The following is a 44904-nucleotide window of genomic DNA, read 5'->3' as shown; positions in this document are numbered from 1 at the left end:
CATCATAGCCATTTACCCACACAATCCAGACGGTATCTGGCTCTTTTGAACCTCATCTTCATTATACTTCAAATCTTTCTTTTTAGCAAGATATTCTTTCGTATTTGCCTTGCCGTATTTCTGGGAAATCAGGCTGACGAACACATCAGTAGCGTCAAGTTCCCCGTCAAATACAGTGGTCACATGAATCTCTGTTTTGTTTTTTGCCATAGGCAGTTATCCTCCATACATGAAAATAGCCAGACACATGGTGTCGGCAACGAAGTCCGGCAACGGGCTTCAAAAGACCTTGCAAACAATCTCAATCTGGCGGTGGTTACTATTTATACTTTTCTTTTATTTTTCTGTTGTTTTGGTTGTAATAAGGGAAAAAAGCCCGGAAATAAGGGATTTTCCCCGGCAACCGGCTCGGCAACGGGATAGCAACAGGGGGTGCAACGGGCTGTCATTTTCAGAATGGAAGCTCCATCTGTTCTGTGACCTCCACAAAACCGTCCATCGTTTTTTCAGACGGGTTGCCGGAGTCCGTTGCCGGGTTTTCACGCTCCCAGCCCTTTTGTCTGCCATATTCAGAAAACATCCTTGGGTTCGGGAAGTACCGCCAGCGGCCAATGCACTGGTTCATAATCTCGGTGATTTCCCGGATTTCCCATTGCTTCGGCTCGTCAAAGGCATGGGTCAAGGCTTCCTTGTAGAGCTGCTTGGAGCAGACCATGCTCCCGGTGTACTTATCAAGATACGCCTGTATCATCCCGGCTTTGGTGTCCTCCGGCATAAAGTCCCGCTGGTGTTCTTTGAGATACCGCTGCATGGCGGGGCTGAAAGCCAGCTTGAACCTGCCGCTTCGGTAAATCTCCATCGCTTCCGCCCACATCTGCTTGATATAGGCTCTGGAAGCGGCTTCGTCCTCCAAAATGTGAACCTCGGCTTGCTCCGGGTACACCATGACCGGGATAAAGCGGCGGTTGCCGGAACGGTCAAGGGGAAGAAAATCAAGGGCATTGGAAGTGCCGCCAAACACGCGCTGACGAGGACGGTCTGCCGGGTGGGTTTCATAGGGTATCTTGTAAACCTCTTTCTGCCGGCTTAAAAATGACTTGATTTCCTCAATGCTCTTGGCGTTGGCGGTTGCCATCATTTCCGACATTTCGATAATCCAGTGACCTTGCAGCTTGCGGTACACATTGTCATCATCCAGCTTCCGCAAATCATCGGAGAACCACTCGTCCCGGACTGCCAGCAGACGGAAGAAGGTGGACTTGCCAGCCCCCTGACCGCCTACCAGACAGAGCATGATTTCAAACTTGCACCCCGGCTGAAAGGCTCGTGAGATTGCACCCAGCAGGAACAGCTTCAACGCTTCATAGGTGTAATCATCTGCGTCAGCCCCCAGAAAATGCCGCAGGCAGAAACGGATTCGTTCTGTCCCGTCCCACACAAGGGCACTTAAATAGTCCCGGATGGGATGGTACTTGTTTTCATTTGCCACAATCCCGATGGCGTTATCAATCTTTTTCTCATTGGTAAGCCCGTAGGTTTCTTCCAGATAAAGAAGCAGATACTTCATATCCGTATCGTTCAGGGCAGTGTTTTCTCTGTGGAAGCCGATGGGCTTTATGATGTCCTTGCGGTCAGTCAGGATGTTGTATGCGATAGCCCCGGAAAGCAGAGGGTCACACTGGAATACGGTCAGGCAGTTCCGTATGCTCTGACGGACACCGCCTTTCTCGGTAGTTTCCAGCCCCGCCTTGATTTCCTCAACACTCTGGGGTGGCTGCATAGCGTTCATGGTGTTTTTTAGTTCTTGCTGCGTCTGCGGCTGCAAGCTCTGCCATTCGCTGTTCAAGCTGTATCACATCCTTTCCATAGTCCGTAATCAAAGCCGCTTTTTCCTCTGTATCCCCGAACAGCAGCACATCCAGCAGATATTCCACTTGGTCTTGCTTCTGTAAGGCTTCCACAAACCGGGGATGAAAGGCTTCCTCCGGGGAGTGCGGGGCGTAGTCCGTTCTCCATGCCATAAGCAAGTGAAGATAATCGGCAAGGATACGGAAGCAGCGGTTCTTTGCTTCCTGAAACTGTTCCTCTGGGGATTTCTGCCGGGGTTTGGGCTTTTTTGCCTTTTCCGGCGGCTTCCAGTCCTCATAGGAAAGCCCAAAGTCCTGTGCCAGTTGTACGGCGGCTTCTTTCTTTCCCATCCCATACAGGGCGGCGGTAAAATCAATCACATCCCCATCCGCACCGCAGCCGAAGCAGTGGTAACGCCTGTCCAGCTTCATGCTTGGGGTCTTATCGTTATGAAACGGGCAGCAAGCCATCCCGTTCCGACCTGCATGGATTCCATAATGCTCTGCAGCCTGTCTTGTTGTGACGGACTGCTTCACAGCTTCAAATACATTCAAATCTATCCCTCCTTGATTCGTGGGAAAGCTTCCCACGCTGTCACGGTGGTCGCTGAATGGATATGCAAGCATATCCGCCCAGCTCGTCACTCGTGCAAATAAGAAAAGCACCTGACATTCTCTGATTGAAAATGGCAAGTGCCTGTTAAAGTTCCATATCCTGTTGTCTGTGTTTCGCCTGTGCCGGGGCAGTTCTTTGAACCTTTTTCTCGTCTGCCTTATCCTGCAAGACTTCTTTGATGGGCTGCTTCTTTGGCGGCTCTTTGCTTTCCTCTGTGCCGGGTGTGGCTTTCCGTACCCAGTAGCGGATGTCCCACAGTTTCTTCAAATCAGCCTGCACCTCGGTCAGCGGTACTTTCAGCTCTGCGATTTCGCTGAGAAGTTTTTCCTGCTCCTGTTGCAGCTCCTTTTGGGTGCTGTCCTTATCGTCTGGGTGCTTGGCAAGGTAGGCGGCGGCTTTCGCATACCGGGCAACCTCCGGGTGTTCCTGTTTGAATTTCTCCTTTGTTTTCTTAAAAAATATCTTCTGGTACTTCTCATAGACAGGCTTACATTCCTTGCAGTCTGTCCGGCTGGCAAGAATCCCGTCAATCACTTTGCTGCGGGTTTCCTTTGGCTTCATCTGATTGCGGTAATCTGCGGCTGATTTCCCGGAAGATTCCAGAAATGCTTCTAAGTCCTCCACAGTGGAAAGCCCCTTTTGCCGGAGATAGGACAGGGCTTCGCTGACTGCCTTTAAGTCCTGTGAAGTCCCCCGGTTCTGTCCAGCCCTCGTCCAGTCCTTCCGTTCTTCCTTTCGTATCTCCATATACTTCATCAGCAGATTTGGAAGAAAGACCGCTTCCTCCGCCGCTTTTTGTGCAAGCAGCTCCTTCCGTTTTTCTCCCAGCTCGGTAATCCAGCCTTTGAGGTTTTGGATAAGCTGCCGGATAGACTTCATCAGGCGGTTGGTGGCTCTGATTTCCCGGTTCAGGTTGCCGATATTTGTTTGGATACCACGCTTTTCCATCTGCCGGATGGCAGCACCCTCATGGACAGTGGGAACTATATCAAGCCCCTGTCTGGCATAGGAACGCAAGTCCACACGCTCCGGGCGGTCATTGGCTTCCAGATAGCGGTTCTGGATGACCTCCCATTCATGCCGCCAGATTTCACAATACTTCTGGTCATTCCAGTCCACCGTATCCTCCTTGTGGCTTTTCCACCTGCCGGACGGAAGTTTTATCCGTTCCCCGTTCTCATCAAGGTCATAAACCTTGCGGCTCTTGGGAAGCCATTTTCCATGTTCGTCCATTGCCCGCATAGTCAGCAGGACATGGGCGTGGGGATTGTGTCTCGACGGATGGGGGTCATGGATGGCAAAGTCAACGATCATGCCTTTGGAAACAAACTGCTGCTCACAAAACTCCCGGACAAGGACAGCGTACTGGTCAGGCGGTATCTCTCTTGGGATGGTAAGCACCCACCGCCTTGCAAGCTGGGAGTTCCATTGCTTCTCCACCGCTTCGGCGGCATTCCATAAGGTATTGCGGTCTGCATACTCCGGCGGGGCATTAGGTGGGAGCAGGATTTCATTGTGGACGATACCACGCTTTTCCGGGTAGTGCTTCACTTGCTGGTCGTATTCACAGAACAGCTTTTCGCCACTCTGGTAAGCAGCGGCGGCAACCGCAGACTGCCGCTGGCTGCGCTGAACAATCGTGATTTCGTTGTGTGGACAGGGCATTTCGTGTCCCTCCTTTCGGTAATTGGTGGATGGGGTGGCGTTTTACCACCTCATTTTGGGCAGAAAAAAAGCAGGAGACCTTTTTTCAGATTTCCTGCTCGTTGTGCCGCTGTGTGGGCGGCGAGTATTTAATTGTAAAAGTTCGGGACAAGTTGACCCGATGTGTGTGGAATAGCAAACGGAAAGTTATTCATCAAAACTATTATAAACTGGTATTCCTAAAATCCTTATCTTCAACCCATCATTGTAACCTGTTTCTGATTCTAAATCTAACTGATGATATTTCGTAATGTCATACAAAATTGCCCTATAATGAACACTACCTCCGTCCTTATATCTTATAGGAACAGGTATCAAAAGTACAAGTAAAACAATAACTGCGATAATAATTTTTGGTCTATTTTTCATTTACTTTATCTCCCGTATAACTTCAAATTTATTGCTGACTTCATTATACTTCACTGCCTATCGAAAAGATAGCATATTTTATGAAACTTGTCGTCTGGGAACAGCTTGCAACGCAAGGTATCCCCAGATGGCAAGTCCACAAAAGGGTAGCTGGCGGCAGCCAGCGCAGGGGAAGCGTAGCGTCCCCTGTTTGATTTGGAGCAGACCATGACTGCGGAAAATCACAGCCCTCCGGCGAGGAGCCTTCGGAGAACGCAATGCACCAACCTTTGGGTGGTGTATAATTGCGCCCTCTTCCAGAGGGGCAGCCTACTGACGGCGGCTCTGGAAGCGATTATGACCGTTCCCGGTCTGGCTGCTTTCTCTTGGGCTGTGGCTTCTGCGTCCTCGTCTGTGCCTTGGCTTCTGCAAGCCTGCGCCGGATGGAATTGTCCCGCTTCTGGATAAACCGCTGCTTCGTATCAGCGATAAAACGGCGGCACTCCGGCTCCGGGATGGCGTCCAGCTTTCGGATGGTACTCTCCACAATCTCCCTTGTCTGCTGGTCACGGATAACTGGCACGATTTCTTTCAGCCCCGCAATGGTGTCCTCCTTTGTACCAGCGGCGTACTGATAGACCATAGCCAGCTCGTCTTTAGAAAAATTCATCTTTATTCTGCGCCCTCCTTTGCTGTACTGTTTTCGGCAAATACTTTTTCCATAAGCTGCCGGGTACTATCTTTATGGAACAGCAGTTTCAAAAACAAACTGACCTGTTCATCCATGATGGCTTCCGGGTGGGGAAGGTAGCTTTCCAGCATACCGCCACGAGTACAGAGCCGGTGCGTTCGTTCCTTTCGGGTAAGCTGCTTTAACTGGTGCTGCAATGCCTTTTCATCATTGATGGCTTTCCGCAGTTTCTTTTCGCTTTTCTCCAACTCCCGGTTTAACTTTTCCAGCTTTGAGGTATCAGGCAAGGGCAGCGTCCTCCTTTCCCGGTATCAGTACATAAATCCTGTTTGGTTCTCCAACACCCTGACGCACTCGCATGATCAGTCCGGCGGTTTCCAGTTCATTCAGAGAACGCTTGACCGTCATGGGGCTGCGGGACAGAACGGCGGCAATGGCTGTGACAGGGAAGCAGACAAACAGGATTCCGTTCTCGTCCTCCTGTCCTTTGGATAGCATAGCATCTAACATCCGGCAGTACATGACCTTTGCGGTGCTGCTGACTGGAAATCCTGTCAACGCTCTGGGAAATGGCATACAGGGCGGCAAGGGTGTGTCTATCGTCATAAATTCAAAATTCATTCGGTGTGTTCCTCCTTCTTTTTTGCTCGTTTGGATAAATAACGGGGGCAGTCAACCACAACCGCCCGGAAGCTCTGCTTGCACCCATGCTGGCATTTCCGGCATAATTCGTTGTAAGTGACACGCCCCCGGTCATTGAGGTAAAAAGAAAGCTCATGCTTCCTCTTTTTGCTCATTCTCGGCATATTGCGTTTCCTCCCGTTTTAGTGTATAGTTTCGGGGCGATTTTCGGCAAAATTACGGTCATAGAGCCGTCTAAAATCTCCAGAAGTATCAGCAATAGGGTAGACTATCCCCCTATCAGATTGTCGTGTTTCGGTATCATTTCGGTATCAGTTCGCCAGTTCTCCCCGGTGTCGTTCCTCCCCTGAATCTCACAGCGGCGTATTGCTCCCTTTGGTACGCTCGTTTCGGTCAGGGTTCCTCCATATCCCTGCCAAAAGTCATGGCGCTACATCGCCGGGGAAGCATATCCCACACAGGCTGGTCATTCGATTGGAATAATCCATCGATGAACTACCTGTATCATAGAACATTTTTGTGCCCTGTGCCGTATGTCCACAAAGTAGGAATTAAGGGTAAAAATCAGAAATTTCCACGATTGCGGAAAGTATGATATAATCCAGTTAAGCGGCAGTAATGAAACCGCCGGAAAGGAGCGTGCGCCCATGAAAGGAGCGACAAGCATACAGGAACGCCTTTGGGAACTCCGCAAGGACAAAGGCTTAAATCTGGAAGAATTATCAGAGCTGACGGGCATTTCCAAATCAGCTCTTGGCAGTTATGAAAAAGAGGATTATAAGGAAATCAATCATGGCAACCTTATCACGCTGGCAGACTTCTATGGGGTTTCCGTTGATTATCTGCTGTGCCGGACAGAGAACCGGGAGCAGATCAACACGCCACTAACAGAGCTGCATTTGAATGATGAGATGGTGGCACTTCTGAAAGGCGGTCGGATTAACAACCGTCTGCTCTGTGAGCTTGCCACTCATAAGGACTTTATCAAGTTTCTTGCGGACATTGAGATTTATGTAGATGGGATTGCCACCATGCAGATTCAAAACCTCAACGCCCTTGTCGATACTGTCCGGCATGAAATCATTGAACGGTATCGCCCCGGCGAAGACGACCCGCATTTGAAAGTGCTGCAAGCCGCCCATATCAGCGATGATGAATATTTCAGCCACATGGTTCTTGATGACCTCAATCTCATTATCCGGGATATTCGGGAAGCCCACAAAAAGGACAGCGAGAGTGCGCCCCAGACCACCGTTGCCGATGAATTGAAAGAAAATTTGGAAGCGGTTGAAAATTTCAAGGGCAGTCGGGATGAAAAGCTGGTTGTCCTTTACTGCAAGCAGCTCGGCATCAACTATAAAAATCTGTCAGACGAAGAATTTCGCTGGCTCATTCGGATTCTACAAAAATCAAAGAAAACAGGAACTCCTATCAGTCAAAGGAAAAAACGGTAAAGAAAAACCGCTGTTGCATGGTTGTGTTTGCTTCCATGTAGCAGCGGTTGGTGCTATACTTATTCAGTTAAAATTTCAAAGCGATAAAGTGGAATTTATCTTAGAAATTACAGCAATGTTATTTTGATAAACTTTCAAGAATTGAAATATCATGCTTATCTTTATCTCTTAATTCATAACTTGAATGGAAAACTCTTTGGCCTTTTAAGGATATACAAGGAATTGTTTTTCCTTCAAAAAAAGCACTACCAAAGTAATCTTTTTCAAACTCATACCAGCCACCCTCTAAATCAGCTTGTTTTGAAGTTCCGTCCTCACTTAAAACGAACGGGTGAATGTCTAAGTAACCAAGTTCATCACTATATAACTCTATTCTAACCGGTTTCCAGTCTGTATCAATTTTATAGCCCAGATTCAAAAGCACATTTAACAATTTTTCCGTATGTTGAGCATCAAAATTTATATCTATATCTCTATGAATTCTTGTTTGTTTACCAGCTAAAATATCTACACCCCATCCGCCATCCAACCAGTATGTAATTCCAGTATTTTCGAATAATTCTATTACTTTCATTAAATCTTCTTTTGTTGTTATTTCTTTTCTACCCATACAAAGTCTCCTTTACAACTTCTAATTTGTAATAATCATTCTACCATACCGTTATGAATAAATCAACTCATGTAAAACAATTTCTTCTGCCCGGTTGTGAATGTTATTGCAACGCTGCACCCATTCCATTTGACGGGTACGCTTCAATTCCTCGGTCACGCCCTCGGCAGCTTTCATCTGCTCCATGATGGTGTCTAACCGTTTCTGTGCCTGTTCGTTCAGGTCTGCAAGATATGTCCACAATTCCCCGGTCAGGGTCAATGTGTGTAATCTGGCTGGGCAGACTTCTCTTAAATATTCCCGGTGCATCCGTCCGTACTTTCCGATGGGGCGGTGTTCCTCCGGCAACTTCAAGTCCGGGATGTAGTAATCTCCAACAAGGATATAATCAATTCCGTTTTCTTTTATTCTTGGTTTCAATTCGCTCATGTTCCTTACCTCCTGTGGAAGCAGGCTCGTCTGGTACTAACTCAATCACATCGGTAATCTCACAATTCAGCGTTTCGCAGATACGGGCTAATGTATCCATGCTGATGTGCTTTCCCTCTTTGCTCATGTTGGCAATCATATTTGTTGTCATACCAGCGGCAAGCCTTAAATCCTCTTTTCTCATATCACGCTCTAACAGTGTGTGCCAGAGTGGTTTATAGCTGATGTGCATATTGTTTTCCTGCCTTTCTATCCATACCACCGGGGCGGCTGCCCCGGCAGGAACTTTTCTCTTATTATAGCACCAATCTTGTGAAATCACAATTTATTCTTGTAGCCTGCCGCTGATACCGTCTGGATTGGCTTTTCCTTTCTTTTTGTTCCCTTTAATTAGCCATGAACTGCTTCATACCCTGAGACTTTGCGCCGGGGTTGTCGTTGCCGTAGCCTTCGAGCAGGTTGATGGCTCCCCAGATGCCGAGACCTGCGCCGAGAGCGATAACGAGGGTCTGAAGAACGGTTACTGCACTGTTGAAAAATGCCATATATTTTTCCTCCTTGATAGAAAATAGGGTTGGGAGCTTCTATCCCAACCCGTGATTGATTGGTTCTTGAGCTTCCAGCGGCTGATTAGCCGAAGAGACCGGAGAGCAGAGGTACAAGGGTAGTACCGATGAGAGCGACACCGCCACCAGCCATGAGCTGCTTCATGCCCTGGGACTTTGCGCCGGGGTTGTCGTTGCCGTAGCCTTCAAGCAGGTTGATTGCACCCCAGATGCCGAGACCTGCGCCAAGAGCAATCACGAGGGTCTGAAGAACGGTTACTGCGCTGTTGAAAAATGCCATATACGTTTCCTCCTGATATTTGAAATGGATTTTGAAATGAAAAAAGCCCTCCACAATACCGGAGAACCGGTCGGAGGGCAGAGACAACGAGACTATTCAACTGCAATCATATCTATCACCACCACCTTTCAAGGGAAATAGGGTCAATCATCTTTGCCGGTGCGATTCACCAAGCCATCCCTTGCTTTCGCAATCTTCTGGATACGGCTTGTCAGTTGGGCAATCGTTGCACTGATTTCATGCTGATTATCCGCATAGAAGTAGCCATCATAATTGCTGCAAATAGGTTCACCTTTGCTTCGCAGGGAATTGACGATTCTTCTGATTTCTGACCCTTTTACATGAAAAACGGCTTCAAGCGTTTTACTTGAAACCGGATTGTTGGAACCTCTTTAATACTTGGACAGGTATTCACAGAATGTTTCCTCAATATTGAATTGGGGAGTTTTTTCCATTAAGACCCTCCTTTAATCGGCATCGACTACTACAAATTCATCACCTGCCTTTAATTTCAATCTACGACTCAGAAACTGTTCGATGTTGAACTCATTCTTTTTGTCGTAGTCTGATGTGTACTTATAGTTCGGATGCTGTGTCAGATCGTACTTGTCAGACAGAAACGGTCTCACACCACGCAGCTGCAAGATGCACTTACCACCATCCAGAACTGCCAGCTCATCCACAGTAGCAAGGTCTTTCCCCAGCTTCTGATAATTCATGCCGTAGGATGGGCTGTTGCCTCTGGTATTTGAAGTGTTGTAGGTGTCGATGGTCTCTTTTCCAAGTGCCTGATTCAACTCTTTCAGCGTGGTCGGCTCAGAACCGCCGAGGAAAATACGGGAATCCATGTTGCCAATGATGGTGTCTGAATTGTCCTTATAAATGGCTTTCAGCTGAGACTGTGCCTGAAGGACGAGACAGGCAGATATTTCACGACTCCGGATGGTCGCAACCAGCTTTTCCAGATTGGGAATCTGACCGATATTTGCCGCTTCGTCAATCAGACAGCGCACATGAACCGGAAGTCTGCCGCCGTACACATCATCTGCTTTCTCACAAAGCAGATTGAACAGCTGGGTATAAATCATGGAGATCAGGAAATTAAAAGTCGCATCCGTATCCGACATAATCAGGAACAGTGCTGTTTTCTTGTCTCCGAGGGTATCTAACTGCAATTCGTCATAGGCTGTAATGTCCCGGACTTCCTGAATATCGAAGGGAGCAAGTCTCGCACCGCAGGAAATCAGAATACTCTTTGCCGTTTTACCGGCAGCCAGCTTGTACTTCTTGTACTGACGAACCGCAAAATGATTTGGCTTTTTCTTTTCCAGAGCTTCAAACATCAGGTCAACCGGATTCTGGAACTCCTCATCGTCCTCACGCACCTCCATTGCGTTTAAGAACTCAATCAGAGTGGAGAAGTTCTGTTCCTCTACCGGTGCTTCATAGTGGATATAGCCAATCAGAGCGCAATACAGAAGGGTTTCTGCTTTCGTCCAGAACTCGTCACCGGCTTTCCCGTCGCCTTTGGTATTGGCAATCAATGTCGTCACCAGCTTCAGGATGTCTTTTTCTGAATGGATATAGGCGAATGGATTGTAGTGCATCGACTTTCTAAAGTTGATGGTGTTGAAAATCTTGATGTTATAGCCATGCTTCAACAAAGCATTGCCGCACTCGATGACAATGCTGCCTTTCGGGTCTGTAACCACATAGCTGGAGTGCATCTGGAGAAGATTCGGTTTCAGCCAGAACCTTGTTTTTCCTGAACCTGAACCTCCGATAATCAAAACATTTTTGTTTCTGGCATTGGCAGGATTCTTCGGTCGGTTGGACATCATCAGCCGTTCCGTTTTCGTCAGGATGATGTTGTCCTCAAACTTCGGAGCGGTGAACGGCTCAATGTCTTTGGCTGTACCCCAACGGGCAGAACCATACTCCACATTGTGCCGGTACTTCTTGGCGTTTTTGCTTTTCAGATAAACCGCAAGCCGAAGCCCTGCGCCACAGGCAATTCCCACCAGCAAATCCAGCGGGTAAAAGCTGGGAAGTGGATTGCCCAGAGCAACCGGAAGGACATAAAAAAAGCTGAGGATTTTTGCAGAAGAATCTGCACCCTCAGCCAACCGCCATGCTTCTCCAAGATTCGTTGCAAACAATCCCACCAGAATATACGGGATGTTCAGAATCAGGAGCTTTTTCAAATTGATTCTGTTCATCACAAATCACGCTCCTGTTTCTTTTCCCGAACCTTCCTGGGGATAGCTGCTACCATCTCTTTGAACTTCTTCAGCTGTGCCAGAACGCTCGGTTTCTTATCCTTCGTCAATGACCTTGCCTGATGTTCCTTACAGATAGCATCCAGGGCATCTGCGTCCTTGGAACGGACAAAGACAAGATAACGGGGAGGATCAACAGACTTGTCTTTTCTTACGGCAAAGTCCACACCGTATTTCCTGGCGAGCCTTTCAAAATCCCGGATGCCATCCTTATCAATTTCCACATTGGTGGCACCCTGATTCTGTCCCAGCAGCTGTTTCACGGACTGTTTTCCGTGAACCGCCGTATCTCTGGTTCCTTTTCTCGCCTTGACCTTTTCCCGGTGCTGCAAATATTTGCGAATACCGGCAATGATACTTCGAGCAGTCAGCCTTGTCGTGCTGATTGCCAGATTTATCGTCCTGTTTTCAACTTCTTCCTGCATGAATCATCACCTCCTGCAAGCAGTAGAGTGAATATCATCGTGCCATATCTCTGCGGTCGTAATACAGATTTCCTCTGGCAACATTGGCATGACTGATAATCTTGATGTTACCGGCTTTCTGGTTGTCCAGAGCTTTCTGATACCCGGCTTCGCTCAGATACAGACGGTTTCTCTCGCCTTTCCAGCCAACAGGGGATTCATTGGTCAGCACATCAAAGATAATCATATGCTTTGTGGCTTCATCGAATCTTGCCAGGTCCATATAGGTATGTCCCTGATACTCCTTGGCTCCTGCCTGTATCCTGCGGCGTTCCATCAGCTCTGCAATCGTTGAGCTTCTTTCCATGATGCCTCCTTACAGCGCATCTCGATCAGGGCTGCTCTTGCGTGGGGCAGAGTCAGCCTTGATAGGCGCATCTTCTTTTTTGACCATATCATCGGGCAACGGCAAAGCCATGATACTGCGCCCCATGCGGACGAAGGTTTCAGGCTGATGGAAATGTTCTTCAAACTGCTTCATCAGCTCCGGGGAAAGGGAGGAAAAATCCTCCTCGCCCAAACCGACAACCAGAAAGTCACCGGCGATGATGTCGTAGATCTCGCCGTCTCCGTCCCGCAACGCACGATTCAGGTCTTTCCCCATGATTTTTCCCTCATCGTGCATCACCAATGCGACAGGCTCATTAAAAGGATAAACAGCTTCAATGTCGCCACCGACAGCTTTCTGCAAATCCTCCAAATCGCAGCCGATCTGAACCTGCTGGGGATACATATAGGGCTTTACCAGAAGCACCGTCATGGTTTCTGCCTGTTCCTGCTGAATCTCACGTTCCTCCGTAGTGCCAAACTCAACGCCGGTAAAGTTCTCGGAGTCCAGAATGTACTCGGAATTGTAGTAGGCTGTTCTGACCTGTTCTTCTGCATCAGCACGGGACTTAGCTTCCACCGTTACCGTCTTTTCCAGCGTCTCCGTGATTTTTACATCGTATTCCTTCAAACTTCATTACCTCCATTTCCTCAGATATAAGAAAAGCGGCTATCCATGAACCTGTTACAGTTCATAAATAGTCGCTTCATGTTCCCACTGGGGGACACACATAGATTCCAGTTCCTCGATCAGTTCCTCCGGGGAAAAGAACAAATCCTCCGCATTTTTCAAAATCTTTTTGAAAGCCCGGTACTCCGTCACATAACCGGTATCATCAGACCCGATCAGCATTGACACACAGCGGACAATGGCAAAGTTCATATCCTCCATAAGCCACAGTTCGGTTTCATAGGTGGTTTTGATTTCATCCAAAACCGCCTGTTCCACATCGGAAATAATGAGACAGGCACGCTGGTCAAACAGTTCCATGCCACGGTAATTGAAGCATTTCTCATAGCCACCGGCTACGGAATACTGATATACCGTCTGTGCCGCACCTCTCAATGCGGTGCAAACCTCCGGCAGACACAAACCACCGGCATAGCCGATCTCATCTTCATCATACCCCTCATAATCTTCGGGAGAAAACAGCTCAAACAGCCAGTCGATTGCTTTACTCATTTCTCTTTCGTTAAACATCGGATTCACCTTACCTTTCCATAGATTTCTCTCGTTTCTTCTGCCATTGCTCCAGCAGCTGAATGATTTTATCCTCCATCTGCTTGCTGGTATAGGACTTCGGGAAGTATTTCCGCAGGGAGTCTGTTTTGAATGTCACCCTGTCCAGCTCGCCCTTTTTGACCTCATTCATAATCTCGCACATAGCGTCCAGCGTACACTCGCCCTCCTGTGCGAGTTTTTTGATTCTCTGTGCCTGTGAAAGTGAAGGCGCAGCCTGGGCAAAGTCCATAGCAGAAAGAAAATCCTGCTGTTCTTCTCTTGCCAGATAAGAAAGTTCCACCGCCGGATTAAATTTAATCTGACCGTTATCCACCATATCCAGAAGTTCGGGGATAAGCTCGGTTAAACGAATATAGCGTTGCACTTGTACACGACTATCGCCGCTCTGTTCAGCAACTTGATTTACTGCCCACGACTTCTGCCCAAGTTGGGCAGAAGTTAAATCACTTCTTGCACCTTGATGTTTCAGGGCATCTAACTTCATTTTATAAGCATAGGCTCTTTCACTCGGCAGAATGGTTTCTCTCTGCAAATTCGCATCGACCATCAAAATAATGGCGGCATCATCATCCATATCACGGACGATAACGGGCATGGTTTCTTTCCCGGCAAGCTCTGATGCACGGTGCCGCCTGTGACCGGAGATGATCTCATAACCGCCATCCGGGTCGGGACGGACAATCGCCGGGGTGAGAACACCGAAGTCACGGACGCTTTCAACCGTTTTCATCATATCTTCATCGTCTACCACCCGGAAGGGATGTCCCTCAAAGGGGTGCAATTCAGAAAGCGGAATTTCCTGCACCCGCTCCTGCTGGGCTTCGGCTCGTGACTGGTCGGTAGAGAAAATATCATCGTACCCCTTCAAGCTGATGTTTGCGCCTTTTTTCTGCATTTTTTAACACCTCCTTTGTCAGAACCCGGTAGGCATCAGCGACTTTTCCTTTGGGATCGTGCTTAAAGATACTGGCTCCTTCGGCACTGATTTCCTCTGCACGAACAGAACGGGGAATGTCTGTCTTGTAGACTTTCAGCTTTCCTCCATAACTTTCCCGGATCAGATTGCTGATGTCCTTGGAATAATTGGTTCTGCTGTCCACCATCGTCAGAAGAATACCCTCGATTTTCAATTTTGGGTTGATTTGTCGTCTGACCTTGTTGATGGTTTCCAGCAGCTGTTCCAAGCCCTTTGCCGGAAGATATGCCGCCTGAACAGGGATCAGCACATTGTCGGCAGCTGCCAAAGCATTGACTGTCAGCATACCCAAAGAGGGCATACAGTCCAGAAGAATGTAGTCATAATTCTGCTTGACCGTATCCAGGTACTGACGGAGAATGGTCTCCCGGCTCATGGCATTGACCAGGGAAACCTCTAAGCCTGACAGTTCAATATTGGCGGGCATCAAGTCCACACCTTCCGGGTGATGAAGAATGCCTTCGCCGGGGGCAATCGGCTTTTCCATCATAATCTTTCCCATCATGTCGGAAAGGGTGGGAGATAAGGTATCCGGGTACGGATTTCCCAGACTGACTGTTAAAGAAGCCTGCGGGTCTGTGTCTACCAGCAGAACCTTTTTGCCCTCCATCGCCAGTCCCACACCCAAATTTTCCGTGGTTGTGGTCTTGCCCGTGCCGCCTTTCTGGTTGACTACGGCAATGACGGTTGCTTTTTTCGACAAATATCTTTACCTCGCTTTCTATTCTGTGTATACTGCATTGATTACCACCTCCCTCCAAGTTTCCCCGAAGCCATATCATGCCTGACCTTTGCGTCATAGTGGGCGCTTATGGTGTAGGGGGCATTGTATATCGAAGCAAGTAAATACTGCTTGATATTGCGAACATCGGTTGTGTTCTCTTTGAAAGAACTCATTACAAATCTGATGTGTTCAGAATCCAGCTTCATAAAACTGCTTTTGACAATTTCAATGGGCTTATCATCACTGGCAATTCGTATTTGCTTCCGATTACTGCACATGACTTCAATAATCAAATGCAGAATTAGATCGAGTATCTCATGGTCATACGGATAATCCTGTTTCAGATAGTCCATAGAAAGCTGTTCATAAAAATACTGATAATATCGGGTAAATTCGTCAGTCTCATCGACTTCCTTTCCACAAAAACCGGAAGGAAAGAAAGGATCAGTATCACTAAAATCAATATAATTAGTATCAGTATTATTACCTTGTGCTTTTGACAGTTCTTGAATTGTGTTTTTGACAACTCCAGAATTGTCCTTTTGACAATTCAAGAATTGTCTTTCCACAGAACCGGAAATGAAGTTCTTTACATAGATCAGGTTCGGTTTCCCAAGTCCCTGTCGCTTGCGTTCTATCAGACCGCATTTCTTTTCCAGCTCATCCAGCAGCTTCACCGCTTTCTTTTCAGCACAGCCTAACGCACCTTTGATTTCTTCAATCGTGAAGATGATATAGACACGGCCTTCCTCGTCCAGCCAACCGTTCCGGGCTGAGAGGTTCATGCGGTCAAGCAGAATACCGTAAAGCAGCTTGGCATCGGTTGATACATTCCAGAAGCAATCCTCGGTGAATAGCACCTTCGGAACACGGTAGAATGCGAACATCTCCGCTTGCTGCCCATAGAAATAATCATACGTCACTCATCCTCACCACCTCTTTCTGCGGGAAATACTCTTTTTTCAGAGGGGTTCTGCGGAAAGTCGTATCCTTCAGTTTATACGGACATCTGACAAAATAGCAGAAGCGGTACTTCCATCGGGGTTGATAATACTCGCAGTCTTTGCAACATTTCGGCTTGTCACGGCGATTGCGTTCATACTCATACATATCAACGCACCCCCACTTCCTTCATAATCTTCCTGGTACACCAGCCGATGCAGGGATGATCCCGCCCATAAGGACAACCTTCACATTCCGACTTCGGCTTTGGGGATACGGAGATTAAGTAGTAACAATTTTCTTCGCCCAGACAGCAGCCCGTTTTATTGTTTTTCCAAAAATGACAGTAGCGGCAGTCGTTTGGCTTGTCTGGGGAATAGACGATTTTACTCAAAAATCAAACCTCCAATCTTTCAGATTTACCCATGAATTTTGGGCATAAAAAAAGAGCGTCTATCCATCCCCGATACAGGGGCAAATAGACGCTCTATGTACATGGTAGTATTCAATTTTATTTCTTATAACGGCTTAGCACTCGGAACATCCGCCTTTTGAATTAGCAAGGTTTTTAGCACGTTTTTTCGCCTAATTAGCTGGAAGCGCATTTTCATTAGCAAAAACGGCCCTTTTTCTGCTAATGATTAGCAGAAATTTTTGTCTTATCACAGCAGTTCGATTTTTTAGGGCTTGTCAAAAATCAGAATTTGAAGTAAAATTTGAAAACATTATTTCGTCTCAGCAATCACACTGGAATTTGTTAAAAAAAGCCGAAAACCCTTGAAAACAAAGGCTTTCGGCGTTGTTAGCTGGCGTCCCAAAGAGGACTTGAACCTCCGACCCCACGCTTAGGAGGCGTGTGCTCTATCCAACTGAGCTATTGGGACGTATTTAATTTTTTTGTCAGCCTCCGTAATTATCGGACTCAGCTCCCAACTAAGGTTTTTCCAAGGTGAGCGTTGTAACGTAACCTTAGGAGGCGAACGCTCTATCCTGCTGAGCTACAGAAACTTATTATTTATGCTGATTAATTAAACCAGCTTACTTATTATAAATGATCCGTCCCATAAAAGTCAAGCACAATTTTGATTTTGCCTATTTTTTCAAACATTTTCCGGCAAATATCCTATCAAAAATGGGATGTCTCCCACTTTTGTTCCACGTGAAACATCCCATCTCTGCTATGCTTACTAAAAGTCAGTATTTTTCTCTTCTCTGTACGGTCTCTGTCTGCTTTGGCCTGAATTTATCCCTTAAAATCGGCTATTCCCTGCATCCAGACTTTTCCCTTAAAGCGGCGTCCCACCTTCGGTTCTCCCAGAAGATCCTGTTTATTGATACATACTCTGAAGTGCAGATCATTGCATTCCAGCTTCATATCATAGATCTCTTCATCTGTGATCCTGTTTTTCTTCAGACAGATCTCTTCAATCTCTCCGATTACCGAGTATTGATCGCACTCAATCCCGCTGGGCATAAAACAGGTGTCAACGATGGTATACAGATCCTCCTTCATGGCCCGCCTGGAAGCCTGTGAGTACAGATCAATATCCTCAATAGTCAGCGACTCCATTGCCTCCGGATCGCCGTTTTTGGCTGCTTCCAGAAGATTATTTCTGTTTCTTGAAGCCACCTTGGCTTTCTCGATCTGCCTGGCAGTTTTTTTCACTGGAAGAAGAATTTTTCCGTGTACGGAAAGAGCTGACAGTCTGGCTGAAACCACCTCTGTGCTTTCCCTGCGCTTCTGGCTTCTCTCCCTGTATTCCAGGGCATTCGTCAGATAAAAAATCAGGGAAATTCCCACCTTGTACTCATCTAAGAGCCCTGCGTAGGTTTCCTTCTCCGTGTGCCGCTGAATCGAGCACTCTGCTGTAGATGTGACAGTGTCGCTGTCCAGATATGGATAGTAATACTCAATATCCAGCTCGTCATTTTCATCCATCTCTCCGAACATGGCAATTCCCATTCCCTCTGCTACCTCTGCCCTGACCTCGCAGAAATCTGTATCCCTGTCAATCTGAATACACCGGGATGCCCTGGCATCCTTGGACAGACATTTGAGCAGTGCCCGTATATCGCGGTTTTTCTGGTACATGCTGAACCCAACCGCGCGCAAATATTTATGCATCCTCTCTTTCTCCTCTTTATAAAAGCAAACGTCAAATCCTCATTTTTCCGCTGTACAGCCAGAAAAATCTCCTAATAGCCCAGCGCCATCTCCAGCGCCTCCTTCTCCTCAGCTCCCAGAAGCACATCTGTGCTTCCCTTCTCCACATCCTTCATATAGAGATAGCAGCCTTCCCGGCTGTGGACAGAATTTAAGATGAAGCCGGAATTATTGTCATCCAGGAGGGCAATCACAAAGCTCAGATTTCCTCCCATTCCCTTGAAGGCGTTGTATTTTACAATTCCAATCTTCTGATAGCTGGCTCTTACCTGTCTGGTCAGCGATTTGAGCTGATCCCTGCTCTCCCTGTCAGACGTCTGAAGAACGGCTGTTTCATCCAGGAGATCCAGAATTGTATCTTCCAGGGTTTCTGCATCCTTCCCTCTCATAAATATGTCGTATCTCCGGTACAGCTTCCTGTACTGGGTAAAGCAGACCAGAGTGATAATCATACACACCAGCGTCAGAACCGCAAGGCCGATGATCAGGAAAGCCGGATCAAAGGCAAGATTATTCAACAAACTATTTTCCATTCTCTGTTATCACTCCTGACTTTCTCTTCGTTAACCGTTTATAGACTGAAGCAGCTCCACAATTCTCTCGAGTTCCGCAGGGGAGTAGTATTCAATCTCTATTCTTCCCTTATTTTTATCCTTTTTATTGATGGTAACTTTGGTTCCCATGACAGACTTGAGTTTTTCCTCGATGTCCCTGTAGATAAAGCTCAAATCTCTCTCCTCTGTATCTGCCTTCTTTTCCTTTTTAGGAGCTGTCATCATTTTGACCAGCTTCTCCACCTGGCGGACGCTGAGCTGATTTTCTCTCACCTTTTTGGCAAGTTCATACTGCTGCTCTTTGTCCTCCAGACCCAGCAAGGCTCTCGCATGTCCTCCTGAAATAAGGTTTTCTACCAGCATCTGCTGAACTCTCTCGTCCAGCTTTAAAAGCCTCATGCTGTTTGTGATCGTGGCCCGGTTTTTGGAAACCCGTTCCGCCACCTCCTCCTGCTTGAGTCCAAATTCCTGTACCAGCATCTGATAAGCTTTTGCCTCCTCAATGGGGTTCAAATCTGCCCGCTGGACATTTTCTATCAGAGCGATCTCCAGTGTCTGCTGCTTCGTGTAGTCACGGATCAGCACCGGAACTTCCTTAAGCCCCGCCAGTTTAGCGGCGCGCCAGCGCCGCTCGCCGGCAATGATCTCGTAAAACTCTCCCTTTCTCTGCACCAGAAGCGGCTGAAGAATTCCAAAATTTTTCACTGATTCCGCCAGCTCATTGAGCTGATCCTCATTAAAATATTTGCGCGGCTGCTCCTGGTTCGGTTCTATCTGGGCAATGCTTACCAGCTGCTCGCGGCCGTTTCCCTGCCTTTCTGTCTTTTCTGCTTTCCCTTCTGCCCGCACAGTCTCCTTATTGCCGGCCTTTTCTGTCTTTCTGTTCTTTTTTGTATCTGACGGAGCTGCCTTTCCCTTTCTTGCTCCTCCCGGAAGAACCATATCCAGTTCCTCCAGCTTCGCCTTCCTGTCTACCGCATGCTCCGGTGTCTTCGCTTCCTCTCCCTGCTCTGCAATCTGGTGGCTATTCTCAGGTTGGGAATTTTCCTCCTTTAAATCAGGGAAATAAGCTCTCAGTCCCTTTCCAAGTCCTCTTCTCGCCATCTCTATTCTTCCCCTCTGCTGATTACTTCCGCTGCCAGCAGGCGGTAGCTCTCCGCTCCCGTCGATTTGCTGTCGTACAGATTGATTGGCATTCCATGGCTCGGCGCCTCCGCAAGCCGTACATTTCTCGGAATAATCGTCTTGTAAATCGTTTCATTCAGATTACTTTTAACATTTTCAACTACTTCCAGGGACAGATTTGTTCTGGCGTCGTACATAGTAAACACCACACCTTCCAGCTCAAGCCCCGGATTCATCGTCTTTTTTACAAGGCCGATAGTCCTGAGCACCTGGCTCAGTCCCTCCAGCGCATAATACTCGCACTGGATAGGAACCAAAACCGTGTCAGCCGCCGTCAGAGCATTGATGGTAAGAAGGCTCAGAGAAGGCGGACAATCGATAATAATAAAGTCATAGTTATCTCTAACCTCCTCCAGGTGGTCTCTCAGGATAAATTCTTTTTGTTCCATATCCAGCAGTTCAATTTCAGCTCCGGCCAGATTTGAGTCAGAAGGCAGTACATCCAGATTTTCCTGAACCTGCTCGTGAAGACAGTCATCCAGTGAACATTCTCCCAGCATCATCTCATAAACCGTTTCTTCCATATATTCCTTTTCCAGTCCGAGACCGGTAGTGGCATTTCCTTGTGGATCGAAGTCAATAGCTAAAACCTTCTGTCCGGCTTCAGCCAGGCAGGCCGATAAATTGATCGCTGTTGTTGTTTTTCCCACGCCGCCCTTCTGGTTGGCAATCGCAATCACACGTCCCATGCTCTCTCCTTTTCTGCGTCATTCAAAAGTTCATTCCATAGTATAGCACATCTTTCATTCTTTTCCTACAGGAAATCTCCCCAATTTCCCATAAATGTTTCACGTGAAACGTTGATAGCTATCCAAAATGCAGTTCCACGTCTCTCTCGCCCTGAAACGATTCCTTGATTCATATTTCAGATTTTTCGTCTGTCTTAACCGAACTGCCTCTGTTTTCATCCTTTAATAAACAGTTTCTCATTCCCGCTGTCTGTGATATAATTTATCTGAACTTCACCTGAGTTTACCGGTTCCTACAAAACTCAGTATGAAACAGTCCAAGGAGGCAAAACCATATGAAGATAGACAACAGAGTTATGTCCCTGCTTGCGCTGACTTCCGGCGCCGCAGCGGCCACTTCCCTGATCAACCGATATATCCGCTTTTCAGCCGTTTCCAAAAAACTTTTGACAGAGCTTCACCCTCTCTGCTTTAAATGGCGTTTTGGAAATATTTATTTTACAAAAACAGGTTCAGGAAAGCCCCTGCTCCTGATCCACGATTTCCACTTCGCGTCCAGCGGCTGCGAGTGGAGCCAGATTATTGGGGAACTAAAAAAACGTTACACCGTCTATACGATCGATCTGCTGGGGTTCGGCCGTTCCGAAAAACCAAACCTGACTTACACAAACTATCTTTACGTCCAGCTCATCTCCGATTTTATCAAATCTGAGATCGGCCACCGCACCAATGTTATCGCCACTGGCGGCTCAGTGGCCCTGACGGTAATGGCCTGCAATGCCAATCCCGAGCTTTTTGATCAGATTGCGCTGATTAATCCGGATCCTCTTTCCCTCTGCGGACAGGTTTACGGAAAAAATGCCAGACTGTACAAATTGATTCTGGATCTTCCCATTGCCGGAACTCTGTTCTATCACATAGCATCCAGCCGCAGACTGCTGGAGGAAGCATTCAGGGAACGGTTTTTCTACAATCCTTATTCCGCAAAGCCAGCTTATATAGACCGCTACTATGAGGCTTCCCATCTGGGAGGCTGCCCGAAGGCCATTTTTTCCAGTATGGAATGCGGCTACACGAAATGCAATATCTCCAATGCCCTCAAAAAAATTGATAACAGCATTTTCATTATCGGAGGAGCTGAGGAACCTTCCATCGCAGACACCATAGATGAGTACCGTCATGTAAATCCTGCTGTTGAATATGCGCTGATTCCTAAAACAAAGCATCTTCCTCAGCTCGAACAGCCCGAAAAGGTGCTGAACCTGCTCACCATCTTTTTTTCATAGGAGGTCATAGGTGGAATCGTTGAAAGGCCGGAAGCAGTAATTTATGTTTCTGGCACACCAGAAGAACCGTTGACTCTGTTTAACATTCCATTATTACATTTTATTCTAACAGGAAAAATAGAGAAGAAACGGACATGGCAGAATAGAAAGATTATAATTATATAAACATTTTCCAGCCCCGCCAAGGATAAGAAAATCCCGTGAGGCTGGAAAATCGCTCTGAAATAATATGTCCCCTGTCTGGAAATGTCTGTGCTTTCCCATCACAAAATCTGATATGGCTGTGGCAGATGCCCTGTCTTTAAATCAAAAGTCAAACTGCCTTATTGTGCTCTCTTTATCTGAGCGGCTCCTTTGACGGCATTCCCGCCTTGCGCGGATACCTGGAAGAGGTGGCCTTTATCTTCTTTACCTTCACCAGCGTCCGCTCGTCGGAATTGGGAAGGCTGAACCTCTCAATTTTCTCAATCTCTCCTCCCAGCTTGCTGATTGCTCCCTGGCCGTTCACCAGTTCCTCATCCAGTTTTCCTGATTTATAGGACACAAAATATCCGCCCGGCTTCACCAGAGGCATGCAGTATTCCGACAGTGTAGAGAGATTCGCTACCGCCCTGGACACGCAGATGTCAAATGTTTCACGTGAAACACGATTTCTTCCAAAATCCTCTGCCCTCCCATGGACAGCCGTAATTCCTTCAAGTCCAAGCTCGGAAATTACCGTGTTCAGAAATTTGACTCTCTTATTCAGAGAATCCAGAAGTGTCACTCTCAGTCCCGGAAATGCAATTTTCAGCGGAATACCCGGAAAACCAGCCCCGGTCCCCACATCTGCCACAGAAAATGCTTCCGTCTCCAGCCCGTCTACTGCCCGTTTCAGGGCAAGGCTGTCCACAAAATGCTTTGTCACCACTTCACTCATCTCGGTGATAGCTGTGAGATTCATTACCTGATTCCACTCGTTTAACAGCTCATAATATCTGAAAAACTGCTCCATCTGTTTCTCTGTCAGTGTGACTCCCACATGACAGAGTTCCTCTTCCATCTGCTTTACAAACGCTTCTCTCATGACTCCTCCTGGGTATTTTGTCTCTGACCTTCATTTCTCTCCCTCTGGTACTTTAGCTGTTCCAGATGAACCAGCAGTACTGAAATATCCGCCGGTGAAACTCCTGATATTCTGGAGGCCTGTCCGATATTTCTGGGCTTATACAGGTTCAGCTTCTGAACAGCCTCCTTTCTCAAGCTCTTCACCGTCGAGTAGTCAAAGCTTTCATCCAGCTTTCGGCTCTCCATTTTCTTAAACTGAGCCACCTGCTGAAGCTGCCTTTTAATATATCCCTCATACTTGATATTGATATTCACCTGCTCCGCCACATCCCAATCGAGAACCGGCCTTTTTGGATCAATCTCTTTCACCGCCTCATAGCTGAGCTCCGGTCTCCTCACCAGCTCTGCCAATGTTGAACCCGTTTTCAGTTCCGTACTTCCGTAACTTTTCAGGCACTCCTGCACCTCATGGGTAGCCCCCACAGGCGTCCGGTTCAGCCGTTCCACCTCTTCCCTGATCTGCCGCTCCTTTCTCAGAACGCGCTCATACCGCTCATCGTCAATGAGTCCTATCTCATGCCCTATCCCTGAAAGCCTGAGATCCGCGTTATCCTGTCTCAAAAGAAGCCTGTACTCTGCCCTGGATGTCATCATTCTGTAGGGTTCATGGCTTTCCTTTGTCACCAGATCATCGATCAGAACCCCGATATAGGCCTGCGAACGGTCCAGTACGATTCCTTCCTTTCCCTGCAGCTTTCTGGCCGCATTCACTCCCGCCATAAAGCCCTGAACAGCTGCCTCCTCATATCCAGAGCTTCCGTTAAACTGTCCTCCGCTGAACAGCCCCTCTATGGCCTTAAATTCCAGAGTTGCTCTGAGCTGCCTGGAATTAATGCAGTCGTATTCAATGGCATAGGCATTTCTCACTATCTTCACATGCTCCAGTCCCGGAACTGTCCTGTACATCGCAGTCTGGACATCTTCAGGAAGAGAGCTTGACATGCCTCCAAGGTACATCTCGTTTGTATAGAGTCCCTCTGGCTCCACAAACACCTGATGGCGCTCCTTATCCGGGAATTTGACAACCTTGTCCTCAATAGACGGGCAATATCTCGGTCCTGTTCCTTCTATTGCGCCGGAAAACAGAGGTGAGCGGTCAAGGTTCTCTCTGATAATCTCATGGGTTCTCTCATTTGTATAGGTCAGCCAGCAGGAAACCTGCTCCTTCTGCACCGATTCCGGATCTGTGGTAAAGGAAAACGGGACCACCCTGTCATCTCCGAACTGCTCCTCCATCTTGGAAAAATCAATACTCCTCCTGTCCACCCTGGCAGGCGTCCCTGTCTTAAACCGATACATTTCTATACCGAGAGCTTTCAGAGAATCCGTCAGGTGGTTGGCTGCCTGCAGCCCGTTGGGACCTGTCGGATTGCTCACATCGCCATAAATACACCTGGCCCGCAGGTAGGTGCCGGTTGCCAAAACCACAGCTCTGCAGTGATAGACGGCTCCTGACAGTGTTCGAATGCCCGTCACTCTGCCCTCTTCTGCCAGAATCTCTGTCACCTCTGCCTGTTTAATGGTGAGATGCTCTGTATTTTCCAGCACCCTCCTCATCTCACGGGTATACATCTCCTTGTCCGCCTGGGCGCGGAGGGAATGGACTGCCGGCCCCTTAGACTGATTCAGCATCTTTGACTGAATGAAGGTCTTATCGATATTTTTGCCCATCTCTCCTCCCAGGGCATCCAGCTCTCTTACCAGATGGCCTTTCGAACTTCCCCCAATATTTGGATTGCACGGCATCAGGGCGATGCTGTCTACGCTCACTGTGAACACTACTGTTTCCATTCCCAGTCTGGCTGCTGCCAGAGCTGCCTCACAGCCGGCATGTCCCGCCCCTACTACCGCAATATCATACGTTTCCTCTAAATATGGCATTTCAACTTCCTCTCTTCAAGCCTGGCGCAGTTGAATCTTTTTGTTTTTTCTGTCTTTCGCTGCTTTTCTGCGCTCTTTCCATTATATCACGGGCACAGCCTGTGATCGTCATTCGCCGCTCGTCTTGCATGAGCAAGCTCCCGCAGGCTCGCTTGCCCTCATTATATCCTATATTTTTATTCTTTCAAATTGAAATATTGTCCAGACAGTGGTGCTGCAAAAACTGCCTTTTCTTTCTTAAATTCTCTTAAAAATCCTTCTGTAAAACTCTCTGTGTTTCACGTGAAACATTAATTGATTGATTGTTTAAATTCCGTTTTATCTGTTTAAACTCTACTTTTTTCGTTTCAATGGCTTTCCTGCAGATTCGATTACTGCATCTCCACTATAACAGAGTCCTCCATTGCCCTGCTGTCCTCAATCAGACTGCCGTAAAGGCTTTTAGCCACTTCCTCAAACGTCAGGTTTTCATTATCTGTCAGTACCACAAAGCAGCTGTCCGACTCGGCATTTGGCAGTCTTCCCTTTAATTCCAGTCTGTGCTGGTAGGCTGTACCGCCGCATTCCCAGGTTCCATCCTTCCTCTCATAGTAGGTGGCACAAATCCCGTCTTCTTCTGATTGGCTGAATGTTTTTACAATTTCTTCCCTTTTTGCACATCCGGCAAACAGCACTGAGCAAAGAACAACCAGAACTAATTTCTTTGCACGATATGTCCTCCCCCAATGCTCTCGCCATGCCATAGTTCCTTTCTGTGCCTTTCTTGTTTCGTACATTGCTGTCCTTTTTCTTGCAAAATCTCACTTAAATCCATTACTTGGGGCAGTTCCAGCACGTTCTAATATCTCTGCCGTGCTGCGCACTGCTGACCTTCTAAATTCCTGAAAAACCAGACAAATATGGTATCCATTCTCTCGCTGTAATTCCTTGTTTCACGTGAAACATTGTCATGTAAACGCGAAACACTGTCATGAAAAAACAGCTCAAACCTGCCGGCCTCATAATTTTATTATCCCATCTCGACTAACGTCCCGACGGGAGTGCTCGTCAAATGCATGCTCATGAAGCATGACATATGCTTTCCTTATTATTTTACCATTTCATTTGTATATGGCAGCCATCGTCAGAACTTACCGCCCGGCTTTCAGCAGTGAATGCTGAAACAGATAAAGCTGATTTTAATTTTATGGCTTCTTTTTCTTTCTATTTCATCCTTATTTCTGTTTGATTTTAGGCTGTTTGCCTACTTATTATACCATCACTTAGTCAGATGATCGAGAAGGTTTTAATCGTTCAGGCAAAGCGATTCTGCAGTTGGTAATTGCATAATTGTCAGTTGGTTATAGATTAGTTTTTGTTATATAATAGCTTTTATAGTATAACTTATTTTTATATATAACTATCAATTATATGTTTTTATTCTATTATTCCTTCTCTCATTTTTTAACCGCTTTTCTGACTGCTGCGGCTGGCTGCTCATTTTCGACGTTTGCTTCCTGTCTTCCTTCTGCTTTTCCCTCAGTTCTCCTCTATGCTCCTCTGTGCGTTCTCTTCTGTTCTCCCCCGTGTATTCTCCTCTGTTTTCTTCCTATTTCCTATTCAGGTTTCATCCTCCCATGGTCCTATATACAGAAACATCTTGTTTTTCCATTCTCTCAAAAACTGTTCTCTTTTAAAACGCAGCCGGAGGCTGGACGTCCTATCCATCTGCCCGCCTTCGGCTGCTAACCTGATTTCCTATACCTGTTGAACAGAGCTATTTTCCCATGCAGAATTTGCTGAAAATCTCATTGACCAGATCATCCTCCAGCGCCTCTCCCACGATCGTTCCCAGTTCCTCGTAGGCGTTCATGAGATCAATAGAGAAAAAGTCCTCAGGCATCTGATCTTCAATGCTCTTTTCTACCAGAAGCAGGCTGTCATACGCCTCTCTGAGGGCTGTTTTGTGCCGGATATTGGTAATCATCACTTCATCATTAAAATCAATTTTTCCCGAGAAAAACAATTCTCTGATCCGCTCCTCCAGGACATCGATTCCCTTCTGTTCCTTTGCCGAAACAGGGATCACCGTCTGGCCGGTCCTCTCCTCAAGCTCTTTTTCTGTCACAAGCATCTCCAGATCCGTTTTATTTAACAGCACGATGGCTTTTCTTTCCCTGATAAGCTCCATAATCTCCCGATCATTTTCATCCAGAGGCCTGGAACCATCCACCACGTAGATAATCAGGTCCGCGTCATCTGCAATCTGTCTCGCCTTATCCACGCCGATTTTTTCCACAATATCGTCCGTGTCCCTGATTCCCGCTGTGTCGATAATGTTGAGGCTGATTCCGTGAAGCCTTATATTCTCTTCCAGCGTATCCCTCGTGGTACCTGCCACATCTGTCACAATCGCCCGCTCCTCTCCTACCAGCACATTCATAAGAGAGGATTTTCCTGCATTGGGCTTTCCCAAAATAACCGTCTTTACGCCCTCCCTGACCACTCTTCCGTTATCTGCCGTGGCAAGGAGTTTCTCTATCTCCTGCTTAATCGGAATGAGCCTTTCGTGAAGAATCTCAGGGTAACCCTCCAGAGAAATGTGCTCCGGATCGTCCAGAGCTGATTCTATAAAAGCGATTTCATAGATGAGTTTTTCTCTCAGCTCCTTCACCTTTCTGGACATTGCCCCGTTCAGCTGATTTACAGAGCTTTTCAGTGCGTAATCGTTTTTTGCATTGATCACATCGATAACCGCCTCTGCCTGGGACAGATCGATTCTGCCATTCAAAAATGCCCGCTTTGTGAACTCTCCCGGCTCGGCTAGCCTCGCCCCGTTTTTTACCACTGTTTCCAGAATCTTCCGCATGACAAGGACGCCGCCGTGGCAGTCGATCTCTACCGTGTCCTCTGCCGTATAGCTTCTCGGCCCCCGCATCAGCATGACCAGAACCTCGTCTATCAGCTCATTTTCATCATATATATGACCGTAATGTATGGTAAACGTCTTTTCTTCTGAAAGCTTCCTGCCATTTGGCTTTCTGAAGATTCGATCAGCCACCTTTACTGCATCTTCTCCGCTGATCCTCACAACGCCGATTCCCGAATTTGTCATTCCTGTTGAAATGGCCGCGATTGTATCATTCCTGAACATAGCTTTTTCCTTCCTCTCTGTGGTTCAGATTCTCTCTGATATTCTCTGCTTCATCAGGAAAACCAGCCCTCCTGCGGAATGGCTTTCCTCATAAGGCAGACAGTAATATTATGGCTCCCCGCCTGCTTTTATATTTTGCGGGATCCCGCCCTTATGGGGGATTGCTTTTTCCTCTAACCCGAAGGGCCACGCTCGAAAACCCTTTTGGGGTTTTCTCGCTTTGCGGCATTCGCCGCATGAAAATGAATGGGCAGTCTCCAGGCGGTGAGCAAGCTCCCCTCCTGGAGACTGCCCATTCATTTTCGCCCTTCTCATTGCTAATAAAAAATGTTCAAACAGGGACTTGGTGACCGGTAGTTTTGGTTTGTCCTGCCTGAACATTTTTTATTATTTATCGTCCGGTCAGGTGGGGGTTATTCCCGTTCTGAACGGTCTTTTTTTCCTTCCTTCTTCAGAGAAATAATCACGTGTCTGAATGGTTCTTCGCCGTCGCTTCTTGTCACAACGTACTTATCGTTCTGAAGTGCCGCATGGATAATCCGTCTTTCGTAAGGGTTCATGGGCTCAAGGGAAACGGCGCGCTTGGTCCTCTTTACCTTGTAGGCAATGTTCTTTGCCAGGGTTTCCAGAGTTTCCTTTCTTCTCTCCCGGTAGTTCTCCGTATCCAGCTTTACACGGATATAGTCGTCCTTCTTCTTGTTTACCACAAGACTTACCAGGTACTGAAGGGAGTCTAAGGTCTGCCCTCTTTTTCCGATCAGGATTCCCATGTCGGTTCCTTCCATGTTAATGTTCATTTCCTTCTCTTCTGCATTATACACGGCTGTGATGGAAACCTCCATGTTCATGGAATCAAATACCTGATTCAGAAAATGAATGGCTCTGTCTTCAACGCGTTCCTTTCTCTTTGCTCTGATTACGGCAGGCTTGGCGCCAATCCCCAAAAATCCGGCGCTTCCCCGCTCAACGACCTCGTACTCCAGCTTGTCGCTGGTAGTTTCAAGCTCGATCAGTGCCTTTGTAACAGCTTCATCCACGGTTTTTGCGGAAACTGTAATCATATCCATACTGCACCCCTCCTACTTGTTGTGCTTTTCGTTATACTTCTGAACCATTCTGGCCTTGGCTGCAAGGCTTCCCGGCTTCGGATCGCTGTTGTAGAACTCGGTTGAATCCTTCACCTGCTTTGCATTCCTTTCCAGCCTGCGGTTCTTCTCAGCCTCTTCCTCCTCCTGCTTTGCCTGAATGCTCTTGAGATTCACGGCTGCATTCTGATTGATCTTTGCTGGCGGAAGCCCCTTCTTCGCACGCTTTTTGTTCATCTTCTCAACATTCTTCCTGATAAGCTCGTCCATATCCACTTTCTTCATGTAGGAGTTGACGAACATCTGCTGGAAAATGAGGATGATACCCTGGACAACCCAGTAGATACCAATACCTGCCGGCAGGGTAAAGCAGAAGAATACAGACATGAGAGGCATGGTGATCATCATGCTGTTCATCATCTGTGCACCCGGAGCATCCTTATCCATGGTCTGATTGGTGCTCATCAGCTTTGTGGAGAGCCACTGGGTAATACCTGCCAGAATCGGGATAATCCATGCAACTGTTATATTTGAAAAACCGGTAAACGGCGCTGTTGCCAGATTAATTCCCAGGAAGGAGTTCATCTGCTCTATCTTGTCCGCATTCTGTGCGATTACGTCTGCAATAGAAGGAAATGCATTTTCAAGTCCCTTCCAGTTATCAGGTGTAAACTTATAGAGCAGATCGATGACCTTGTTTGGATTTGCCAGAGCCTCAGCCGTAAAGCCGTTGCTCATCTTTCCGCCTACCTCAATCAGCTTGGAGGCAAAATCCGGCTGATTCTGGAGAGGTTCCACTACATTCTCAAAGAACACTCTAACAGACGGAACGTAGGCCGGGATATTGTAGATAACGCGGTACAGTGCCAAAATAATCGGGAACTGGATTAACAGAGGAAGGCATCCTGCTGTCGGGGAGGAGCCGTACTTTTCATAGACGGCCTTCATCTCCACCTGCTGCTTTGCCATGGAGGTCTGATCCGTTTTTCCCTTATATTTCTTCTGAATCGCTGCAATTTCCGGGTTCATAAGCGCCATCATCTTGGAGGATTTCTGCTGCTTTAAGGTCAGCGGAAACAGAAGAAGCCTTGTGATGATGGTGAACAGAATAATACATACGCCAATGTTAAAAACGCCGAAGGAGCTTGTGAACCTGAACAGCAAGTCCATGACGATTCCAAACAGGCTGGCGATTGGCCCTAAAATAGAGCCTGCTTTCGTCGCTACAAAAAATTCCAATTAACTACCTCCTACTTATATGGGCGCGCCTTCTGCCCGGCACGGCCCTTTTGCTACGGAACCGGATCATAACCGCCTTCTGCAAACGGATGACATCGGAGTATCCGCTTACAGGCCAAAAAACCACCTTTTAACGCGCCGTACTTTTGAAGTGCCTCAATGGCGTATTGAGAACACGTAGGCGTGTACCTGCAGTGAGGTCCTGTCATGGGGGAAATATACCTCTGGTATCCCCGGATCATTTTAATAAAGATCTTTTTAACCAATATTCTCACTTCGATTCTCTAAAATGTTATGAAGTCCGCACAGGTGCAGATAAGCACTCTCTATCTGCCTGAAATTCGATTCCTTTGCAGCCGCTCTGGCGACTACCACGATGTCCAGTCCAGCCTTAACCATGGGCTTGTTCAGTCGGTAGCTTTCCCTTAAAAGTCTTGTAATGTGATGGCGTACCACGCTGTTCCCCACTTTTTTGCTGACGGAAATGCCAATCCTTGTATCGGCCCCCTCTTCCGTTTTCATCACATACATAATCAAAAGACGGTTCGCATAGGATTTCCCTGTCCTGTAAACCTTCTGGAAATCCGCGTACTTTTTGATTGAATTAAAATGCTTCATGGATTCTCCTCACACATAAAGTTTGAGAAAAGAAAAGGCCACAATTTTACTCTGAAAATTGCGGCCACGCTTCCTTAAGCAGTTAATTTTGCTCTTCCCTTTGCTCTTCTTGCAGCCAGAACCTTTCTTCCGCCTGCGCTGCTCATTCTAGCTCTGAAGCCGTGAACTTTTGCTCTCTGTCTTTTTTTAGGCTGAAATGTCATCTTCATAACTCAAAACACCTCCTCATCCATCAATTATCAAAGAAATTTTCTTATCCATAGTTAGACTATTTTAAACTAAACATCGTTTCAATTATATAGAACAACTAAAAACTAGTCAAGCATTTTCTCTTTCTTTTCTCCTATTTTCACGATCCACGCTCTTTTAATCTCCCACATTCCTGCCTGTATTCCCCCTCTGCTTGACTCCTCCCCGTTTTTGAATCTTTGGTCATTTACAAAAAGCCGGTCCCAGCTCTCCATGATCCTTCTTTTTATATCAGGATAAAAGCCAGTCAAAACTGCCTGCTCCTCCCTGATTCCCATCTGGGAAAGCTCGTCCCTGAAGGCGCGCTCCTCCCCCTCATCCTCCCCGATATACTGCATACAGAGGATCTTTCTCCAGTCATCGGCGTCAAAAAGGACAAGCTGATCTGCCGGAACCTCTGCCTGAAAGCCCACATTCTCGCCAGACCAGTCAATCCCGTACTCTTCCCTGTACCCCCAGTATGGATACTGGGCGCCCGCCGGCCTTTTCACCCTTTTTTGAAGCTCTTTTACAAACCAGTCATAAGCGGTGAGAAAGATCTCCCTGCTCTCCCCATATTTGAGGGCCACATACTCCCGCCTAGAAAAGCAGGTGCCTCTGCTGTCAATTTCTCTCATCACCGCTTCCGCCTGGGATATATAAAGCCTTATTCCGTTACTCCTGTCACCCATTCTCTTCTGATCTCCCATATTGTTCCGTATTCCATATCGTTTCCTAAAATGATGGAAGGGTCAAACAGCCGCTTCCAGCTCTCCCGGATCTCTCTTTTAAGCTCCGGATAAAACCGAGACATATAGGCCTGCGCATCCCCGACTCCCAGGTTATCCAGAATTTCCTGATGACGCCTGGCATCCTGTTCATTTTCAGGTATGTAAGAGTAGTTCAGAATCGTTCCCCACTTTTCTATATTAATATGGGTAATCTGCTCAGGCTCCAGGGAGAGTTCCAAAACCACCTCCCCCTCCCCCGGTATCATGGCTGTCCCTCTCGAAAATACCACCCAAACCGGATATTCCACATCCTTCGGCCGGCCGGCTGCGTCCGGCCCATTGGCCACCAGCCAGTCGTAGGCCTCCAGCACAAGAGCTGCGTGTTCCGTCAGATCCATCTCAATATATTTTCTCTTTGCCGTGTATCTGCCCGTTTTTCTCAGTTCTTCAAGAACACTTTTTTTCTGTCTTGTCCACACCCTTACCATTCTCTGTATCTCCTCTTCCGGATTTTTATTTCAGTATATCATATCCTTCGGATATGACAGCCTCCGGCGGAACTCAGCGCCCGGATTTCAGCAGTAAATGCCGAAACCGGTATGCGCAGGTATAATAACCGCTTTGCGGTCATTATACCGTATCTCTGTCAGCACTACAATCCGATTGTTCCGTTTCAATTTTCCTGCAGCCTGGCTGTTTTCGTTTTTTCTTCTGTTTTTTTCAACATCCTTTCCTTTAATGGTCAAATGTGGAAAAATATTTTTTCATCCGCTTAATTGTGTATAACTTTTTATTTTTCCCCTCTTTTTCCTGATTTCTGCTCTGTTTTCCACTTTTCTGCTGCCGTTTCCCCCTGTCCGCATCTGTTTCACATTCTCTTGTGGACAAGTTATCCACCACCCCAATATGTAGTAAAGCATTGATTTTACAGCCTTCTTTTTCGTCATCCACAAATTATCCCTCACTTATTCACATGCTTTACATAATTTATCCCCAATCTGTTGATAACTTGTTGATAACTCTCTGAATAACCTCTGGACAACCTGTGTACATTTTTACCCCGTCTCATTTCTTCCTTTGCTTTCAAGTGCTTTCCGTTTTCCTCTCTGTGCATATCAGGTTTTCCACTTATCCCCAAAAGTTATCCCCAAGTTTTTCACATTCCCATTGAAAATTGTTTTGTAATCATGTAAAATATGATTAGATTGGGCAAATTTGCAGTTTTGTCTGAAGCCCAGAGAATTGCCTCGTAATTTCCTCTGAATTTCCTGTAAAACGGGGCGGAAAAGACTCTGCAGAATGAAGCAGGGCGGCTCAGTGACAGAGGAAATATGCCGCTTTGGCGGCCGCCTCTTTAATACATTTAGGAGATTTTACTATGTTAGAAAAAATCAAAGAAAAATGGGAAGATATTCTGCTGCATATTAAGGAAGAGCATGAGCTGACCGATGTTTCTTTTAAAACCTGGCTGCTTCCGACAGAAGCCTACTCCATGAAAGGCAACACGCTTCAGATCCTGGTTCCCGACATCCATTTTTTAGGGTACATGCAGAAAAAATACGGATTCCTGCTCACCGTGGCTATTGCAGAGATCACCGGCATTGAGTGTCAGGTGGATTTCATCACCAGAGAGCAGATCAAGGAGGAACCGGAGGAAGTTTCTGAAAATCAGCTTCTGTCCCACTCCACTGATGTTGATCAGCAGGTGATCCAGAATGCAAACTTAAATCCGCGCTATACCTTTGATACCTTCGTGGTAGGCGCCAACAACAACCTGGCCCACGCAGCATCCCTGGCTGTGGCCGAATCCCCGGGTGAGATTTACAATCCTCTCTTTATCTATGGAGGCGTGGGACTTGGAAAAACGCACCTGATGCATTCCATCGGCCATTTTATCCTTCAGAATAACCCGAAGGCCAAAATTTTATACGTGACCAGCGAGAAATTTACCAACGAGCTGATCGATGCCATCCGGAACAAGAACAATATCTCCACCACAGAGTTCCGCGAGAAATACAGAAACAACGATGTTCTCCTCATCGACGATATTCAGTTTATCATCGGCAAGGAGAGCACCCAGGAGGAATTTTTCCATACCTTCAATGCCCTCTATGAGGCCAAAAAGCAGATTATTATCTCCTCCGATAAGCCTCCGAAGGAAATTGAGACCTTAGAGGAGCGCCTTCGCTCCCGGTTTGAGTGGGGACTTACCGTGGACATCCAGTCCCCTGACTACGAAACGCGAATGGCGATTCTTCGCAAAAAGGAGGAGCTGGAGGGCTACAACATTGACAACGAAGTGATCAAATACATTGCCACCCATGTAAAATCCAATATCCGGGAACTGGAAGGAGCCCTCACAAAGATCGTAGCTCTCTCTAAATTAAATAAGAGAGAAATCACCACCGAGCTGGCTGAGGAGGCCTTAAAGGATCTGATCTCCCCAGGCGGTGCAAGAGAGATCACGCCGGAGCTGATTATCCAGGTGGTTTCCGATCACTTCGGAATCACACCTGCAGATATTTCTTCCAAAAAGAGAAATAAGGAAATCGTCTATCCGCGCCAGATTGCCATGTACCTGTGCCGGACGATGACAGGCACTCCCCTTCAGGGTATCGGAAAATATCTGGGCGACCGGGATCACACTACGATTATCCACGGCGCAGAAAAGATCACTGCCGACATGGAAAAAAATGAATCCCTCAGGAATACCATCGAGGTACTGAGGAAGAAGCTGAGTCCCCAGTAAATTCTATGGCGGACCGTTTCTTTGAGTCCGAATTGAGTCCGAAATCTGTGAATAACCGGAGGGCTTCGGAAAAAACTGCGCTCTTTCAGACCGTTTTTCCACTCATCCACAATGGACGTTGAAAACTGTCTGGACAGACTGTGGATAATCTCCCTGTTTTTTCCGGCGTCCTTAAGCCCTTTTTCAACCTGTGGATAAACCTCAAGTTGTCCTTCGTGTTTTGATGACTTTTACACAAACCTTTCCAGTGGATAAATCCTTGATTTTTAAGGGCTCTTAAGACTTATTCACATATTCACGCCCCCTACGGCGATTACTGCGGAATTTATTTATATCTTTACTTACACGATGTTCCATTTTTTCAGCAAAGGAGTTATCAACAATTATGAAGCTATCATTTGAAAAAGACTCACTGTTAAACGGCATCAATATTGTTCTCAAGGCTGTGCCATCCAAGACGACCATGCCGATTCTGGAATGTATCCTTATCGATGCAACGGGAACAGAAATCAAACTGACCGGCAATGACATGGAGCTGGGAATTGAAACCCAGGTGGAGGGGCTGATTCTTGAACGGGGAAAGGTAGCCCTGGATGCAAAGCTCTTTTCCGACATTATCAGAAAGCTTTCCGGAGAGGAATCTCCCATTATCATAGAATCTGATGAAAAAAACAACACCACCATTTCCTGTGATAAGTCCGTATTTAAAATCCAGGGAAAGGACGGGGATGAATTTTCCTACATCCCTCATATTGAAAGAGATCGCTATATTACGCTCTCCCAGTTTACCTTAAAAGAGGTTATTCGTCAGACTCTTTTCTCCATTTCACCGAATGACAGCAACAAAATGATGACTGGCGAGCTGTTTGAAGTCAATGACAATGAGCTGAAAGTGGTATCTCTGGACGGACACCGCATGTCGATCCGAAAAATTGAGCTGAAGGATCACTACAATGATATAAAAGTGATCGTTCCTGGCAAAACTCTCGGTGAGATCAGCAAGATCCTGAACGGCGACAATGAGTCGGAAGTGCAGATTTTCTTCAGCTCCAACCACATTATGTTCGAATTTGATTCCACTCTGGTGGTATCCCGTCTGATCGAGGGAGAATATTTCCGGATCAGCCAGATGCTTTCCAGCGACTACGAGACAAAGGTCAATGTAAACCGCCGTGCCTTCCTGGACAGCATCGAGAGAGCCAGCATCCTGATCCGCGAAAATGATAAAAAACCGATCATTATCACGATCACAGATGAGGGAATGCAGCTTAAGATGAACTCTGCCTATGGAACCATGAACGCCGAGGTGGGGATCACGAAGTTTGGAAAGGATATCATGATCGGCTTTAACCCGAAATTCCTCATCGACGCACTGCGGATCATCGATGACGAGGAGGTTACTCTCTATATGATGAATCCGAAATCTCCGTGCTTTATCAAGGATGACGAGGAGAATTATATTTATCTGATCCTTCCGGTCAACTTCAACGCAGCTGCCATATAGGCGGCTGCCCCGTTCAGAGCAGGGCGAAGGTTTCCAAGTGATGCCAAGGAGAACAGGGAGCGGGCGGAGAATTGTAGAGACATTAGGCTGGTGTGAAGCTGTCAGACAACTTTCGGATAAATGCAGTCCGCGGCAGACGCACACAGAGAAAAAGCAAAGCGAATAAATATACATTTATACATAAAACTGGAAAACTACGAAAAGGAGCAGCAGAGCATGGAAGTCATTAAACTCAGGGAGGAGTATATCAAGCTGGGTCAGGCCTTAAAGGCAGCAGGCCTGGCAGAGTCCGGGGTGGATGCCAAGTTTGCCATCCAGGACGGACTGGTGAAGGTGAACGGAGCTGTGGAGCTTCAAAGGGGAAAGAAACTCTACGACGGAGACCTGGTGGAGTTTCAGGGAAACACCATCAAAATTGAAAAGTAGGGGACAGTCAGAAACAGGAAAGTCTGATTTCTGGCTGTTTCATGGATTTTCAGGGGAACAACATGTTTGTAGAATCGATCGAGTTAAAGAATTACCGCAATTACGGCAGCCTCAGTATGGTTTTTGATCCGGGAACCAATGTCCTCTATGGGGACAATGCCCAGGGAAAGACAAACGTGCTGGAGGCCGTTTACGTCTGTGCCACCACAAAGTCCCACAGAGGCAGCAAGGATAAGGAGATCATCCGTTTTGCAGAGGATGAATCCCACATCAAAATGAATATCAGGAAGGACAATGTGCCCTACCGGATTGACATGCACCTTAAAAAGAATAAGACAAAGGGAATCGCCATTAACGGCGTTCCCATACGCAGGGCCAGCGAGCTGTTCGGCATCGTAAATGTGGTATTTTTTTCCCCGGAGGATTTAAACATCATTAAAAACGGGCCAGCAGAGCGCAGGCGCTTTGTGGATCTGGAGCTGTGCCAGCTCAACAGGCTCTATGTCCACGCACTGGTTCAGTACAACCGCACCCTGACTCAGAGAAATAAGCTGTTGAAGGAGCTGCCCTTTAAGCCGGAGCTTCTGGAGACTCTGGATATCTGGGATATGCAGCTGGTTTCCTTTGGAAGGGAGCTGATCCGGTGCCGCAGGGAATTTTCCGGGGAGCTCAATGAGATGATACGGGACATCCACCGCCAGCTTTCCGGCGGGAGGGAGGAGCTTGTCATCTGCTATGAGCCGAATACAGAGGAAGAGGCCTTTGAGACAGCTCTGAAAAGGGGACGGGAAGCAGATATACGACAGAAGACCACCCTCTCCGGCCCCCACCGGGATGATTTAAGCTTCAGCGTAAACGGCGTTGACATCCGGCGCTTCGGCTCCCAGGGGCAGCAGAGGACGGCGGCCCTCTCCCTGAAGCTTGCGGAAATTGAGCTGGTGAAAAAGATTGTGAAAGACTACCCTGTTCTTCTGCTGGACGATGTGCTGTCGGAGCTGGATTCGGGACGCCAGCAGCACCTGCTCTCAGGGATCAGGCATATTCAGACGATCATTACCTGCACAGGACTGGACGATTTTGTCGCCCATGCCTTTCACATAGACCGGGTATTCCGGATCGTAAACGGAACTGTAAAGGAAGAAGAATAGTTAGGAGGAACTTATGGGTTCAGAATACAGCGCAGATCAAATACAAATTTTAGAGGGACTTGAGGCAGTAAGAAAGCGCCCGGGAATGTATATCGGTAGTACCTCCATAAGAGGCCTTCACCATCTGGTATACGAGATCGTGGACAATTCCGTGGACGAGGCCCTGGCGGGCTTCTGCAGCGAGATTGACGTTCAGATCAATGCAGACAATTCCATCACAGTCACGGACAACGGAAGGGGAATCCCGGTAGATATACAGAAAAAGGCAGGTATCCCGGCTGTTGAGGTGGTCTTTACGGTGCTTCACGCCGGCGGAAAGTTCGGCGGCGGGGGATACAAGGTGTCAGGAGGACTCCACGGAGTAGGCGCATCTGTAGTGAATGCTCTGTCTGAATGGCTGGAGGTAGATATTTACAAGGACGGTCATATCTACAACCAGAGATATGAGAGAGGAAAGGTGATGTATCCTCTGACTATTAAGGGGGATTGTCCTGCTGATAAGCATGGAACCAGAGTTACATTCCTTCCGGACAAGGAGATTTTCGAGGAGACGGTCTACGATTACGATACCTTAAAGGTAAGGCTTCGTGAAACAGCCTTCCTCACGAAAAACCTGAAGATTATTTTAAGGGATGACAGGGAGGAGAAGCAGGAAAAGACCTTCCACTACGAGGGAGGAATCAAGGAGTTTGTCACCTACCTGAACAGAGGAGGTGAGAGCCTCTATGCCCCTGTCATCTACTGCGAGGGAGTGAGGGACAACGTGTATGTGGAGGTTGCCATGCAGCACAACGACTCCTACACGGAAAATATCTATACCTTCGTAAACAACATCAACACCCCGGAGGGCGGAACCCATTTAAGCGGCTTTAAGACGGCTCTCACCAACACCTTCAACGACTATGCGAGAAAGAACAAGCTCTTAAAGGAGAATGAGCCATCCCTGTCGGGAGAGGACATCCGTGAGGGCCTCACGGCGATTATCAGCGTGAAGCTGGAGGAGCCTCAGTTTGAGGGACAGACCAAGCAGAAGCTGGGAAACACAGAGGCGAGAGCTGCGGTGGCAGGCATTGTAAGCGAGCAGCTCACCTACTTCCTGGAGCAGAATCCAGGGGTGGCGAAGATTATCAGCGAGAAGTCTATTCTGGCACAGAGGGCCAGGGCTGCAGCCAGAAGGGCCAGGGAGATGACCAGGAGGAAGTCGGCCCTGGACGGCCTTGCACTTCCGGGAAAATTAGCGGACTGCTCCGATAAGAACCCGGAGAACTGTGAGATTTATCTGGTAGAGGGAGACTCTGCCGGCGGCTCCGCCAAGGAGGCCAGAAGCAAGGCGAACCAGGCCATCCTGCCGTTAAGGGGAAAGATCTTAAACGTGGAGAAGGCAAGACTGGACAAAATTTACGCAAATGCGGAGATACGCTCCATGATCACCGCCTTCGGAACGGGAATCCACGAGGATTTCGATATCTCCAAGTTGCGGTACCACAAGATCATTATCATGACAGATGCCGATGTGGACGGCGCCCACATCAGCACCCTGCTGCTGACCTTCATCTACCGCTTTATGCCGGAGCTGATCAAGCAGGGCTACGTGTATCTGGCTCAGCCTCCGCTCTACAAGATCGAGAAAAACAAGCGGATCTGGTATGCCTACAGCGATGCGGAGCTGAACAGCATTTTATCGGAAATCGGAAGAGATCAGAATAATAAGATCCAGCGCTATAAGGGACTGGGAGAAATGGATGCAGAGCAGCTCTGGGAAACTACCATGGATCCGGAGCGGAGAATCCTTCTTCGCGTCACCATGGACGAGGAGACCACCAGCGAGGTGGATTTAACCTTTACCACCCTGATGGGCGATCAGGTGGAGCCGAGAAGAGAATTCATCGAGGCCAATGCGAAGTACGGAACTCTTGACATCTAAGACTGCCTGAACAGAGAAGAAAATGGCCCGAAAAGCTGAACGTTCCGGGCCGTGTTCCCTGCAGGCAGGCCCCACATTTTGGAGGATAAAAAATGGAACCAAATATTTTTGACAAAGTCCATGACATAGACCTGAAAAAGACCATGGAAAAGTCCTACATCGACTACGCTATGAGCGTAATCGCTGCCAGGGCTCTGCCGGATGTGCGCGACGGCTTAAAGCCGGTTCAGAGGCGTGTGCTCTACTCCATGATCGAGTTAAACAACGGCCCTGACAAGCCTCACAGAAAATGCGCCCGTATCGTCGGCGATACCATGGGTAAATACCACCCCCACGGAGACAGCTCCATCTATGGAGCACTCGTAAATATGGCTCAGAAGTGGTCTACCCGCTATATGCTGGTAGACGGCCACGGAAATTTCGGCTCCGTAGACGGGGACGGCGCTGCAGCCATGCGATATACAGAGGCAAGGCTGAGCCGGATTTCCATGGAAATGCTGGCGGATATCAACAAGAACACCGTCGACTTTGTGCCAAACTTCGATGAGACAGAGAGGGAGCCGGTGGTGCTGCCATCCCGCTTCCCAAATCTTCTGGCAAACGGAACTTCCGGAATTGCAGTCGGCATGGCGACCAATATCCCGCCCCACAACCTGCGGGAGCTGATTGCGGCGGTTGTCAAGATCATTGACAACCAGATCGAGGAGGGAAGAGATACCTCCATCGAGGAGCTTATGGAGATTGTAAAGGGGCCGGACTTCCCTACAGGGGCCACCATTCTCGGAAAAGCAGGAATCGAGGAGGCCTACCGCACAGGAAAGGGAAAGATCCGTGTCCGGGCAGTCACCGACATTGAGACCATGCCAAACGGCAAGAGCCGGATTATCGTCACAGAGATTCCGTATCTGGTCAACAAGGCCCGCCTCATCGAAAAGATTGCGGAGCTTGTGAAGGACAAGAGGGTGGACGGAATCACAGACCTGAGGGATGAGTCAAACCGCGAGGGAATGCGCATCTGCATCGAGCTTCGCCGGGATGTGAATGCCAATATCGTCCTGAACCAGCTCTTAAAGCATACGCAGCTTCAGGATACCTTCGGCGTCAATATGCTGGCCCTGGTGAACAATGAGCCGAAGGTGCTGAATCTGCACCAGATGCTCACCTACTATCTGGATCACCAGAAGGATGTGGTCACCAGAAGGACAAAGTACGACTTAAACAAGGCCGAGGAGAGGGCCCACATTTTAGAGGGACTTTTAAAGGCTCTCGACTATATTGACGAGGTGATCCGAATCATCCGCGGTTCCAAGACAGTGGCTGAGGCAAAAGCCACTCTGATGGAGCGGTTTGAACTCTCAGACGCCCAGGCCCAGGCGATTGTGGATATGAGGCTTCGCGCCCTGACCGGTTTGGAGAGGGAGAAGCTGTTAAATGAGTACCAGGAGCTTGAGAAGCGCATTGCAGAGCTGCGCGGGATCCTGGCAGACGAGAACAAGCTCTTAACAGTCATCAAGGAGGAGATACAGCTGATCTCCGACAAGTACGGAGATGACAGAAGGACGAAGATCGGCTATGACGAGTTCGATATGTCTGCCGAGGATCTGATTCCGGATGAGGATGTGGTGGTGGCCATCACCAACTTAGGCTATATTAAGCGCATGTCCAGTGACAATTTTAAGAGCCAGAACCGGGGCGGCAAGGGAATCAAGGGAATGCAGACCATCGACGAGGACTACATTGAAGAGCTCCTGATGACCACGACCCACCACTACATGATGTTCTTCACGAACACCGGCCGCGTTTACCGCCTGAAGGCCTACGAGATCCCGGAGGCGGGAAGGACCGCCAGGGGAACGGCCATCGTAAACCTGATCCAGCTTCAGCCGGGAGAAAAGATCACGGCCACAGTTCCCATGAAGGAGTTTGACGAGGACAAGTTCCTGTTCATGGCCACGAAAAACGGCATGGTGAAGCGCACGCCCATGAAAGAGTATGAGAACGTCAGAAAGAACGGACTCCAGGCCATTGTGCTCAGGGAGGATGATGAACTCATCGAGGTAAAGGCCACGGACAACACAGAGGACATCTTCCTTGTGACAAAGAAGGGCATGTGCATCCGGTTCCATGAGACGGATGTGCGTATCACCGGCCGTGTTTCCATGGGTGTCATCGGCATGAAGTTTGACTCTGATGATGAGATTATCGGAATGCAGATGGCCAGCCAGGGCGAATGCCTGCTGGTGGTTTCAGAATACGGCCTTGGAAAGAGGACTCCGATTGAAGAATTCACCAGCCAGTTAAGAGGCGGCAAGGGCGTCAGATGCTACCGGATTACGGAGAAGACAGGATACCTGGTAGGAGCCAAGCTGGTGGACGAGGGACGCCAGATTATGCTGATCACCAATGAGGGAATCATTATCAAGATGAGGGTGAACACAATCTCCATTATCGGAAGAAACACTTCGGGAGTAAAGCTGATGGATATCGATCCGGAGTCCGGCGTGGTGGTAGCCAGCATTGCCAAGGTGAGAGAGAGCAGCCAGGATGAGGACGAGGAGTTAGAGGACGGCTTTTTAGAGGATGGAGACGGCAGTGAGGACGACCGGGAGGGAGAAGAAAAATCTCTCCGGGAAGAGGATGAGGAGACAGACTCTGAATAAGAGGAGAGATCCTGTCCGCTTATAATGAGCAGTCCCAGGTATATCAAGAAGCTGTGAGGCAGAAAAGCGTTTAATAAATGTTCGTTTTGACAGACAGGTCCCGGCCGGGCTATTTGGGGCCGGAACCTGTCTGTGTTTCATTAGGGAGAAAAAATCGGGAGGAAGCGTCATGAGAAGCGTCTGTATAGATGAGATTACAGAGAATATCAAAGAAATGTGCATTGAGGCCAACCATTTTCTTTCAGAGGATATGAGAGAGGTTTTTGAGCAGAGTGTCCGGGAGGAAAAGTCTCCTCTGGGAAGTCAGATCTTAGGTCAGCTGGAGGAAAATCTGAAGATTGCCGGAGAGGATATGATACCGATATGCCAGGATACGGGGATGGCAGTCGTCTTTGTGAAGATTGGACAGGAGGTACATATCGAAGGGGGAAGCCTCAGTGAGGCCATCCACGAGGGAGTCAGAAGAGGGTATACAGAAGGCTTTCTGCGAAAATCAGTGGTGGGAGATCCCATTGAGAGAGTCAATACGAAGGACAATACTCCGGCTGTCATTCATTATGAGATCACAGAGGGAGACAAGATTGACATTACGGTGGCTCCGAAGGGATTCGGAAGTGAAAATATGAGCCGGGTTTTCATGCTGAAGCCGGCAGACGGCTTAGAAGGGGTGAAGGAAGCGATCCTGACGGCAGTAAGGGATGCAGGGCCAAATGCCTGTCCGCCTATGGTGATTGGCGTAGGGATCGGAGGAACCTTTGAAAAATGCGCCCTGATGGCCAAACATGCTCTGACGAGGAACCTGAGAGAAAAGCCTGAGAAGGAGTGGGTAAGAGAGCTGGAGGAGGAGATGCTTGTGCGGATCAATGGCCTGGGAATCGGGCCCGGAGGGCTGGGAGGCACCACAACCGCTTTTGCAGTCAATATCGAGACTTATCCAACCCATATTGCAGGGCTGCCTGTAGCGGTAAATATCTGCTGTTATGTAAACCGCCATGCTCACAGAGTCATCTGAGAAACAGGAAAACAGAAATTACAGGGCCAAAATGAATAAGGAAAGGCAGGAAATCGTATGGAGCGTTATATCAGTGCGCCGATCAGCAGAGAGGATGCTCGTTCGCTGAAGGCAGGAGATTACGTTTACATAACAGGAACCATTTATACAGCCAGGGATGCAGCGCATAAGAGAATGCAGGAAGCGCTGGAACAGGGAAAGGAGCTCCCCATTGAGCTGGACAGAAACATCATCTACTATATGGGACCTTCGCCGGCGCGGGAGGGAAGACCTATCGGCTCAGCAGGCCCTACCACAGCCAGCCGGATGGACCGGTACACGCCCAAGCTTCTGGATCTGGGACTGGGAGCGATGATTGGAAAGGGAAAGAGAAGCAGAGAGGTCATTGAGGCTATTGTTAAGAACGGCTCCGTCTATTTTGCCGCTGTGGGAGGTGCAGGAGCTCTTCTCTCCAAGTGCATCACAAGCTCAGAGGTGGTAGCCTACGGCGATTTAGGAACCGAGGCAATCCGAAAGCTGACTGTTGAACGCTTTCCCGTGATCGTGGTAATCGATTCAGAGGGAAATAATCTCTATGAGACTGCAGTAAAGGAATTTGGAGAGAGCAGCAGACAGGAAAAGTAAAACAGACCGCACAATGGCCACAGCTGGAGCGAGGACAGACAAGGAGGGGCAGGGAGCATACCATCAGAAGACTCTGCTCCTTCTTTTTCTGTCACAGGAATCAGAGGGCGGCACAGAAACTGGCAGGCAGCATCATCAATGAGCACACCTTATAAAAGTTTATAAAAATAATTATAAAAATATGCTTGACAAGGCAAACTATCTCTAGTATAATTGGCAGTGCTTCTGAGGCAGAGATGTCAAGGAAAGCACTAAAAAGCTTATAAAACAAGCAATTCGGAGAAATACTCAAGAGGCCGAAGAGGCGCCCCTGCTAAGGGTGTAGGTCGGGCAACCGGCGCGAGGGTTCAAATCCCTCTTTCTCCGCTTCATTCGGAAAAACGGATGAAAAACAAATCTTAAAAAACTTCAAAAAAGTGCTTGACACGGATGTGAAGTTGTGATAAGATATAACGCGTCGCTGAGAGCGGCACGGAAGTTCGAAGGAAATCTGAAAGGGTTTTGGAAGGCTTCCAAAAAGAAAATAAAAAAATTGTTGACAAACACAACGAGTTGTGATAAGATAAACGAGTTGCTGTTAAGAACAAACAACAACGAACCTTGAAAACTGAACAGTATGTAAAACCCTGAAAATTCTAAGAACAACAGGCTTTTGGTTAAGCCTTGAGGTTCGAGAGAACATTCAGAACAAAACCTAAAGAACAGTAAAACGGTTTAAAAATTAGCCAAGCTAAGTTTTGGACCTGGAAAAAACTTTAACATGAGAGTTTGATCCTGGCTCAGGATGAACGCTGGCGGCGTGCCTAACACATGCA

The 44904-nt window shown here is 47.7% G+C and carries 48 protein-coding genes, 2 tRNA genes, 1 rRNA gene and 1 pseudogene; 13 read left to right on the top strand and 39 right to left on the bottom strand.

Annotation, left to right across the window (positions count from 1 at the left end):
- Positions 1-12 precede the first annotated feature (12 nt).
- Positions 13-210: a hypothetical protein gene (locus tag DW757_RS12505; RefSeq protein WP_066085106.1), complete on the bottom strand. Its 198-nt coding sequence runs from the start codon at positions 208-210 to the stop codon at positions 13-15.
- Here DW757_RS12505 and DW757_RS18045 point away from each other — a divergent pair.
- Positions 184-423, top strand: coding sequence for a tweety protein (locus DW757_RS18045; protein WP_117687767.1), 240 nt, complete (start codon positions 184-186; stop codon positions 421-423). The genes DW757_RS12505 and DW757_RS18045 overlap by 27 nt on opposite strands.
- 28 nt (positions 424-451) lie before the next feature.
- Here the strand turns inward: DW757_RS18045 and DW757_RS12495 are convergent, their stop codons facing one another.
- From DW757_RS12495 to DW757_RS12460, 8 genes are all read right to left on the bottom strand, one after another.
- Entirely contained in the window at positions 452-1789 is a 1338-nt protein-coding gene (locus DW757_RS12495; protein ID WP_118751857.1) for a virulence-associated E family protein, read from the bottom strand.
- Complete coding sequence (locus tag DW757_RS12490; protein WP_118751856.1) at positions 1758-2402, bottom strand: CHC2 zinc finger domain-containing protein; 645 nt, start codon at positions 2400-2402, stop codon at positions 1758-1760. The genes DW757_RS12495 and DW757_RS12490 overlap by 32 nt, the downstream gene beginning before the upstream one ends.
- Positions 2403-2547: 145 nt before the next feature.
- Entirely contained in the window at positions 2548-4128 is a 1581-nt protein-coding gene (gene mobQ / locus DW757_RS12485; RefSeq protein ID WP_066085095.1) for a MobQ family relaxase, read from the bottom strand.
- A 186-nt stretch (positions 4129-4314) separates the two neighbouring features.
- On the bottom strand, positions 4315-4536 hold the full coding sequence (locus tag DW757_RS12480; protein WP_066085092.1) for a hypothetical protein: 222 nt from the start codon (positions 4534-4536) through the stop codon (positions 4315-4317).
- A 334-nt stretch (positions 4537-4870) separates the two neighbouring features.
- Entirely contained in the window at positions 4871-5185 is a 315-nt protein-coding gene (locus DW757_RS12475) for a transposon-transfer assisting family protein (RefSeq protein ID WP_242864153.1), read from the bottom strand.
- 2 nt (positions 5186-5187) lie between these two features.
- On the bottom strand, positions 5188-5493 hold the full coding sequence (locus DW757_RS12470; RefSeq protein WP_066085086.1) for a DUF3847 domain-containing protein: 306 nt from the start codon (positions 5491-5493) through the stop codon (positions 5188-5190).
- Positions 5486-5827, bottom strand: coding sequence for a DeoR family transcriptional regulator (locus DW757_RS12465; RefSeq protein WP_003020305.1), 342 nt, complete (start codon positions 5825-5827; stop codon positions 5486-5488). The genes DW757_RS12470 and DW757_RS12465 overlap by 8 nt, the downstream gene beginning before the upstream one ends.
- Positions 5824-6012 (bottom strand): hypothetical protein, encoded by a 189-nt coding sequence (locus DW757_RS12460; RefSeq protein WP_025544156.1) that lies wholly within the window; start codon positions 6010-6012, stop codon positions 5824-5826. The genes DW757_RS12465 and DW757_RS12460 overlap by 4 nt, the downstream gene beginning before the upstream one ends.
- A 483-nt stretch (positions 6013-6495) precedes the next feature.
- Here DW757_RS12460 and DW757_RS12450 point away from each other — a divergent pair, with 483 nt between their 5' ends.
- Positions 6496-7302, top strand: a complete 807-nt coding sequence (locus tag DW757_RS12450; RefSeq protein WP_002584331.1) for a helix-turn-helix transcriptional regulator — start codon at positions 6496-6498, stop codon at positions 7300-7302.
- A 118-nt stretch (positions 7303-7420) separates the two neighbouring features.
- Here the strand turns inward: DW757_RS12450 and DW757_RS12445 are convergent, their stop codons facing one another.
- The 18 genes and pseudogenes from DW757_RS12445 to DW757_RS12350 form a co-directional block, all read right to left on the bottom strand.
- Complete coding sequence (locus DW757_RS12445; RefSeq protein WP_118751855.1) at positions 7421-7912, bottom strand: aminoglycoside adenylyltransferase; 492 nt, start codon at positions 7910-7912, stop codon at positions 7421-7423.
- Between the two features lie 51 nt (positions 7913-7963).
- Complete coding sequence (locus DW757_RS12440; RefSeq protein ID WP_118564319.1) at positions 7964-8341, bottom strand: TnpV protein; 378 nt, start codon at positions 8339-8341, stop codon at positions 7964-7966.
- Positions 8301-8573: a helix-turn-helix domain-containing protein gene (locus DW757_RS12435; protein WP_002584334.1), complete on the bottom strand. Its 273-nt coding sequence runs from the start codon at positions 8571-8573 to the stop codon at positions 8301-8303. The genes DW757_RS12440 and DW757_RS12435 overlap by 41 nt, the downstream gene beginning before the upstream one ends.
- Before the next feature lie 160 nt (positions 8574-8733).
- Positions 8734-8886, bottom strand: a pseudogene (locus DW757_RS12430) (Maff2 family protein); the annotation flags it as partial.
- 85 nt (positions 8887-8971) lie between these two features.
- Positions 8972-9187, bottom strand: coding sequence for a Maff2 family mobile element protein (locus DW757_RS12425; protein ID WP_002576404.1), 216 nt, complete (start codon positions 9185-9187; stop codon positions 8972-8974).
- A 467-nt stretch (positions 9188-9654) separates the two neighbouring features.
- Positions 9655-11406 (bottom strand): VirD4-like conjugal transfer protein, CD1115 family, encoded by a 1752-nt coding sequence (locus DW757_RS12420; protein WP_118751854.1) that lies wholly within the window; start codon positions 11404-11406, stop codon positions 9655-9657.
- On the bottom strand, positions 11406-11891 hold the full coding sequence (locus DW757_RS12415) for a PcfB family protein (RefSeq protein WP_112116305.1): 486 nt from the start codon (positions 11889-11891) through the stop codon (positions 11406-11408). Before DW757_RS12415 ends, DW757_RS12420 begins: the two co-directional genes overlap by 1 nt.
- A 34-nt stretch (positions 11892-11925) precedes the next feature.
- The gene (locus DW757_RS12410) at positions 11926-12237 is read right to left on the bottom strand and encodes a DUF5720 family protein (RefSeq protein ID WP_112116307.1); all 312 of its coding nucleotides are present in this window, start codon (positions 12235-12237) and stop codon (positions 11926-11928) included.
- Positions 12238-12246: 9 nt separating this feature from the next.
- Positions 12247-12888, bottom strand: a complete 642-nt coding sequence (locus DW757_RS12405) for a DUF3846 domain-containing protein (protein WP_112116308.1) — start codon at positions 12886-12888, stop codon at positions 12247-12249.
- A 54-nt stretch (positions 12889-12942) separates the two neighbouring features.
- The gene (locus tag DW757_RS12400) at positions 12943-13458 is read right to left on the bottom strand and encodes a hypothetical protein (protein WP_112116311.1); all 516 of its coding nucleotides are present in this window, start codon (positions 13456-13458) and stop codon (positions 12943-12945) included.
- Positions 13459-13468: 10 nt separating this feature from the next.
- Positions 13469-14395: a ParB/RepB/Spo0J family partition protein gene (locus DW757_RS12395; protein ID WP_112116313.1), complete on the bottom strand. Its 927-nt coding sequence runs from the start codon at positions 14393-14395 to the stop codon at positions 13469-13471.
- The gene (locus DW757_RS12390) at positions 14352-15179 is read right to left on the bottom strand and encodes a ParA family protein (protein WP_112116314.1); all 828 of its coding nucleotides are present in this window, start codon (positions 15177-15179) and stop codon (positions 14352-14354) included. The genes DW757_RS12395 and DW757_RS12390 overlap by 44 nt, the downstream gene beginning before the upstream one ends.
- A gap of 41 nt (positions 15180-15220) precedes the next feature.
- Positions 15221-16123: a DUF6017 domain-containing protein gene (locus DW757_RS12385; RefSeq protein ID WP_112116316.1), complete on the bottom strand. Its 903-nt coding sequence runs from the start codon at positions 16121-16123 to the stop codon at positions 15221-15223.
- Between the two features lie 826 nt (positions 16124-16949).
- Positions 16950-17026: transfer RNA gene (locus DW757_RS12370), tRNA-Arg, on the bottom strand.
- Positions 17027-17385: 359 nt separating this feature from the next.
- Positions 17386-18267 (bottom strand): DUF3881 family protein, encoded by an 882-nt coding sequence (locus tag DW757_RS12365; RefSeq protein ID WP_021966154.1) that lies wholly within the window; start codon positions 18265-18267, stop codon positions 17386-17388.
- Between the two features lie 71 nt (positions 18268-18338).
- Positions 18339-18839, bottom strand: a complete 501-nt coding sequence (locus DW757_RS12360; protein WP_008397190.1) for a DUF4446 family protein — start codon at positions 18837-18839, stop codon at positions 18339-18341.
- Positions 18840-18869: 30 nt separating this feature from the next.
- Positions 18870-19964, bottom strand: coding sequence for a ParB/RepB/Spo0J family partition protein (locus DW757_RS12355; protein ID WP_008397189.1), 1095 nt, complete (start codon positions 19962-19964; stop codon positions 18870-18872).
- A gap of 2 nt (positions 19965-19966) precedes the next feature.
- Positions 19967-20734, bottom strand: coding sequence for an AAA family ATPase (locus DW757_RS12350; protein WP_008397188.1), 768 nt, complete (start codon positions 20732-20734; stop codon positions 19967-19969).
- A gap of 335 nt (positions 20735-21069) precedes the next feature.
- Between DW757_RS12350 and DW757_RS12345 the strand changes: the two genes are divergently transcribed.
- Positions 21070-22020, top strand: a complete 951-nt coding sequence (locus tag DW757_RS12345) for an alpha/beta fold hydrolase (RefSeq protein ID WP_008397187.1) — start codon at positions 21070-21072, stop codon at positions 22018-22020.
- A 337-nt stretch (positions 22021-22357) separates the two neighbouring features.
- On the opposite strand, the gene rsmG is transcribed toward DW757_RS12345, so the two are convergent.
- The 12 genes from rsmG to DW757_RS17245 form a co-directional block, all read right to left on the bottom strand.
- A complete protein-coding gene (gene rsmG, locus DW757_RS12340) occupies positions 22358-23086 on the bottom strand; it encodes a 16S rRNA (guanine(527)-N(7))-methyltransferase RsmG (protein ID WP_008397184.1) in 729 nt (242 codons plus the stop codon).
- A complete protein-coding gene (mnmG, locus tag DW757_RS12335) occupies positions 23083-25008 on the bottom strand; it encodes a tRNA uridine-5-carboxymethylaminomethyl(34) synthesis enzyme MnmG (RefSeq protein WP_118751853.1) in 1926 nt (641 codons plus the stop codon). Before mnmG ends, rsmG begins: the two co-directional genes overlap by 4 nt.
- Before the next feature lie 371 nt (positions 25009-25379).
- On the bottom strand, positions 25380-25784 hold the full coding sequence (locus tag DW757_RS12330; protein ID WP_015573080.1) for a hypothetical protein: 405 nt from the start codon (positions 25782-25784) through the stop codon (positions 25380-25382).
- Between the two features lie 980 nt (positions 25785-26764).
- Entirely contained in the window at positions 26765-28141 is a 1377-nt protein-coding gene (mnmE, locus tag DW757_RS12325; protein WP_118751852.1) for a tRNA uridine-5-carboxymethylaminomethyl(34) synthesis GTPase MnmE, read from the bottom strand.
- A 413-nt stretch (positions 28142-28554) separates the two neighbouring features.
- Positions 28555-29208 carry an RNA-binding cell elongation regulator Jag/EloR gene (jag, locus tag DW757_RS12315; RefSeq protein WP_008397175.1) on the bottom strand — a complete coding sequence of 218 codons (654 nt, stop codon included), beginning with the start codon at positions 29206-29208 and terminating at the stop codon, positions 28555-28557.
- 12 nt (positions 29209-29220) lie between these two features.
- Positions 29221-30465 (bottom strand): YidC/Oxa1 family membrane protein insertase, encoded by a 1245-nt coding sequence (locus DW757_RS12310; protein WP_008397174.1) that lies wholly within the window; start codon positions 30463-30465, stop codon positions 29221-29223.
- A gap of 53 nt (positions 30466-30518) precedes the next feature.
- Complete coding sequence (yidD, locus tag DW757_RS12305) at positions 30519-30731, bottom strand: membrane protein insertion efficiency factor YidD (protein ID WP_083794758.1); 213 nt, start codon at positions 30729-30731, stop codon at positions 30519-30521.
- Positions 30724-31083 carry a ribonuclease P protein component gene (gene rnpA, locus DW757_RS12300; RefSeq protein WP_008397173.1) on the bottom strand — a complete coding sequence of 120 codons (360 nt, stop codon included), beginning with the start codon at positions 31081-31083 and terminating at the stop codon, positions 30724-30726. Before rnpA ends, yidD begins: the two co-directional genes overlap by 8 nt.
- Before the next feature lie 74 nt (positions 31084-31157).
- Positions 31158-31292 carry a 50S ribosomal protein L34 gene (gene rpmH, locus DW757_RS12295; protein ID WP_008397172.1) on the bottom strand — a complete coding sequence of 45 codons (135 nt, stop codon included), beginning with the start codon at positions 31290-31292 and terminating at the stop codon, positions 31158-31160.
- A 105-nt stretch (positions 31293-31397) separates the two neighbouring features.
- On the bottom strand, positions 31398-32003 hold the full coding sequence (locus DW757_RS12290; protein ID WP_118751850.1) for a DUF3841 domain-containing protein: 606 nt from the start codon (positions 32001-32003) through the stop codon (positions 31398-31400).
- Entirely contained in the window at positions 31979-32530 is a 552-nt protein-coding gene (locus tag DW757_RS12285) for a DUF3841 domain-containing protein (RefSeq protein ID WP_008397170.1), read from the bottom strand. Before DW757_RS12285 ends, DW757_RS12290 begins: the two co-directional genes overlap by 25 nt.
- Positions 32531-32777: 247 nt before the next feature.
- Positions 32778-32993, bottom strand: a complete 216-nt coding sequence (locus DW757_RS17245) for a hypothetical protein (protein WP_008397168.1) — start codon at positions 32991-32993, stop codon at positions 32778-32780.
- A 427-nt stretch (positions 32994-33420) separates the two neighbouring features.
- Here DW757_RS17245 and dnaA point away from each other — a divergent pair, with 427 nt between their 5' ends.
- From dnaA to DW757_RS12235, 10 genes are all read left to right on the top strand, one after another.
- A complete protein-coding gene (dnaA, locus tag DW757_RS12280) occupies positions 33421-34791 on the top strand; it encodes a chromosomal replication initiator protein DnaA (protein ID WP_118751849.1) in 1371 nt (456 codons plus the stop codon).
- Between the two features lie 385 nt (positions 34792-35176).
- Positions 35177-36295, top strand: a complete 1119-nt coding sequence (gene dnaN, locus DW757_RS12275) for a DNA polymerase III subunit beta (RefSeq protein ID WP_008397165.1) — start codon at positions 35177-35179, stop codon at positions 36293-36295.
- A 216-nt stretch (positions 36296-36511) separates the two neighbouring features.
- On the top strand, positions 36512-36721 hold the full coding sequence (locus tag DW757_RS12270) for an RNA-binding S4 domain-containing protein (protein ID WP_021966147.1): 210 nt from the start codon (positions 36512-36514) through the stop codon (positions 36719-36721).
- A 62-nt stretch (positions 36722-36783) separates the two neighbouring features.
- The gene (recF, locus tag DW757_RS12265) at positions 36784-37869 is read left to right on the top strand and encodes a DNA replication/repair protein RecF (RefSeq protein ID WP_182433302.1); all 1086 of its coding nucleotides are present in this window, start codon (positions 36784-36786) and stop codon (positions 37867-37869) included.
- Between the two features lie 13 nt (positions 37870-37882).
- Positions 37883-39793, top strand: a complete 1911-nt coding sequence (gyrB, locus tag DW757_RS12260; protein WP_015544625.1) for a DNA topoisomerase (ATP-hydrolyzing) subunit B — start codon at positions 37883-37885, stop codon at positions 39791-39793.
- A gap of 92 nt (positions 39794-39885) precedes the next feature.
- Complete coding sequence (gene gyrA / locus DW757_RS12255; RefSeq protein ID WP_015573082.1) at positions 39886-42453, top strand: DNA gyrase subunit A; 2568 nt, start codon at positions 39886-39888, stop codon at positions 42451-42453.
- A gap of 169 nt (positions 42454-42622) precedes the next feature.
- Complete coding sequence (locus DW757_RS12250; protein ID WP_118751847.1) at positions 42623-43465, top strand: fumarate hydratase; 843 nt, start codon at positions 42623-42625, stop codon at positions 43463-43465.
- Between the two features lie 57 nt (positions 43466-43522).
- Positions 43523-44089 (top strand): Fe-S-containing hydro-lyase, encoded by a 567-nt coding sequence (locus tag DW757_RS12245; protein WP_008397159.1) that lies wholly within the window; start codon positions 43523-43525, stop codon positions 44087-44089.
- 278 nt (positions 44090-44367) lie between these two features.
- A tRNA-Ser gene (locus DW757_RS12240) sits at positions 44368-44455 on the top strand.
- 390 nt (positions 44456-44845) lie between these two features.
- Positions 44846-44904 (top strand): 16S ribosomal RNA (locus DW757_RS12235); the annotation flags it as partial.

Origin of the sequence: Clostridium sp. AM29-11AC (assembly GCF_003480545.1) — a bacterium.
Classification (GTDB): Bacteria; Bacillota; Clostridia; order Lachnospirales; family Lachnospiraceae; genus Otoolea; species Otoolea saccharolyticum_A.
The sequence above is the reverse complement of the archived record's forward strand: the minus strand, read 5'-3'. Positions and strand labels throughout refer to the sequence as shown.

What these genes read in the sequence shown, in the direction of transcription:
- rpmH (WP_008397172.1), bottom strand. Translation starts at nt 31,292, where the DNA reads ATGAAGATGACATTTCAGCCTAAAAAAAGACAGAGAGCAAAAGTTCAC.
- DW757_RS12285 (WP_008397170.1), bottom strand. Translation starts at nt 32,530, where the DNA reads ATGGTAAGGGTGTGGACAAGACAGAAAAAAAGTGTTCTTGAAGAACTG.
- DW757_RS12290 (WP_118751850.1), bottom strand. Translation starts at nt 32,003, where the DNA reads ATGGGTGACAGGAGTAACGGAATAAGGCTTTATATATCCCAGGCGGAA.
- DW757_RS12410 (WP_112116307.1), bottom strand. Translation starts at nt 12,237, where the DNA reads ATGGAAAGAAGCTCAACGATTGCAGAGCTGATGGAACGCCGCAGGATA.
- DW757_RS12415 (WP_112116305.1), bottom strand. Translation starts at nt 11,891, where the DNA reads ATGCAGGAAGAAGTTGAAAACAGGACGATAAATCTGGCAATCAGCACG.
- DW757_RS12425 (WP_002576404.1), bottom strand. Translation starts at nt 9,187, where the DNA reads ATGGCATTTTTCAACAGCGCAGTAACCGTTCTTCAGACCCTCGTGATT.
- DW757_RS12395 (WP_112116313.1), bottom strand. Translation starts at nt 14,395, where the DNA reads ATGCAGAAAAAAGGCGCAAACATCAGCTTGAAGGGGTACGATGATATT.
- DW757_RS12495 (WP_118751857.1), bottom strand. Translation starts at nt 1,789, where the DNA reads ATGAACGCTATGCAGCCACCCCAGAGTGTTGAGGAAATCAAGGCGGGG.
- DW757_RS12360 (WP_008397190.1), bottom strand. Translation starts at nt 18,839, where the DNA reads ATGGAAAATAGTTTGTTGAATAATCTTGCCTTTGATCCGGCTTTCCTG.
- DW757_RS12250 (WP_118751847.1), top strand. Translation starts at nt 42,623, where the DNA reads ATGAGAAGCGTCTGTATAGATGAGATTACAGAGAATATCAAAGAAATG.
- mnmE (WP_118751852.1), bottom strand. Translation starts at nt 28,141, where the DNA reads ATGTTCAGGAATGATACAATCGCGGCCATTTCAACAGGAATGACAAAT.
- mobQ (WP_066085095.1), bottom strand. Translation starts at nt 4,128, where the DNA reads ATGCCCTGTCCACACAACGAAATCACGATTGTTCAGCGCAGCCAGCGG.
- DW757_RS12270 (WP_021966147.1), top strand. Translation starts at nt 36,512, where the DNA reads ATGGAAGTCATTAAACTCAGGGAGGAGTATATCAAGCTGGGTCAGGCC.
- DW757_RS18045 (WP_117687767.1), top strand. Translation starts at nt 184, where the DNA reads ATGAATCTCTGTTTTGTTTTTTGCCATAGGCAGTTATCCTCCATACAT.
- DW757_RS12505 (WP_066085106.1), bottom strand. Translation starts at nt 210, where the DNA reads ATGGCAAAAAACAAAACAGAGATTCATGTGACCACTGTATTTGACGGG.
- DW757_RS12400 (WP_112116311.1), bottom strand. Translation starts at nt 13,458, where the DNA reads ATGTTTAACGAAAGAGAAATGAGTAAAGCAATCGACTGGCTGTTTGAG.
- DW757_RS12345 (WP_008397187.1), top strand. Translation starts at nt 21,070, where the DNA reads ATGAAGATAGACAACAGAGTTATGTCCCTGCTTGCGCTGACTTCCGGC.
- rnpA (WP_008397173.1), bottom strand. Translation starts at nt 31,083, where the DNA reads ATGAAGCATTTTAATTCAATCAAAAAGTACGCGGATTTCCAGAAGGTT.
- DW757_RS12480 (WP_066085092.1), bottom strand. Translation starts at nt 4,536, where the DNA reads ATGAAAAATAGACCAAAAATTATTATCGCAGTTATTGTTTTACTTGTA.
- DW757_RS12440 (WP_118564319.1), bottom strand. Translation starts at nt 8,341, where the DNA reads ATGAGCGAATTGAAACCAAGAATAAAAGAAAACGGAATTGATTATATC.
- DW757_RS12435 (WP_002584334.1), bottom strand. Translation starts at nt 8,573, where the DNA reads ATGCACATCAGCTATAAACCACTCTGGCACACACTGTTAGAGCGTGAT.
- mnmG (WP_118751853.1), bottom strand. Translation starts at nt 25,008, where the DNA reads ATGCCATATTTAGAGGAAACGTATGATATTGCGGTAGTAGGGGCGGGA.
- DW757_RS12420 (WP_118751854.1), bottom strand. Translation starts at nt 11,406, where the DNA reads ATGAACAGAATCAATTTGAAAAAGCTCCTGATTCTGAACATCCCGTAT.
- gyrA (WP_015573082.1), top strand. Translation starts at nt 39,886, where the DNA reads ATGGAACCAAATATTTTTGACAAAGTCCATGACATAGACCTGAAAAAG.
- DW757_RS12350 (WP_008397188.1), bottom strand. Translation starts at nt 20,734, where the DNA reads ATGGGACGTGTGATTGCGATTGCCAACCAGAAGGGCGGCGTGGGAAAA.
- DW757_RS12465 (WP_003020305.1), bottom strand. Translation starts at nt 5,827, where the DNA reads ATGAATTTTGAATTTATGACGATAGACACACCCTTGCCGCCCTGTATG.
- DW757_RS12355 (WP_008397189.1), bottom strand. Translation starts at nt 19,964, where the DNA reads ATGGCGAGAAGAGGACTTGGAAAGGGACTGAGAGCTTATTTCCCTGAT.
- gyrB (WP_015544625.1), top strand. Translation starts at nt 37,883, where the DNA reads ATGGGTTCAGAATACAGCGCAGATCAAATACAAATTTTAGAGGGACTT.
- DW757_RS12445 (WP_118751855.1), bottom strand. Translation starts at nt 7,912, where the DNA reads ATGGGTAGAAAAGAAATAACAACAAAAGAAGATTTAATGAAAGTAATA.
- DW757_RS12450 (WP_002584331.1), top strand. Translation starts at nt 6,496, where the DNA reads ATGAAAGGAGCGACAAGCATACAGGAACGCCTTTGGGAACTCCGCAAG.
- DW757_RS12245 (WP_008397159.1), top strand. Translation starts at nt 43,523, where the DNA reads ATGGAGCGTTATATCAGTGCGCCGATCAGCAGAGAGGATGCTCGTTCG.
- DW757_RS12330 (WP_015573080.1), bottom strand. Translation starts at nt 25,784, where the DNA reads ATGTACGAAACAAGAAAGGCACAGAAAGGAACTATGGCATGGCGAGAG.
- rsmG (WP_008397184.1), bottom strand. Translation starts at nt 23,086, where the DNA reads ATGAGAGAAGCGTTTGTAAAGCAGATGGAAGAGGAACTCTGTCATGTG.
- jag (WP_008397175.1), bottom strand. Translation starts at nt 29,208, where the DNA reads ATGGATATGATTACAGTTTCCGCAAAAACCGTGGATGAAGCTGTTACA.
- dnaN (WP_008397165.1), top strand. Translation starts at nt 35,177, where the DNA reads ATGAAGCTATCATTTGAAAAAGACTCACTGTTAAACGGCATCAATATT.
- recF (WP_182433302.1), top strand. Translation starts at nt 36,784, where the DNA reads ATGTTTGTAGAATCGATCGAGTTAAAGAATTACCGCAATTACGGCAGC.
- dnaA (WP_118751849.1), top strand. Translation starts at nt 33,421, where the DNA reads ATGTTAGAAAAAATCAAAGAAAAATGGGAAGATATTCTGCTGCATATT.
- DW757_RS12475 (WP_242864153.1), bottom strand. Translation starts at nt 5,185, where the DNA reads ATGAATTTTTCTAAAGACGAGCTGGCTATGGTCTATCAGTACGCCGCT.
- DW757_RS12365 (WP_021966154.1), bottom strand. Translation starts at nt 18,267, where the DNA reads ATGCATAAATATTTGCGCGCGGTTGGGTTCAGCATGTACCAGAAAAAC.
- DW757_RS12460 (WP_025544156.1), bottom strand. Translation starts at nt 6,012, where the DNA reads ATGCCGAGAATGAGCAAAAAGAGGAAGCATGAGCTTTCTTTTTACCTC.